We start from the raw sequence: 54,004 nt of genomic DNA, 5'->3' as shown, positions 1-54,004 counted from the left end.
TAATTAAAACCTGACGGTTACGTAATGAATTTACGTGTTCACTCTTCAAGACTTGATACATCAAATAGTTTTGCGATATCAATCCTGCGAGTGCCCACACAGATTGTCTGATAAATTGTTAAAGAGCAGTGCCACTTTATCTCGTGGCGCGGGCTGCGTATATTACGCTTTGCCGCTGAAGAGTCAAGGATTTTTTCCTTTCCTCCGCCAGGATTCTGAATCGCTTCATCGTCCTGCTGACCCCGTCCGCGTTGCCGCTGTGCCGTGCCAGTGGAGGCGCATTATAGGCGCTTCAGATGCGCTGACAAGTGCTAATTGCAAAATTATAATTAACTGCCGTTTTTTTACTCACTCAACGGCTGAAGTGAGAGCTTTTCCAGCGTTTCGAAGCCATAACGCTGTAAAACGGGCAAAAGTTGTACGGCCTGTTCATCCAGGCTCAGGCAAAATGCCCGCGATGCATCCGCAGAGCAGGCATCAGGAGCTTCGTTCGCCAGCAGCCATGCCGTACGCCGCGCTATTGCCGCCCCCGAATCAATCAATCGGGTGCCTTCGGGCAGAACTGCCTGCAACTCCTCGTTTAACAACGGGAAATGCGTACAGCCAAGCACCACCGTATCAGGTGGTTCAGCCATACGTAGCCAGGGTTGAAGTATGTGACGAATTTCATCAAGAGATATGGCTTTGCCGTGCAGCTTGGCTTCAGCCAGCTCCACCAACTCCGCAGAACCCAGCATCTCAGTTTTACATTCATTAGCAAAACGAGAAACCAGCTCATGCGTATAGGGGCGTTTAACCGTGCCGCGCGTTGCCAGCAACCCCACTACGCCATTACGCGTGAGCCTGGCTGCGGGTTTAATGGCCGGCACCACGCCAACGACAGGAAAAGCAAAGTGCTGACGCAACGCGGGTAAAGTGACGGTACTGGCAGAGTTACAGGCAATGACCACCAGCGCCAGCGGATAGAGCCGGGTGGCGGCGTCAACGATTTGCACTACCCGGTCAACGATAAACTCCTCGGACTTTTCCCCATAGGGAAACGCCTCGTTGTCGAAGACATACAGATAATGCAAACCGGGTAGTAGCTGTCTGATTTCGTCATACACAGAAAGCCCACCGACGCCGGAGTCAAATACCAGCACGGTGGGACGAAGATCAGAAGGTGTAAGTTCCGTTAACAAAGTACTCTCTTCCGGGAGTCTGGTAGCCATACGCTGTCTCGTAATCTTTATCGAACAGGTTAGCAATTCTACCACGAACCGTCAGGTGAGAGGTGATTGGATACGACACGGCAAGATCCACCGTACTGTAACTGGGCAAACGGCGCTGCCCGGAGGTATATTCGCTGGTGTTATTGTCGTAGCGTTTGCCAAAGTACTGGTAAATGGCATCAATATCGAAGTCATACAGCGTAACGCCAAGCTGATACTTCAGCTGCTGACGGGCACGGCGCGCCAGGACTTCATCATCTGAATCGCGGCGGGCATCCAGATAAGTAAGCGTGAGCTGATGATTCAGCGGACCGGTATCAATCTCACCGGTCCACTCAAGTCCTTTCATCGTTGCCGATTTTAAGTTGTAGTAGCCCCCCTGGAAGGTCACCGGATCGCTGGCATAATCAATCAGGTTTTCAACCTGATTATGCCAGGCCGCGAGCCGCCAGGTTAGCGGACCGCTAATACCATCCAGATCGGCTTCCCACTGTTTTGACTCCTCAGGTTTCAGGTTGGGATTGGAGGCGATATCAAACCTTTTTTGCCCATGAAGCTGTCCGAGTGTCGGCGCCTGGAAACCCGTACCGTAAGAGAGAGTCAACTTATAATCAGGAATAAACTCCCAGCCAGCAGCGGCTTGCCAGGTGCCATGGCGACCAAAGTCTTCATTATCATCACCGCGAACAGAGCCCTCCAGGGTTACCGTTCCCAGCTGCTGCTGTGCGGTCAGGTACGCACCACTGTTGTTCTGCTGATAGCGATCGCTTTCCCGGCCAAATGTCGAAAAGCTCTGGCCGACCGAGAGCAGGCGCTCCTGCTTCCAGTCTACGCCCGCGCTGACCATCCCCTGACCTAGCCGCAGCGTATTGCCCCACTGCAGCGTACGCTGCTCCATGTCGTCAAGGCTGTCGCTATCGGCATAGCGCCCTTCCGCAGTCACGTAATTAAGCGCTTTGTATTTCTGATAGCTGGCAATCAGCTGCGAAGCATAGTCGCCATCGTTAAAACGCAGGCCGGCATCATAAGTGTGATTATAGATTTGCTGCGCGTCCTGGCCACCAAATGAACCCGCGTCATAATCACTGCCCGCGCCATAGCCATAACCGCGGAAAAAGGCCGAGAAATTTTGATTAAAAGTATGCTCAACCCCAGCCCAAAAGGCTTTGTTATTCCAGCCGTCACGGTCGCCGTCAGCCGGCCAGGTTGAATTGGGCTGAATATTATAACCCTTAGTATCCTGAAATGAGCCTGCCAGCGTGATGCGTGTATCTTTGGTCACGTTCTTACTGAAGTTACCGCTATATTCCTGGTAATGATCGGAACCGGCACCGGCGGAGATACTGGCGTTATCATCGTGACTTTGGGTAATGATATTAACTACGCCGCCAATCGCATCGGCACCATAAACCGCTGAGCGCGGACCGCGGATAAATTCGACGCGCTGGACCAGAGAGATTGGAATTTGATTAAAATCAGCAACGCCGGTTATTCCAGGCTTAGCCAGCGGTATGCCATCCACCAGCACCAGCGTGTGGCGCGCTTCGGAGCCACGAACATAGAGCGAGGCGCTCTGTCCAATGCCGCCGTTTTGGGCAATATCCACCCCCGGCAGACGGCGCATAACTTCCACCAGGTTTTTCGACTGCCAGCGTTCTATTTCGTCTTTTGTTACCACAGTGGTTGAAGCCAGCACGGAAGAAACCGGCTGAGCGAATCGGTTCGCGGTGACGACCATCGTATCATCATTTTCCTGCGCAAAAGCATAAGGCGCGCAGAACACAACCGCCGTGGCGCTTAACGCGCACAGCGAGTTTTTTTTATTCATCATTTTATGAGCATCCAAATCAGAACTCAGGATGCCGCAGCATACGGCGTATAGCACGCGATGGCCGTACGAAAGCGACGTAACACCGGCAGGTCTTCGGGCTTAAAGTCATAAATGACAACGACTTCCCATCACAAGGACAGTGTCTGCACGAGGCTGTTGTCATGACACTTATTACCGCTGCGCGTCAGCTCCAGATTTACACTGGATTCCCATTTCACATAATACCGGTGCGCGCATGCTACAATTACCGCGATTGGAAATCCAGACTTCTATACATCTATTTAACACACGGCTGGACATCGTAAATTGAGCCCCTACAATCCCGCTCAGTTTAATGCACAACCTGGAAACTTCATGACCCCCGAAATCCTGCCAGTGGAACAATACGACGACCAGCTTGCTGAGAAAGTCAGTCATCTCAACACGCTGATGACCCCCTTCAACGCTCCGGAGATTGCGGTATTTCGTTCTCCCGTCAGCCACTACCGTATGCGGGCAGAATTTCGAATCTGGCATGACGGTGACGATCTCTACCATATTATTTTCGATCAGCAGACGCGTCAGCGGATCCGGGTCGATCAATTTCCGGCGGCAAGTGAGCTCATTAACCAGCTCATGCCGCTATTAATAGCGCGTATTCGCGAGCACGGCGTACTGCGACGTAAACTGTTCCAGATAGATTATCTTTCCACATTAAGTGGCCAGATAGTGGTATCGCTCCTCTACCATCGTAAGCTGGATGAGGAGTGGAAAGCCGCCGCCAGCGCACTGCGTGATGAGCTGCGCGCAGCCGGGTTCCAGCTGCAACTTATTGGTCGGGCAACCAAAACCAAGATTTGCCTCGATCGGGATTATGTTGACGAAGTGCTGCCGGTTGCGGGACGTGATTTAATATATCGCCAGGTGGAAAACAGTTTTACCCAGCCTAATGCAGCAATGAACGTTCAGATGCTTGAATGGGCGCTGGCGACAACGCAGGGGTCACGTGGCGATCTGCTGGAGCTGTACTGCGGTAACGGCAACTTCTCTCTGGCGCTGGCACCCAACTTCCGCCGCGTGCTGGCAACTGAAATCGCAAAGCCATCGGTCGCCGCCGCTCAATTCAACATCAGCGCAAATCAGATTGATAATGTACAAATTATTCGCATGGCGGCGGAAGAATTTACCGCGGCGCTGAACGGCGAGCGTGTTTTTAACCGCCTGCAGGGAATCGATCTGACCAGCTATGAATGTGAAACTATTTTTGTCGATCCGCCGCGCAGCGGGCTGGATGAGGCAACGGTAAAAATGGTGCAGGGCTATCCGCGCATTCTTTATATTTCCTGCAACCCGCAAACGCTGTGCGAGAATTTGCAGATTTTAAATCAGACCCATGAAGTTACGCGACTGGCGCTGTTTGACCAGTTCCCGTATACCCACCACATGGAGTGCGGCGTACTGCTGGAGCGTAAAGCCTGATAAATAGCGGTGCCGGACCGGCACCGTTGCCGCAATCAACGCCCGGATGCAGTACGGCGCTTTACGCGCCAGCCGATCCAGAAAACGACGATAACCATCAGGATGGTCGGCACAAAGTTTGAACCTATGTCCGGATATTCGGCACGCACGATAGCGCTATAAAGCAGTATCCCCAGCAGAAAGAAAGCCGCAGCGAGGGAAGGCAGGCCATCCGGCATTGAGCGGTTAAGATAGCGCTGATGCAGACACCAGGCAGACAGGCCTAGCGCAATAACAGGAAAAATTGAAAAAGGCACGTAACTGCTGAACAATACTGAAAAAGTACCGTTAATTGAAAGTCCGGTAAGAAACGCCAGCAGCAGCGTACCTTTATCCCGGGCAGTCGCCAAACTCATATTGCTTACCTTTTTTGATAGGGGTCCGAGGCCAACGTTACCGCCAGCTTTTCGTGCTCGCGACGATACCAGTAGTAGGCGCCTTTCGAGATCATTCTCAGCTGCAACACTAAGCGATCTTCTAACTGACTTCGCTGTGCGGCGTCGATGTCCAGCGCTTCGGCACCGGCATTAAATACGATAATGACCATCGCCTCGGCCTGGGCTTCAATAAAGCTGCGCGGCATGCGGTTTTCCAGCTCCAGGTAGTCAGCCAGTTCGGCAATAAAATGCTGGATTTCGCGCGCAACGGCGGCACGAAACGCAGCTGAAGTACCCGAACGTTCACGCAATAACAACCGAAAAGCGTTCGGATTATTGCCAATGAACTCCATAAAGGTTGAAACCGAGGTTTTAATGATGCTGCCGCCTTTAGCAATACGCTGACGCGCCTGGCGCATTAGCTGGCGCAGCATCAGGCCGCTCTCATCAACCATTGTCAGCCCTAATTCATCTACATCACGAAAGTGACGATAAAATGACGTCGGCGCTATTCCCGCTTCGCGGGCAACTTCTCGCAGGCTTAAGCTGGCGAAACTGCGCTCCGCACTCAGCTGGCTGAATGCGGCCTCAATCAGTGAACGCCTCGTTCGCTCCTTCTGTTGCGCCCGAATGCCCATATTTGTGCCTGTTTTTGTTGTCATTAACGCACTATAACAAAATTCTCAGCGTACAGTCCGCCAAACTTTGTGAACGGCTGTTAACATCACGCATTGTCAAACGATACAACCTGAAAGGGTTAGAATTGGGAACTTATTGGCCTGATGTTAGAATCCCGTTGTAGAATTGTTTAAAAAAGGACGTACTGGTATGCCACACGATTATGATTATGATGTCATTGTGATAGGTTCCGGCCCCGGCGGAGAAGGTGCGGCTATGGGCCTGGTTAAAGGCGGAGCCCGCGTCGCGGTCATTGAGCGCTATCACAACATCGGAGGAGGCTGCACCCATTGGGGAACCATTCCCTCCAAGGCGCTTCGCCACGCGGTCAGCCGTATTATTGAATTCAACCAGAATCCCCTTTACAGCGATCATTCCCGCTTATTACGCTCTTCTTTTGCCGACATTCTGAACCACACAGAAAACGTTATCAGCCAGCAGACGCGCATGCGTCAGGGTTTTTACGAGCGCAATCGCTGTGAGCTGTTTCAGGGGGATGCCAATTTTATCGACGCTAATACCATCGAGATTGAGTCCCATGACGGCACCCGGGAACGGCTGACGGCGGAAAAATTTGTCATCGCCTGCGGCTCGCGCCCCTATCACCCCAACGAGGTTGATTTTACCCATCCACGCATTTACGACAGCGATTCAATCCTTAATCTCCATCATGAACCTGGCCACGTCATTATTTATGGCGCCGGGGTTATTGGCTGCGAATATGCTTCTATCTTCCGTGGACTTAACGTTAAAGTCGATTTGGTTAACACCCGCGATCGCCTGCTTGCCTTCCTCGATCAGGAGATGTCCGACTCGCTCTCCTACCATTTCTGGAACAGCGGCGTGGTGATTCGTCATAACGAAGAGTTTGAAAAGATTGAAGGAATGGACGATGGCGTCATCCTGCATCTTAAATCGGGGAAAAAGGTTAAAGCTGATTGCCTGCTGTACGCCAACGGACGTACCGGTAACACGGATACGCTAACGCTGGATACCGTGGGGCTGGAAGTAGACAGCCGTGGCCTGTTGAAAGTTAACAGCATGTATCAAACTGCACAGCCGCACATCTATGCTGTAGGCGACGTTATTGGCTACCCGAGCCTGGCTTCGGCCGCATACGATCAGGGGCGTATTGCTGCCCAGGCGATCATGAAGGGTGAAGCAACGGCCCATCTGATTGAAGATATCCCAACGGGAATTTATACCATTCCCGAAATTAGCTCGGTGGGCAAAACTGAACAGCAGCTGACGGCGATGAAAGTGCCTTATGAAGTCGGCCGCGCGCAATTTAAGCACCTGGCGCGGGCGCAAATCGTCGGAATGAACATCGGTAGCCTGAAGATCCTTTTCCATCGTGAAACCAAAGAAATTCTGGGTATTCATTGCTTCGGTGAGCGCGCGGCTGAAATTATTCACATCGGCCAGGCTATCATGGAGCAAAAAAACGGCGGCAACACAATCGAGTACTTTGTGAATACCACCTTTAATTACCCAACGATGGCCGAAGCCTATCGCGTAGCAGCGCTTAACGGCTTAAACCGCCTGTTTTAACGCAGCATCCATATACTGGCGCATATGCGTTTTGATCGCCTCTGCCAGCTGCTCATAACGATTACGCAGCGGTGAGCCGGGGCGATACACCAGAGCAATCGTGCGCTGCGGAACAGGCTTATAGCAATCGATATAGCAGACGCCATCGCGCACCCTTTGATTTGGCACCGCCAGCGCAGGCAGCAGGGTAATGCCACTGCCTGCCGCCACCATGTTACGCAGCGTCTCAAGGCTGGTGGCGCGAAAATGCGTATCTTCATCGGCGCCGGCTTCAAAGCAGAATCCCATCGCCTGATCGCGCAGGCAGTGTCCATCTTCCAGCATTAACAGTTTCTCGCCCGCCAGCTCTGACATGGCGATACGTTCGCGGTCATGCCATGGATGATTTTCGTAAATAGCCAGCTTCATCGGCTCATCAAATAGCGGAATTTCAATAAACGCTTCAGACTCTTTTACTAACGCAAGAATTGCGCAGTCAAGCTTGCCGCTATCGAGCTGGGCCAGCAGCTGCTGGGTTTGAGCTTCATGCAGATACATTTCCAGCTTCGGGAAGGTGTGATGCAGCGTCGGGATTATCTGCGGCAGCAGATAAGGGCCAACTGTCGGGATCAGCCCGATATGCAGCGGCCCGGACATGCTCTCCCCCTGCTGACTGGCCATCTCCTTAAGCACCTTCACCTCACGTAACACGGTGCGCGCCTGCTCAACCAGCAGCAGCCCTGCCTGAGTGAACAGCACTTTGCGGCTTGTGCGTTCCAGCAGCATCACGCCCAGCTCATCTTCCAGCTTACGAATCTGGCCGCTTAGCGTCGGCTGGCTCACATGGCAAGCATCAGCCGCACGGCGAAAATGGCGGTGTTCCGCCAACGCAACCAGATACTCTAAATCACGTATGTTCATGCAATCCCTCCCAACTACGATAGTCCATAACGATAGATAGAATAGCAATCAACGATTAGCCCTATCAAGCTAAGAAACCAATAATAGCACCCAGTTGAGCAGCTTATTATCCAACAACATAGCGGTTTTCGCAGTTGGTTTGCCAGTCAGGAAGCAAAGCGCACATTCCCTGAGCGCCAGGGAACCTGACCACCCGTTTAAGGTTTACGATTTGGAGCGTTACCTGCAAAACGCCTGAAGAAGAATCAGTAACAGCTCGCCGTTACAGCGATCTGACTCACTGATGCGTTAGAAGTAATAATGAAACTGAAGCGAAAGTTTTGGCGGGCCTTGAGCCCGCCCTTTTTTTATTCCAGCCGCTGCCTGGCGTCAGTAATGGCCTGCGCAACCTGGTGCGGCGATACGCCGCCTTTAGCATTGCGTTTATCAAGACAGGATTGTAATGCGAGGAACGGATAAACATCTTCGCCGATAGCCGGACTGAAAGCCTGGAAGGCTGTCAGCTTCAGCGCCTCCAGCGCCACGCCTTGCTTCAGCGCTTCCACGACAACTTCCCCAACGATATGGTGCGCTTCACGAAAGGGAACGCCTTTCGCCACCAGATAATCCGCCAGCTCCGTTGCGTTTGCATATCCCTGCTCGGCCGCCTCCTGACAGCGAGGACGCTTGAGCTGAATGCCATCAAGCACCAGGGTTGCCATATGCAAGCAGTCAGCCCAGGTATCGAGTGCATCAAACAGCCCCTCTTTGTCTTCCTGCATATCTTTGTTGTAAGCCAACGGCAGCCCTTTTAGCGTCATCATCATGCCGGTGAGCGCTCCCTGCACCCGACCGCACTTGCCGCGAATCAGCTCCAGCGCATCCGGATTTTTCTTTTGCGGCATCAAAGACGACCCGGAGGTCACGCGATCGGACAACTCCACGAAACCGGCTTCGCCGCTATTAAAGAAAATCAGGTCTTCCGCAAAACGCGACAGGTGCACCATGCCAATAGAAGCGTCAGACAGCAGCTCCAGCACGTGGTCGCGATCGGAAACGCTGTCCAGACTGTTGCGGGTTGCGCCGGCGAAGCCCAGCCAGCCGGCCAGCTGTTCGCGATCTATTTCATACGCGGTGCCGGCCAGCGCGCCGCAGCCGAGCGGGCTGACATCAAGCCGCTTCAGCGTATCCTGCAAACGGCTTTCATCACGCGCCAGCATCTCAACGTACGCCAGGCACCAGTGAGCGAAGGTAACCGGCTGAGCGCGCTGCAAATGGGTATATCCCGGCATAACGACGTCTTTATTTACTTCCGCAGTGGCTACCAGCGCCTTTTGCAGCTCGCGCACGGCGCTAAGCAGGTCAGAAAGCTGGGCTTTGCACCACAGCTTCAAATCGGTGGCGACCTGATCGTTGCGGCTGCGCCCGGTATGCAGCTTTTTACCGAGCGCGCCGACTTTATCGATTAGCTTGCCTTCCACCCAGCTGTGAATATCTTCCGCGTCGCTGTCGAGGATCTGCTGCGGATTTGCCCGCACTTCTTCAAGCAGCGCCGTCAGCGCCGACGCCAGCTGCTGCTGTTCGTCGACGGTCAGTACCTTAACGCTGACCAGCGCTTTGGACCAGGCTACTGAGCCGATGATGTCCTGCTCAGCCAGCCGGTAATCAAAACGCAGTGAGTCATTAAACTGCTTGAACCGCTGGTCGGCTGCCTGTGTAAAACGTCCACCCCAAAGTGCCATAGTCATGCTTCCTCATACCGGGTCAGTTAACGAATATCCCTTACTTTTTCTCGTTCAGCGCACGGATGCGTGATGACAGCGAGAACAGGCGAATGAAGCCGCCCGCGTGGCTTTGATCGTAAACCTCGTCTTCGCCAAAAGTGGCGAACGCTTCGGAATAAAGACTGTTCGCCGAGGTTTTCTGCAGCGCGTTAACATGGCCTTTATACAATTCCAGCACCACTTCGCCATTCACCTCACCGGCCAGCGATTCGGCAGAAGCCTGTAGCGAGCGGCGCAGCGGCGCAAACCAGCGACCGTCATACACCACGTAGGACATCTCCAGGCCCAGCTGCTGGCGCCATTTGAAACTATCGCGATCTAAAACCAGCTGCTCGACGGCGCGCAGTGCAGCCATCATGATGGTGCCGCCAGGCGTTTCGTAGCAGCCGCGTGATTTCATCCCAACCAGGCGGTTTTCCACGATATCAATACGTCCTACACCGTGTTTTGCTCCAATCGCGTTCAGTTTTTCCAGACACTGATACGGGCTGAGCGCTTCGCCATTGACCGCAACAACTTCACCCTTCTCAACGTTTATCGTTACCTGTTCTGCCTGATCGGGCGCCTTTTTCGGATCAACGGTCCATACCCAGCAGTCATCGTTATTGGCATTTGCCGGACTTTCCAGCACCCCGCCTTCAGTAGAAATATGCCAGGCATTCTCATCGCGACTGTAGATTTTTTCCAGTGATGCGGTGGTAGGAATGTTACGTTCTTTCAGGTAGTCCAACAGCGCCTCGCGCGAGCGCAGGTTCCACTCGCGCCACGGGGCAACCACCTTCAGCTGCGGAGCAAGGGCGGTGTAGGTTGATTCAAAGCGCACCTGGTCATTGCCTTTACCGGTCGCGCCGTGGCACAGGGCATCAGCCCCTACTTTCAGCGCCAACTCCACCTGAGCTTTAGCAATAATAGGGCGCGCCATTGAGGTGCCCAGCAGGTAAGTGCCTTCATATAACGCCCCCGTTTTCAGCACCGGATAGACGTAATCGCGGATAAATGCTTCACGCAGATCAACCACATGGCATTCAGATGCGCCAGACTGCAGCGCTTTCTTTTCAACCCCGACCAGGTCTTCGCGATCCTGACCAATATCCGCTACGAATGCCACCACTTCGCAGCCGCCATAGTTCTCTTTCAGCCAGGGAATAATCGCCGAGGTATCCAGGCCGCCGGAATAAGCGAGGACAATTTTCTTAATACCTTGGTTTTGCATGTCTTATTTTCCTTGAATACGATTTCGAATTATTAAGCCAGAATACGGGTGCCGATTGGCACGCCGTTAAACAGGTCGGGTAGCAGCTCGGCATGACGCCAGCTGGCGATATCTACCGGACGCCCGAGTGTACGCGCCGCGTCAAGCGCGGCATTAACTTTGACGATCATGCCGTCGGTAATCACGCCGTCGGCGATAAGCTGCTCTGCCTTTTCTGCCGTCATTTCGGCAATGCGCGTTTTATTCGCATCAAGGATGCCGCTGACGTCGGAGAGCAGAACTAAATCGGCGCCCAGGGTCGCTGCCAGAGCCGTTGCCGCCTGATCGGCGTTAACGTTCATCAACTCACCCTCTGCGCTAATGCCAATCGAGCTGACGATCGGCAGAAAGCCGCCCGCCAGCATGGCATTAATCAGCGCCGGATTGCCCGGCGTCGCGTTGCCGACGTGTCCAAGTTCCGCATCAAACTGCGCAACCCGCACGCTATCGCCATCGCCAAGACAGAGGCCTACGCTGCTGATCCCCTGCTTTTTCGCCCAGGCCAGCAGCGTTTTATTCGCAGTACCGGCCAGCGCGCCGGTAATAATGTCAATCTGGTCGGCAGGCGTGACCCGCAGGCCATTTTTCTTTTTCACCGGCAGCCCGAGTTTCTGCATCAGCTCATCCACCAGGCAACCGCCACCGTGCACAATCAGCAACGGCCGGTTATGAGTTCCACGCCAGGCGACTATTGCGTCAAACAGCCGGGCCAGCGCTTCGTCGCTGTCCAGTAATACGCCACCCAGTTTAATAATCAGGGGAGTTGTCATCTTGTCGCTTACCTACGCATAGACCAGAGATTCGGTTTCCGGGAAACCAAAACGAATATTCAGGCACTGCACCGCCTGTGAAGCGGCGCCTTTGAGCAAATTATCAATCGCCGAAACCGCAATCAGGTGCTCATCCTGCACCGCAAAGCCGATATCGCAGTACGGCAAGCCGACAACCGATTTGATTGAAGGTACGCCTTTGTCATATACCCGCACCAGCGGCTTATCCTGATAAGCATTGTGCAACGCTTCGGCCACATCTTCGCGGCTGACGCCCGGTTTCAGGCGGCAGGTAATTGTTTCCAGAATGCCGCGCGGAAAATTACCCAGGTGCGGCGTAAAGATGACCGACGTACCGAGGTGGCTGACGATTTCCGAATGATGACGGTGATTGAAAATACCGTATGGCTGCAGGCTCACCTCACAAAAGCTGGTCGTCATGCTGGCTTTGCGGCCGGCGCCGCTAACGCCGCTGGTGGCGTTAATGACTGGCCATTGTGCGTCGTTAATAACCCCGGCCTCCAGCAGCGGTCGCAACGCCAGCTGGGCGGCGGTCGGATAGCAGCCCGGCACGGCAATCAGCTGCGCCTCTTTAATCTGCTGGTGGTTCCACTCCGCCAGGCCGTAAGCCGCCTTACTCAACCACTGCGGATGCTGATGGCTAAAACCGTAGAACTCGTCATAGAAGCCCGGCTTGCTGACGCGAAATGCCCCGGAAAGATCAAACACCACGCAGCCGGCCTCAAGGAACACCGGCGCCAGGTCATGACTGACCTCATGCGCGGTGGCAAGAAAAACGACATCGACTTTGTTCGCCCAGACTGCCGCATCGCTCAGCGGCTCAAGCGGCAGATCTATCACGCCTTTTAATTGAGGATGCAGATCAGAAAGTAATTTTCCGGCATCAGGGCTTTGCGCTGAAACAGCTAAAGCGGTTATGGTCATCTGTGGGTGTCGATTGATATAGGTCGCCAGCTCTACACCAGCGTAGCCACTGGCACCAACAATCAGCGTATTCAACATCAGATTCCGTACCTCTTTGGGTCATGAACTGTCGGGTTGCAGCGCAGTACACTGGTTTCCCACGGAGCTATGCAGAAAAGTAAGCGCTAAGCGTTTTCATCTGCATTCGGTTATTGTATTTTTATTCACTAATATTGCATGAATATTGATACTATCCTAACGCAAGGACTGTCAACAGTGAAGACAAAATTACCACCATTTATCGAGCTATACCGTGAGTTGATTGCCACTCCTTCGATCAGCGCGACCGAGAGCGCCCTCGATCAGAGCAATGAAACTTTAATCAACTTGCTGGCCGGCTGGTTCCGCGATCTCGGTTTCACCGTTGAAGTTCAGTCGGTCCCCGGCACCCGCCATAAATTCAATATGCTGGCGAAAACCGGCAGCGGCGCAGGCGGCTTGCTGCTGGCCGGACATACCGATACGGTGCCCTTTGACGATGGACGCTGGACGCGCGACCCTTTTACCCTCACCGAGCACGACAATAAGCTGTACGGCCTCGGCACCGCCGATATGAAAGGCTTCTTTGCCTTTATTTTAGACAGCCTGCGTGATGTTGATATTTCAACGCTGAAAAAACCACTCTATATCCTGGCGACGGCAGATGAAGAAACTACAATGGCCGGGGCAAGATATTTTTCCGAAAATAGCGCAATTCGCCCCGACTGCGCGATTATCGGCGAGCCTACCTCGCTAAAACCGGTACGCGCGCACAAAGGCCACCTCTCGCATGCCATTCGCATTCAGGGTCAATCCGGCCATTCAAGCGATCCGGCGCGCGGTGTTAACGCCATTGAGTTGATGCATGATGCTATCGGCCATCTGATGCAGCTGCGCAATACGCTGAAAGAACGTTATCACCACGACGGCTTTGCCATTCCCTATCCCACGATGAACTTCGGCCATATCCATGGCGGTGACGCCGCGAACCGCATCTGCGCGTGCTGCGAGCTACATATGGATATACGCCCGCTGCCGGGCCTGACGTTAAGTGACTTAGATGGCTTATTAAACGAGGCGCTGGCGCCGGTGAGCGAACGCTGGCCGGGCCGCCTGACGGTAGGCGAGCTTCATCCTCCGATACCCGGCTATGAGTGCCCGCGTGAGCATGATTTAATCACCGTGGTGGAAAAGCTGTTAGGCACCGACACAGAAATCGTCAATTACTGCACCGAGGCGCCGTTTATCAATGAAATTTGCCCGACGCTGGTATTAGGGCCAGGCTCTATCAATCAGGCGCACCAGCCGGATGAATATATCGATATGGCATTTATCAAGCCGACCCGCGAGATTATCAGTCAGGTCGTAAGCCATTTCTGCCAGCATTAAACCAGAAACCGGGGTATATGATTGCAAAAACGACGACTTACCCCGGTAATTTTCCGAATTTGTCGATAAGCATAACTTATCTAACGCCAGTCGAGTTAAATTTCTTAAATTACCTATAGTTAGAGAGTTAACTACACCCATTTAAGTCAATTGACGAATGCGATTAACCGTGGCTAGATAAAAGACAAGGTTATGCCCAGCCGGGCAAAACAGGCCACCAGAACAAAAGAAGGTGACAGGGACAATGAACGAACAATATTCCGCAATGCGAAGCAATGTCAGTATGCTCGGTAAACTTCTTGGAGATACCATCAAGGATGCGCTGGGAGAAAACATCCTCGACCGGGTGGAAACCATCCGTAAGCTCTCTAAGTCTTCCCGTGCGGGAAATGACGCTCATCGCCAGGAATTGCTGACAACCCTGCAAAACCTCTCTAATGATGAATTGCTTCCCGTCGCCCGCGCCTTCAGCCAGTTTCTTAACCTCACCAATGTGGCCGAGCAGTTCAATACCATTTCGCACAAGAGCGGCGTATACCAGCCGGAGATGCTGAAAAGCATCCTTGAGAATCTTAAAAAACAGCCGGAACTAAACGAAGAGACGATTCGTACCGCCATTGAGTCGCTGTCGCTGGAGCTGGTGCTGACCGCGCATCCTACCGAAATTACCCGTCGGACCCTGATCCACAAACAGGTAGAGGTCAATAACTGCCTGAAAGAACTCGATCACGACGTTTCCGATCACGACCGGCATCTGATTATGCGCCGTCTGCGCCAGCTCATCGCCCAAGCCTGGCATACTGACGAAATCCGCAAGTACCGCCCGACGCCGGTCGATGAAGCCAAGTGGGGCTTTGCCGTGGTGGAAAACAGCCTGTGGGAAGGCGTACCGGACTTTCTGCGCGAGCTGAACAGTCAGGTAGAGGAAACCCTGGGCTATACGCTGCCGGTTGATTTTGTGCCGGTGCAGTTTACTTCCTGGATGGGCGGCGACCGCGACGGTAACCCTAACGTCACCGCGGATATCACCCGTCACGTGCTTCGCCTGAGCCGCTGGAAGGCCACCGATCTGTTTCTGCGCGACATCGGCACGCTGATTTCTGAACTCTCAATGTCGGAATGTACCGATGACGTACGCGAGCTTTGCGGCAAGCCGGATGCGCTGGAACCCTACCGTGAAATCATGAAAAACCTGCGTCAGCAGCTGCTGGCAACCCAGGCATGGCTGGAAAGCCGCCTGAAGGGCGAGCGACTGCCGCGTCCGGACAACCTGCTGATCGCCAACGAGCAGCTGTGGGATCCGCTTTATACCTGCTACCAATCGCTGAAAGCCTGCGGTATGGGTATTATTGCCAACGGACTGCTGCTGGACACGCTGCGGCGCGTAAAATGCTTCGGCGTGCCGCTGGTGCGTATCGATATTCGCCAGGAGAGCACCCGCCATACCGAGGCCATCGCGGAGATTACCCGCTACCTTGGCCTCGGTGATTATGAAAGCTGGTCCGAGGCGGATAAGCAGGCGTTCCTGATCCGCGAGCTGAACTCCAAGCGGCCCCTGCTTCCGCGCCAGTGGGAGCCAACGCCCGAAACGCGTGAAGTGCTGGAAACCTGTCGCGTCACAGCCGAAGCGCCGCGCGGCTCGGTCGCCGCCTATGTCATCTCTATGGCGAAAACGCCCTCCGATGTGCTGGCCGTCCATCTGCTGCTAAAAGAGGCCGGCATCCAGTTCGCACTGCCGGTAGCGCCGCTGTTTGAAACCCTTGATGACCTGAATAACGCCAATGATGTGATGTCGCAGCTGCTGAACATTGACTGGTATCGCGGCTTTATCCAGGGCAAACAAATGGTGATGATCGGCTATTCCGACTCGGCCAAAGACGCCGGCGTCATGGCCGCTTCATGGGCGCAGTATCAGGCGCAGGATGCCTTAATCAAAACCTGTGAAAAAGCCGGCATCACGCTGACGCTATTTCACGGTCGCGGCGGCAGCATCGGCCGCGGCGGCGCCCCCGCCCAGGCAGCATTGATGTCGCAGCCGCCGGGCAGCCTGAAGGGCGGCCTGCGCGTTACCGAGCAGGGTGAAATGATTCGCTTTAAATACGGCCTGCCGGAGGTTGCCATTACCAGCCTGTCGCTGTATACCGGCGCGATTTTGCAGGCTAACCTGCTGCCGCCGCCGGAGCCTAAGCCTGAATGGCGCAGCGTTATGGACGACTTATCAGCGGTTTCCTGCGATATGTATCGCGGCTATGTACGTGAAAATAAAGATTTTGTACCTTATTTCCGCTCGGCAACGCCGGAGCAGGAACTGGGCAAGCTGCCGCTGGGCTCGCGGCCGGCTAAGCGTCGCCCGACCGGCGGCGTTGAGTCTCTGCGCGCTATTCCATGGATTTTCGCCTGGACGCAGAACCGCCTGATGCTGCCCGCCTGGCTGGGTGCCGGCGCCGCGCTACATAAAGCGATGAACGACGGGCATCGCGATCGGCTGGAAGCCATGTGCCGTGACTGGCCGTTCTTTTCGACCCGACTTGGCATGCTGGAGATGGTTTATTCCAAAGCTGACCTGTGGTTGGCGGAATATTACGATCAGCGGCTGGTGGAACCTGCGCTCTGGTCACTGGGTCAGGAGCTGCGTCAGCAGCTGGAAGCGGATATCACGGCGGTATTAACCATTGCCAACGATGCCCACTTGATGGCCGACCAGCCGTGGATCGCCGAATCTATCGCGCTGCGTAACGTCTACACCGACCCGCTGAACGTGCTTCAGGCCGAGCTTCTGCACCGTTCACGCCTGCAGGATGCCGCCGGTAAAGAGGTGGACCCGCACGTTGAACAGGCGCTGATGGTCACGATCGCCGGAGTGGCGGCAGGGATGCGCAATACCGGTTAGTAAAATAAGGGGCCATGTGGTCACATGGCCCCGCCGACGTCAGTAAACGTCGTTCGGATACGAAATGCCTGTGCGCGACCGCATGCCGATCGGCGACCAGTCGAGCTGGTAGCTCTCCAGCTGAACGCCATAGCGGTTCACTTTTTCCACCACGTTGATCCTATCCATGCCACGCTGAAAGTGGGCATCCAGCCATGCCCGGCTGCTGCAAACCACAATCCAGCGCTTCAGGGACTTATCTTTGATTTTCAACCCCATCTCGCAGCGCCCTGACTTCCCCCTGCTCGGGCCGGGGAAGGTGTAGTCGAATTCCGTCTGGTAGCTGACGCGCTCGCCAGGCAAATAGCGCACCAGCGCGTCGGGAAGCGGCAGGAAGAATATGCTCAGCATAATCGTTGACTTAGCAAACAGCGCAAGAAGCGCACGCGGCGTGCACAGCCGTTTGCGGTAGAAAATAATCGCCCCCAGGCTAATCAGCAGCGCCCCGGCCAGACCAATGGCGATGCCAGCTCAAAATGAGGAATATCGCCGGCCAGATAGACGTGATTGCTGAGCGATCCCCACCAGAATACAAAGGCGATACCGGGCAATAAAACGGCCAGAAAAGGCAACAGGACACTAACCTTGCCGCGTATTTTTTCCCGGCTGTAGGATTTGAACGTCACCACTCGTCTCTTTCAGCATCCTGGCAGGCAGGCTTAGCCTGCCTGAAGAAAATAGCGGGATAAATCAGGCGGCGCTTACTGCCGGACGCACACCGAGCGTATGGCAAATGGCGTAGCTCATCTCAGCGCGGTTGAGGGTGTAAAAATGAAAATCTTTCACCCCTTCGCGACTGAGGATTTTTACCATATCCATGGCGATGTTGGCGCCGACCATTTTGCGCGTTTCGGCATCGTCATCCAGCCCTTCAAACATGCTGGTCATCCAGCCCGGCACCCGTACGTTAGTCAGGGTGGCAAAACGCTGCAATTGCTTGAAGTTTGAGACCGGTAAAATACCCGGCACGATTTCAACGTCGATACCTGCCGTCACGCAGCGATCGCGAAAACGCAGATAGCTTTCCACGTCGAAGAAAAACTGGGTTATCGCCCGATTAGCGCCGGCATCGATTTTACGTTTGAGGTTGATTAAGTCAGCCTGCGCGCTGCGCGCTTCCGGATGGACTTCCGGATAAGCGGTGACGGAGATATCGAAATCCCCCACTTCTTTCAACAGTGAAACCAGATCGCAGGCATACATATCCGGCTTGCCGCTGCCGGGAGGCAGATCGCCACGCAGCGCGACAATGTGTCGAATCCCGCTGCTCCAGTAATCTTCAGCGATGGTTTTCAGCTCATCGCGGCTGGCATCAATGCAGGTAAGATGAGGCGCCGCTTCCAGCCCGGTGCGCTCTTTAATGCCTTTAATAATGCTGTGGGTACGATCGCGCTCGCCGGAGTTAGCGCCATAGGTTACGGAAACAAATTTCGGCTTCAGGCTACTGAGACGGTCGATTGAGTTCCACAGCGTGTCTTCCATTTCTTTGGTGCGCGGCGGAAAAAATTCAAAAGAGACGTTAAACCGCCCACCCAGCTCGGCCAGACTCTGATTCAGCGCTTCGCGCTGGTTGGCGTGGAAGAAACTCATACCCTTACCTCATCGATCGTAACGTAAAACGGCTTGTTATATTGAACATCCATACGTTTAGACGTCCATACCGATAAAATGACGGTTTTCCGCGACAGCGTCAATTAAATATTAATCATTCAGCGTGACAAATCTTCAGGGAAAGTGAAAAAACTTCATCATTCATCTGATACACAGGGCGGATTTTCACCACAGATGAAAGCTATCGGGGGCGCTAAATGCGCCGATGACAAAGGCGCAGACGGCAAAATGAGAGAGAAGATAACGTCACTTTCGCTGCATGTTGCCTTTGCCAGCGCTTTTCTTCAGCCGGCAACGACGTCTTAGACCGCCAGCCACGCTGTGCTTAGCAGACAGCGCGGCTGGCGTTGACTGGCCGCCGTTACAGCAGCTGGGCCAGCCGGTTGAGGTCGGACTGAATGGCGCCGGCGGTGACGTCGCGTCCCGCCCCCGGCCCGCGAATAACCAGCGGGTTATCGCGATACCAGCGGCTTTCGATGGCAAAGACGTTATCGCAGGGCAGCAGCGAAGCCAGCGGATGCTCAGGCCGCACCGCCTCTACGCCAACGCGCGCTTTGCCGTTGGCATCAAAGCGCGCCACGTAGCGCAGCACCAGCCCCATCTCCTGCGCGGCCTCAAAACGCTGCTGCATGGTCTGATTAAGGACGTCGCCGTTTTCAAAGAAGTGGTCGATCGACGCGTTGTCGCAGCCGGTTGGCACCAGCGATTCAACGCGAACCTGATCGGGTTCGACGTCATAGCCAGCCTCACGAGCCAGAATAACCAGCTTACGCATCACATCCTGACCTGACAGGTCGACGCGCGGGTCTGGTTCAGTAAGTCCCTGCTGCCAGGCCTGATCCACCAGCTCGGTGAACGGCACGCTGCCGTCATATTGTAAAAACAGCCATGACAGCGTGCCGGAAAAAATGCCGCTGAGCGCCAGAATGCTATCGCCGCTTTCCCGCAGGTCACGTACCGCATAGTTAATCGGCAGCCCGGCGCCAACGGTGGCGTTATACAGCCAGTGGCGCCCGGTTTTGGCAAACGCATCACGCACCTGACGATAGTGATCGCCCGCCGAGGCCCCGGCGACTTTGTTCGCGCTGATGACGTGAAAACCATAGCTGGCAAAATCCAGATACTGATCGGCCAGCTGTTCGCTGGCGGTAACGTCGAGTACCACCAGGTCGTCGTAAGGATGGTCGCGCATCCACAAAAACAGCGACTCTTCATCACGCTCTTCGGCCTCGTCGCCGAAGAATGCCAGCGCGCGACTGGCATCCAGGCCCTGGTAGTTCAGCAGGCTGCGGTTACTGTCTACCACGCCGGCAAGAATAAATTCAAAGCCGGTGCGTGCGGAAAGCGTTTCCTGCTCGCGGGCAAACAGCTCCAGCCAGCGCGAACCGATATTGCCTTTACCGAATAGCATCAGGCCGACCTGCTTCTCTGCCCGGAATAGCGACTGATGCAGGCCACGGACTAAATGCTCAGTAGGCCCCACCCGCAGTACCGCCACCAGGCTGATGCCCTCAGCGGACTGCCAGACAAACTCCACCGGCTGGTCCTTGATCTGCTGCCAGAAGCGGTGGCTGTGCAGCGGGTTACGGCTGACGCCCGCACCCACCAGCGCGACCAATGCCAGTCTTTCACGCAGTTGTAGCCGACCAGGCAGCCCCGCGTCCTGTAATAAGCTCAGCGCGCTATTGACCACTTCGGAGGTGTAGCAGAGCTGGATCAGACTGCGATCCTGGTGGACGCCAACCGCCAGCGGCCGCAGCTGAGCGCGTTTCAGTAAGGCGTCGATTTCTTGCTGCAAGCCGGAGAAGCTATCGGATGCCGCCGCCTGAAACTCAATCAAGCAGACATCATCATGGCTGGTGACAATGCGCGCACCGGTGCCGGATGCCAGCACGCGTTCAATGCGCGTGGAACCCTGTTCAGGCTGATAGCTGCAGCGTAGCTGTAAATTGATATCGCTGGAGGAAACGGGTTGCAGCGTGCGGGCATGCAGCACCGGCGCCGCAAGACGCGCCAGCTCGCTGGCTTCGTCCAGACGCAGCAACGGCAGCAGGCAGGCATCTTTTACCTTGCGCGGATCGGCGCTGTAGACCCCAGCGACGTCGCTCCAGATGGTGACGTTAGCCACCCCTGCCAGCACGCCAATCTGAGTCGCGGAGTAGTCGCTACCGTTGCGCCCCAGCAGCACGGTTTCGCCCTGCTGGTTACGGCTGATAAAACCGGTCACCACCAGCCGCTGCTCAGGATGTTGTGCAAGCAGCGCCTGGAGTAAAGGCCAGGAGCGGCCTTCATCCACCTGCGGCTGCGCGGCGCGCTCTGCGCATAAAAACGCGCGCGCGTCCAGCCAGTTGGCGGCCAGCTCACGTTGATTAAGCACCGCCGCCATCAGGCGCGCGGACCATATTTCACCATGCCCGACGACTTCCGCATAAACGGCATCGTTGATGACGCCATCCAGCAAGGCAGCCAGCTGCTCCAGATCGCCAACCAGTTCATTAAGCATAGGGCCTGCATAAGGTTCCGGCAGCAGGCTGGTAATAAGTTCGCTCTGATAACGACGCAGCGCCTGCTGTACCTGGTAGGCGGCCAGACGATCGCTCTGGCTTAGCTTCAGCCAGCTAATCAGCTGGTTAGTGGTGCTGCCTGCGGCGGAAACCACCATCATATCGCCGGGCTGGCTATACTCTGCCATAATACCGGCAACGCGTTGATAGCACTTCGCATCGGCCAGGCTGCTGCCGCCAAACTTATGTAACTGGCGAGAAACTATCGCCCCTGCTGTCAAACTCATGTTTACCTCTCAGCCGCTATCCGGAAGGCATTATCCAGATCGGCGATTAAATCTTCATGATCTTCAATACCGACTGATACCCGCAGCAGGGTTTCAGAAATCCCCGCTGCGGCACGGGCTTCCGCCGACATGCCAGCGTGGGTCATGGTTGCGGTATGCGAGATCAAGCTTTCCACTCCCCCCAGCGACTCCGCCAGGGTGAACAGCGTCAGCGCCTTCAGAAAACGACGCAGCGTCGTCTCATCGCCATCCAGTTCAAAGCTCAGCATCGCGCCGAACCCCTTTTGCTGACGAGTGGCAAACTGATGGCCGACATTTTCCGGCAGGGAGGGATGATACAGCTTTTTCACCAGCGGCTGTTGTTTCAAATAATCAACCAGCGCCAGCGCATTACGCTGTGCTGCCGCCATGCGCGGACCCAAAGTGCGCATGCCGCGCAGCAGCAGATAGCTATCGAAGGCCGCGCCGGTAACGCCGATGTTATTTGCCCACCAGGCCAGCTCGGTCGCCAGCGCCGGATCTTTTGCCACCACCGCGCCGGCAACGACGTCTGAATGACCGTTAAGGTATTTGGTACAGGAATGCACAACCAGGTCGGCGCCCAACGCCAGCGGGTTCTGTAGCGCCGGACTGAGGAAAGTATTATCCACGACCGTCAGCGCCCCGACGTCGCTTGCCGCTTTACAGATACTGGCGATATCAACCACCCGCAGCAGCGGATTGCTCGGCGTTTCAATCAGCACCAGCTTCGGTTTCTGCGCCAGCGCCGCCTGCAATGCGTTCTGGTCGCCCTGATCGACAAAAGCCACCCGATAAGCGCCGCGTTTACTTTGGCTATCGAAAAGGCGATAGCTACCGCCATAGCAGTCATGAGGCGCCAGCAGCAGATCGCCCGGTTTGAGAAACACCGTACACAGCAGATGGATTGCCGACATGCCGGTATTGGTCATTACCGCGCCGGCTCCGCCTTCCAACTCCGCCAATGCGCGCTGTACCACGTCGCGAGTCGGGTTGCCGCGCCGGGAATAATCATGGGCGCGCGGCTGATTAAAGTCGGTGAAGTTGTAGGTGGTAGACAGATGAATTGGCGGAACCACGCAGCCATATTGCTCATCGTCATTCAAACCACTACGTACTGCGATAGTTGCCTGTTTGCGCGTCGTCATGATGCTTACCATTCCTGCGGAGATAAAAGAGGCTTATAGCCTAAACAGAGGATTAACAGACGTCAATACATCTGGACATCTAAATGTCTTTGCGTATAGATTGAGCAACGAGGCAATACCCGCTAAGATTATGTCACTTTTGCGTGCTGGCAGTTATATACGAACATCTTATCGATAACCTTGTTATCGATCCGTGTAGCAGCACGCTATTTGCGGCATAATTATTCCTGGTCGACGCGCATAGCCTGCAAAGTCGTACAAGGCAACTTTCACTCTGACGAGGATTAAGGTAACTCATGGCTGAATGGAACGGCGAATATATCAGCCCCTACGCTGAGCACGGCAAAAAGAGCGAACAGGTAAAAAAGATTACGGTCTCTATCCCGCTCAGCGTGCTTAAAATTCTGACCGACGAGCGTACGCGTCGCCAGGTTAACAACCTGCGCCACGCCACCAACAGCGAACTGCTGTGTGAAGCCTTTTTGCACGCGTTTACCGGGCAGCCACTGCCCGACGATGTTGACTTACGCAAAGAGCGTAATGATGAAATCCCGGAAGGCGCTAAAGGTATCATGCGGGAAAAAGGCATCGATCCGGATACCTGGGAATACTAAGCGGTAAAGTTTCGCTCGGCGGCGTCGAGCACATAGCGCAACGTTGTGTGCCCGACCTTGCCCGGCTGCCACAAAGCAACGACCGGATGCAGCATCCCTTTACGCCCCATGACAGTTTCAATGCGCTCAACGCCCACGCGCTGCTGCGTAAAAAAATGCGTCGGCAGCATCGCCCATCCTTGCTTCGCTCGCAGCAGGGCAATCAGTAGTTCCCGCTCATTAACGCTTTGCGTGCGATCGGCAATTTGCAGGCGCTGCGCCAGATACTCCGGCATGAAATCCCAGGGCAGCAGCTGCGTATGGGAGGCCAGCGCCATCATGGTGACCGGCGTTTCAGCAAACAGCGCCGGGCTGGCATACACCGCAAACTCAATCGCGCCCAGCGTCTGCCAGCTAAACGACTGCCCTACCGGCCGGTTCAGCGCCTGATAAATACCGATATCCGCCCGCCCTTCGGCGAGCGCCAGCTCTCCTTGCAGCCGTGGTTCACAGCGTAAATTAACCGTCACGCCCTGTCCGGCAAGCTCAGCACTCAGGCTCACAAGCATTGAGTGCGGAATAAACACGTCGTAACTGAGCGTCAGCTGCTGGCCTTCGCCCGCAGCCAGCTGGCTGGCAATGCCGCCGAATGCCTGCGCTTCTTGCAAAAATAGCACCGCCTGACGATACAAACGATCGCCAGACGGCGTGCGGCTCAGAGGGCGCGTTTGTCGATCGAAAAGCGCGTAGCCAAGATCGATTTCCAGGCAATTAATTAACTCGCTGAGCGTCGTGCGATCTTTACGTAACGCCTGAGCCGCACGCGTCATGGTGCCGTGGCGGCATACTGCAACAAAAGCTTCCAGCTGAAGCAAAGTGAAAGGGATCATGCTTGCCTCCTTGCGAGGGGTTTTGCCCCGATAACTGACTCCTGCCAACGAACTTTCTCGTCATAACCTGTCTTCGTTGACGCTATTAAGGAGCTTTATCAATGAAAAAATTTACCGTGTTACCCGTTGCCGCCCTGTTGCTAACCACCACCCTTGCCCCCACTGCGGATGCCTGCACTCGCGCCTTTATGAATCAGTTTCCGGGCTATATGGTCAGCGGACGCAACCTGGACTTTTTCGGCCCGGTTGACCCGTCACTAGTGATCACGCCACGCGGCATTGCGCACAACGGTGGCGACGTGGCGAACGCGGCGCACTGGAAGACGCGTTACGGCAGTGTCGTCATTTATGCTGACAACGCCTTTCCGATGGATGGCATGAATGAAAAAGGGCTGGCAGGCCACACCCTGTTTTACACCAACGGTAAGCAGCAGCAGAGCAACAATCAGGATAAGCCGATATTACAGAGCCGCAGCTGGCTGAGCTACATTCTGGATAATTACGCCACGGTAGACGAGGCGGTTAACGGCTTGCAAAACGTGCGCCTGATGGCGGCTAAGCTGCCGATAGACTACGCCACCGACACCAAGCATATCGCCATTGAAGACCGCAGCGGCGACTCGGCGATTATTGAAATCGACAACGGAGTGGTTCACGTTTATCACGGCAGGCAATATACGGTAATGACCAACCCGCCGTCTTATGAAAAGCAGCTGGAAAACCTGAAGAAATACCAGCACGTCGATCGTAATGCCATTCCGGGAACTCAGGAGGCTGACGCCCGCTTTGTGCGCGCCAGCTTTAACCTGCACAATCTGCCGCAGCCGGATAATAAATACCAGGCGCAGGGATTTGTACTGTCAGCACTGAGCAACGTTACCTATCCGATTGGCTATCCGAGCGGAAAAGAGGAACAAGCGATCACCAATACCTATGCGAAATACTCTAAACGACCGGATCAGAACAAAGGCATCGGCACCTACTGGACCACGCTTTCTGACTTGAGCCACGGCGAGTATCACTTTAAATCTGCCTTCGCCCCTTCAGAGGTTTATATCAAACTCAGCGAGGTAAATTTCAGCGCCGGCCAGCCGGAAAAACGCATCCTGCATCTGAATGATTATGCCCTGCACGGCTGGGAAGGTAATATTCTTCATCAGGCTAAAGCGCAGTAATTAAGCATAAAAAAACCCAGCAGAGCTGGGTTTTTTTATATCCGCTGGGCTTATTTGCTGCCCGGGATGCTGAAGCGCTTGTTGAAACGCTCAACGCGACCGCCGGTATCAACTACGCGCTGCTTGCCGGTGAAGAACGGGTGGCAGTTGCCGCACACGTCCAGGTTCAGGTCACGACCCACGGTAGAGCGGGTTTTAATAACGTTACCGCAAGAACAGGTAGCAGTAACTTCAACGTATTTTGGATGGATATCTTTTTTCATGGCAGACCTCGGTAAGGCCGTGTCGCTCTCCCGTGCCAGACCACTGGCCTGCACCGGCACCACACGATGTTAAAAAGTTAGTGTCTTCCGACGTCGATTACCCGCCGAAGGCCGCGAACTATACAGAAAATAACCGCCTGACGCAATCGAATCCTCACATTTTCACCGTCACGGTGTACACTGTCCGACCCAATGTTGCCGCCGGAATAGCCGATGACCGTTGTTGAAATTGCCTTACCAGTACCGCTGGCGCGTCGGTTTGACTACCTGCTGCCAGACGGCCTGCCGCCGGTCAGCATCGGCGGGCGGGTTAGCGTACCGTTTGGAAAACGCAGCGCTATCGGCATCGTCACCGCAATAAAAGACCACAGCGAGCTGGCGCAGGCCCAGCTGAAAAGCGTACAGGAGGTGCTGGACGGTGACTCCCTGTATCCTCCTTCTCTCTGGCGGCTGCTGAACTGGGCAACGGGCTATTACCACTATCCGCCGGGCGAAGTACTGTTTCACGCCCTTCCCATACTGTTGCGTCAGGGTAAGCCGGCGCGCGAAGCGCCGATCTGGCAATGGTATATCACCTTGCAGGGCAAAGAGACGGCGCCGGAGAGCCTGAAAAGCGCCCATAAACAGCGCCAGGCGCTGGCAATCTTGCGCCAGGGGGCCCTTTACCGCCACGAAATCAGCCAACACGATATTAGCGACGCCGTCCTGCAGGGTTTACGTAAAAAAGGGCTCTGCGATCTGCGGCCATATCACCCAATGGTTGCCGATTGGCGCCAGCAAACCATTGTGCACGGCGAGCGTCTGCGCCTTAATACTGAACAGGCCACCGCCGTCGGCGCAATCCGCAGCGCGGATGATTGCTTTGGCGCCTGGCTGCTGGCGGGTATTACCGGCTCAGGCAAAACCGAGGTGTATCTCAGCGTACTGGAAAACGTGATTAACAGCGGCCGCCAGGCGCTGGTGCTGGTCCCGGAAATCGGCCTCACGCCGCAAACCATCGCCCGCTTTCGCGAACGTTTTAACGCCCCGGTGGACGTGCTGCATTCGGCGCTGAATGACAGCGAAAGGCTGGCGGTTTGGCTACGGGCGCGCCGGGGAGAAAACGCCATTATTATCGGCACCCGCTCGGCACTTTTTACGCCGCTGGCCCGCCCTGGCGTGATTATCATCGATGAAGAGCATGACAGCTCCTACAAACAGCAGGAAGGCTGGCGCTACCACGCGCGCGATCTGGCCGTAGTACGCGCCCGCGAGGAAAATATTCCGGTAATAATGGGCTCGGCGACGCCGGCGCTTGAGACGCTGCAAAACGTGCATAGCGGTAAATACCGCCAGCTCACGCTGAGTAAACGCGCTGGCAACGCCAGCCTGGCAACGCAGCAGCTGATCGATCTTAAAGGCGTTAAGCTAAAGGGCGGGCTTTCCCCCCAGCTTGCGGGCAAAATGGCGCAGCATCTGCAAGCGGATAATCAGGTGCTGCTGTTTCTCAATCGTCGCGGCTTTTCCCCGGCGCTGATGTGCCATGAATGTGGCTGGATTGCTGAATGTCAGCGCTGCGACCATTATTACACCCTGCATCAGCACCAGCGCCAGCTACGTTGCCACCACTGCGACAGCCAGCGTCAGGTGCCCCATCAATGTCCGCAATGCGGCTCGACCCAGTTGATGCCGGTCGGGCTCGGCACTGAACAGCTAGAGCAAAACTTAACCAGCCTGTTTCCGGGCGTCGCCATTTCCCGTATCGATCGGGATACCACCAGCCGCAAAGGCGCCCTTGAACAGCAGCTGGCCGAAGTGCATCGCGGCGGCGCTCGCATTCTGGTTGGCACCCAAATGCTGGCCAAAGGCCACCATTTCCCCGATGTCACGCTGGTATCGCTGCTGGATGTCGATGGCGCGCTATTTTCCGCCGACTTCCGCTCGGCGGAGCGCTTCGCCCAGCTTTATACCCAAGTCGCTGGCCGGGCGGGACGGGCGGGTAAACAAGGCGAAGTCCTGCTACAAACGCACCATCCCGAACATCCCCTGCTGCAAACCCTGCTGCACAAGGGCTATGACGCCTTCGCGCGGCAGGCGCTTGAGGAGCGTAAAAGCGTTTTTTTGCCCCCCTTCACCAGCCATATTCTGTTTCGTGCCGAGGACCAGGACAATCAGCAGGCGGCGCTTTTCCTGCAGCAGCTGCGTAACCTGCTGGAAGCCAGCCCCCTGAAAGATGAGGCCTGCTGGATCATGGGGCCGGTACCCTCACTACAGGCGAAACGCAGCGGCCGCTACCGCTGGCAGCTATTGTTGCAACATCCTTCTCGCCCCCGTTTGCAGCGTCTGCTGCAGTCGAGCCTGCCGTTAGTCGCCACCCTTCCTCAAACGCGCAAGGTTAAGTGGACGCTGGACGTTGACCCCACCGAAAGCTGAACTGTGCGAGCCGGATCGAAAAAAGTGGTGAAAGTCACACTTTTTTTGCAATTTAAGTAACCGATTACATTGTTTCTCTGATAACAATGAAGGACGGTTTTACACAAAATAATTATATGCAAAGCATCAGGCCGGAAAGCCGTTGCCTGAAATGAGGTAAAGACGTTGGAGCACAAGCAAGCGTCCCCGGGCGCGACGATGAAAGAGGTGGCGGAAAAAGCAGGGGTATCCACCGCAACGGTTTCCCGCGCGCTGATGAATCCGGAAAAAGTGTCGGCGGCGACCCGGGAAAAGGTTGAAGCTGCCGCTAAATCAGTAGGCTATTCGCCTCACCCTCTGACCCGCAGCATTAAGCGCAACGAGACCCATACCATTCTGGTTATCGTACCTGACATTTGCGATCCCTTTTTCAGCGAGATGATTCGCGGTATTGAAATCACCGCCGCCCGGCATGGCTATCTGGTATTGATTGGCGACTGCGCCCATCAGAATCAGCAGGAATCATCGCTGATGGATTTAATGGTTACGCGTCAGATTGATGGCATGGTTCTGCTGGGATCGCGCCTGCCTTTCGATACCCGTTCGGACGACGTTCGCCACCTTCCTCCCATGGTGATGGCGAATGAATTTGCTCCTGAACTGGAGCTGCCTACGGTTCATATTGATAATCTTACCGCCGCCTTCGAGGCGGTGAATCATTTGCTAAAATACGGCCACAGGCGCATTGCCTGCCTGGCCGGCCCGGACGAAATGCCCCTGAGTCAGTATCGCCTGCAGGGTTATATTCAGGCGCTGCAACGTAGCGGCATCGCCATTGATAACGCCTGTATCGTTCGTGGAGACTTTACCTTCGAAGCCGGCAAAGAGGCGCTGAAGACGCTGATGGCGCTGGCAAATCCGCCTGAGGCCGTCTTTTGCCACAGCGATATTATGGCGCTGGGCGTCATCGCTCAGGCGAAGAATATGGGACTGCGCGTGCCCGAGGATCTTTCGGTAATTGGATTCGACGACATTGAACTGGCCCAGTACAGCGACCCGCCGCTAACGACGGTTGCTCAGCCACGTTTTGCAATCGGCGCTGAAGCAATGATGCTGCTGCTGGAACAGTTAGAGGGAAAAACCGTCAGCAACGGTTCACGACTGCTCGAATTTAAACTGGAAATTCGCGCCAGCACCGCGCAGCCACGCGCCTGAACGACGTTAACCCCTAAGTTTCAGCAGAATCCTGGGTATATCTTTGCTGGTCAAACTTCCGGCCCTTGAGTAACATGGCGAGCGGGTAATTTTGTCTCCAGCGCCGGATTTCGGCCAGACACTTTCTCTTGATTAGTTACGGAACGATTAGTGGCACAAAAAGATTATGTAAGCCGCGGGCGTTCGACAGGCACGCGCCGCAAAAAAAGCGCAAACGGCCGCAGCGGAAAAAAGCGCAGCAGTAACTCCGGGGTTTCTAAATTTATGATGGCGCTGGCAGTAGCGGTATTGGTTACCTTTGCCGGCGGCCTGTGGTTTATCGCACATCATAAAAAAGAAGAAGCCTCGGTCATTCCCGATCACAAATCTTCCGGTAACGGCCTGCCCCCCAAACCGGAAGAGCGCTGGCGCTATATCAAGGAGCTGGAAAACCGACAGATGTCAGTGCCCAGCCCGACGGAACCGTCGGCCGGCGGCGAAGTTCATTCGCAAACGCAGCTGACTAACGAACAGCGTCAGCTGCTCGATCAAATGCAGGCTGATATGAAGCAGCAGCCTACCCAGCTCAATGAAGTGCCCTGGAACGAGCAGACGCCCGCACAGCGTCAGCAAACGCTACAGCGCCAGCGCCTGCAAAATCAGCTGGAAATGCAGTCGCGTCTGCCGGCGCAAGCGCCTCAGCCTCGTCCGACGCCGCAGACGCAGCCGACGCCTCATGATGCGCAGCAGCAAACCGCAGCGCAGCAGCCGAAGGCTGAAGATAAGCCGAAAGCGCCGGAGAAAGCTAAAACGCAGCGCTGGATGGTGCAGTGTGGCTCGTTCAAAGGCACCGAACAGGCCGAATCAATACGCGCTCAGCTGGCCTTCGAGGGCTTTGAGAGCCGTATCACCACCGGCGGCGGCTGGAATCGCGTAGTCATTGGCCCTTACAGCAACCGCGCCGGGGTCGACAGCGCGCTGAAAAGTCTGCGTGGTTCCGGCCATACAAACTGCATCCCTATGGCTATCGGGGGTTGAAACCCGCTAAAGCCGCCCCATATCTGATTGCAATCACCCCGCAGTAGTAAGCTGCGGGGATTCTTATTCGATTGCAACAAGGGGTCTGCCCGTGACAACAATTGTAAGTGTACGACGCAATGGCCAGGTAGTGATTGGCGGCGATGGCCAGGCTACCCTCGGCAATACCGTAATGAAAGGCAACGTTAAAAAAGTGCGTCGCCTTTACAATGACAAGGTTATTGCCGGGTTCGCAGGCGGTACGGCAGATGCTTTTACCCTGTTTGAACGCTTTGAGCGTAAGCTGGAAATGCATCAGGGGCACCTGGTTAAAGCCGCCGTTGAGCTGGCTAAAGACTGGCGTACCGACCGAATGCTACGCAAGCTGGAAGCGTTACTGGCGGTCGCCGATGAAACGGCGTCGCTAATCATCACCGGTAACGGCGATGTCATCCAACCCGAAAATGATCTGATTGCCATTGGTTCAGGTGGTCCTTATGCGCAGGCCGCAGCGCGCGCGTTGCTGGAAAACTCCGAGCTAAGCGCCCGTGAAATTACCGAAAAAGCGCTGAACATCGCGGGCGATATCTGCATCTACACCAACCATAATCTGACCATCGAAGAATTACCGTCTAAAGCGTAAGGAACCCTGACTATGTCTGAAATGACGCCTCGCGAGATCGTTAGCGAACTTAATCGCTTTATCATCGGCCAGGACGGCGCCAAACGTGCCGTTGCCATCGCCCTACGCAACCGCTGGCGCCGTATGCAACTGGATGAAGATCTTCGCCACGAAGTGACGCCAAAAAACATTCTGATGATCGGCCCGACCGGGGTCGGTAAAACGGAAATCGCCCGCCGCCTTGCGAAGCTGGCCAACGCGCCCTTTATTAAGGTTGAAGCGACCAAATTCACCGAAGTGGGATACGTCGGCAAAGAAGTCGACTCTATTATTCGCGATCTGACCGATTCAGCGCTGAAAATGGTGCGCCAGCAGGCGATCGAGAAAAATCGCTATCGTGCCGAAGAGATGGCAGAAGAACGCATTCTTGATGTGCTGATCCCCCCGGCAAAAAATAACTGGGGCCAGTCGGAATCCGCGCCGGAGCCGTCATCGGCCCGCCAGTCTTTCCGTAAGAAACTGCGTGAAGGCGAGCTGGATGATAAAGAGATCGAGATAAATCTTGCCGCCTCGCCGACGGGCGTTGAGATTATGGCGCCCCCTGGCATGGAAGAAATGACTAACCAGCTGCAATCCATGTTTCAGAATCTGGGCGGTCAAAAGCAAAAGCCGCGCAAGCTGAAAATCAAAGAGGCAATGAAGCTGCTGATTGAAGAAGAAGCGGCGAAGCTGGTCAATCACGAAGAGTTGAAAGAGCAGGCTATTGAAGCCGTTGAGCAGCATGGCATCGTCTTTATTGATGAGATTGATAAAGTCTGTAAGCGCGGTGAAACCTCCGGTCCGGACGTTTCACGTGAAGGGGTCCAGCGCGACTTGCTGCCGCTGGTTGAGGGCTGTACGGTCTCGACCAAGCACGGCATGGTGAAAACCGACCATATCTTATTTATCGCCTCCGGCGCGTTCCAGGTTGCCAGCCCGTCGGACCTGATCCCTGAGTTGCAGGGCCGTCTGCCAATTCGCGTTGAATTGCAGGCGCTGACCACCAGCGACTTTGAGCGCATTCTTACCGAGCCAAACGCGTCGGTAACCGTGCAGTACAAAGCGCTGATGAAGACCGAAGGCGTGGAGGTTCATTTTACCGAGGATGGCATCCGCCGTATTGCCGAAGCCGCCTGGCAGGTTAACGAAACGGCGGAAAATATCGGTGCGCGCCGTCTGCATACCGTACTTGAGCGTTTGATGGAGGAGATCTCCTATGACGCCAGCGAGCGCAATGGCGAATCAATTACCATTGATGCAGCCTATGTCTCCAGCCATCTGGATGAGCTGGTGGCTGATGAAGATTTGAGCCGCTTCATTTTGTAATACCTCTCGCAGCCGGTCGCCAGACCGGCTTATTTTCCGCCTGATGTCGGCAACATCCGCGCTGTACTTGACGTAGCGCAATTTTAATCAAAGCAGGTTTTTGCCATCATCTGCCGTTAAGCGATATACTTAGCCATCCTGCGGCAACCAGACGAAAAACCTTATGAAATACGATACTTCTGAACTCTGCGATATCTACCATGAAGAGGTAAACGTAGTTGAACCGCTGTTTTCTAACTTCGGCGGACGTACCTCATTTGGTGGACAAATCACGACGGTAAAATGTTTCGAGGATAACGGTCTGCTGTACGATTTACTGGAAGAAAACGGTCGCGGTCGCGTTCTGCTGGTAGATGGTGGCGGTTCCGCACGGCGAGCGCTGGTAGACGCCGCGCTGGCGCGTGTTGCCCTGCAAAATGAGTGGGAAGGCATCGTGATTTATGGCTCAGTGCGCCAGGTCGACGATCTGGAAGAGCTGGATATCGGTATCCAGGCCATTGCGGCTATTCCCGTCGGCGCTGCCGGTGAGGGTATCGGCGAAAGCGACGTGCGGGTTAACTTTGGCGGCGTCACCTTCTTTTCAGGCGATCACCTGTACGCTGACAACACCGGCATCATTCTCTCAGAAGATGCGCTGGATATTGAATGACGCGCGGCGAACAAAAGTAAACGGGTGCCAGAGGCACCCGTTAATGTTTTTGCCGTTAAAACAGCGGTTACACTTCATCCATCTTGCCAAGCAGCGCACGTAAACGTTCCTGCCAGACGTGCTGCTCTTCTTTCAACTGCTGATTTTCCCGCGCCAGCGACTCGCTGCTGCCGGCAGAATGCTGGATCTGCTGATTCAGATTCGCATTCTGCTCTTTCAGCTCTTCGATTTCCATTTGCAACAGCGTGATGGTATCAATCGCCTGCTGTACTTTTGCTTCCAGTTTTTCAAAAACTTCAAATGACATCTTCTATGCTCTCCTAATCGCAAGGCGATGATGGTGCTAGCCGCCGCTGAACATGGCTAAGCCAAATTGCGCGGTTAACAACAGATACCCGATTGTAAGTAGAGGGATAACTCAAGTCCAGCAGCGAAGCCGCGAGGAGTCGGGTTTTTAACGTTTTTCAGCTTATGCCTGGCGTTTTTTACAATTCCCGCGTTAAGAGCAGGGTGATTGTTAACAAAATGCTCAAACGTTGTGCTAAAAGGAAACTGAAATGGCGTTTTAGGAAAGCAAAAACACGCGAAAACGCTCATTTTTATGACGCAATACACATTTTTTGATTTCGCTATTTCTCGTTTATGTTCGTTAACGATAAATTTACAACAGCCCAACGTTCATACGGGCAATTCAATGGAATGATAAAAACAGCAGTAAATAATTAACCTCGCTTTCAGGACATTCATTATGAGTAATTCAACCAGCACGCTCAAAGGGCAGTGCATCGCCGAATTCCTCGGAATCGGTACCATTATATTCTTCGGCGCAGGCTGCGTTGCAGCGCTGAAACTGGCCGGCGCCAGCTTCGGACAGTGGGAAATCAGCATCATCTGGGGCGTCGCAGTATCAATGGCCATTTACCTCAGTGCCGGCGTATCGGGTGCGCATCTCAACCCGGCGGTCACCCTGGCGCTATGGCTGTTCGCTAATTTTGAAAGACATAAAGTGATCCCTTACATCCTTGCTCAGATAGCCGGCGCCTTCTGCGCGGCGGCACTGGTATATGGTCTCTACTACAGCCTGTTTTATGACTATGAGCAAACGCATCAGATGGTTCGCGGCAGCGTACAGAGCCTGGAGCTGGCCGGTATCTTCTCAACCTACCCTAACCCGCATATCAGCGTCGGTCAGGCGTTTCTGGTTGAAGCCGTAATTACCGCCTTTATGATGGGCCTGATCATGGCGTTAACCGATGACGGCAACGGTCTGCCAAAAGGCCCACTTGCGCCGCTGCTGATTGGTCTGCTGATCGCCGTTATTGGTGCTTCTATGGGGCCGCTGACCGGCTTTGCCCTTAACCCTGCCCGTGATTTTGGTCCCAAACTGTTCGCATTCTTTGCCGGATGGGGAAAAGTCGCCTTTACCGGCGCCAAAGATATTCCATACTTTCTGGTACCCATTTTTGGTCCCATTGTTGGCGCTATCGTCGGCGCGTTCGCCTATCGCAGCCTGATCGCCAGTAACCTGCCGGGAAAGACAGCTGAAACAGAAACCATACCAGAACCCGTTGCCCGCGCAGCGCAAGCGCAACGGAAAGCGTGATTCACCGCCGCCCGCGATCGCTGCGCTTATCCGCCTGCGGGTAGCGCGCAAGCAATCGCGGGCCGCAGTCCCGAACTCTTGACTACATCAGGACAGTATTATGCCAACAGACAAAAAATATATCGTCGCGCTCGACCAGGGCACCACCAGTTCTCGCGCGGTAGTTCTCGACCATGATTCCAACATCGTGGCGGTCTCTCAGCGTGAGTTTCAGCAAATCTATCCTAAAGCCGGTTGGGTAGAACACGATCCGATGGACATCTGGGCATCGCAGAGTTCAACGCTGGTCGAAGTGCTGGCCCATGCTGATATCAGCTCCGATCAAATCGCCGCCATCGGTATCACTAATCAGCGTGAAACCGCCATCGTCTGGGATAAAGAGAGCGGCAAACCCATATACAACGCCATCGTCTGGCAGGATCCACGTACTGCAGATTATTGCGCCAAACTGAAAAAAGAGGGGCTGGAAGAGTATATTCAGCACACCACCGGGCTGGTAATTAACCCTTACTTCTCCGGCACTAAAGTGAAATGGATCCTTGATCACGTTGAAGGCTCGCGCGAGCGGGCTAAGCGTGGTGAACTGCTGTTTGGTACCGTCGATTCCTGGCTGGTCTGGAAAATGACCCAGGGACGCGTACATATTACCGATTACACCAACGCCTCGCGTACCATGATGTTCAACATCCATACCCTTGAATGGGATCAGCGGATGCTGGAAATTCTTGATATTCCGCGTGAAATGCTGCCGGAAGTGAAAAGCTCCTGTGAGGTCTACGGCCAGACTAACATCGGCGGTAAAGGCGGCACGCGTATTCCTATCGCCGGTATCGCCGGCGACCAGCAGGCAGCGCTTTACGGCCAGCTCTGCGTACAGCCTGGCATGGCGAAAAACACCTACGGCACCGGCTGCTTTATGTTGATGAATACCGGTACCGAAGCGGTGTCCTCTTCACACGGCCTGCTGACCACCATCGCCTGCGGCCCGCGCGGCGAGGTGAACTATGCGCTGGAAGGCGCGGTATTTATCGGCGGCGCCTCAATTCAGTGGCTGCGCGATGAAATGAAGCTGATTGGCGACTCCACGGATTCTGAATACTTTGCGATGAAGGTGAAGGATACCAACGGCGTGTATATGGTGCCTGCGTTTACCGGTCTGGGCGCCCCCTACTGGGACCCCTATGCGCGCGGCGCGATTTTTGGCCTGACGCGTGGCGCTAACGCCAATCACATTATCCGCGCGACGCTGGAATCGATCGCCTACCAGACCCGCGACGTACTGGAAGCGATGCAAAACGATGCCAACACCCGCTTGCAGTCGCTACGCGTGGACGGTGGCGCCGTGGCTAACAACTTCCTGATGCAGTTCCAGTCCGATATCCTGGGTGTCCGGGTTGAACGTCCGGAAGTACGCGAAGTGACCGCGCTGGGTGCGGCCTATCTTGCTGGCCTGGCGGTTGGTTTCTGGAACGATCTGGAAGAGGTCCGCGCGAAGTCAGTGATCGAACGTGAATTCCGCCCCGGCATTGAAACCACCGAGCGCAATTACAAATATGCGGGCTGGCAGAAGGCGGTAAAACGCGCCCGCGCCTGGGAAGAAGAAGCAGAATAATCCCGGCAGTAAATCTGGCTACACTCGCCTGTGGGCTTACGCCCGCAGGCTTTTTTTTACCTGTTCCGTCTATGCTACACTGCCAGCCCTCCTTAAGATGCCGGAAAAGGCGATGAAACGAGAACTTGCAATTGAATTTTCACGGGTAACGGAAGCCGCTGCGCTGGCCGGTTATCACTGGCTGGGACGCGGTGATAAAAATGCCGCCGACGGCGCCGCCGTCCACGCCATGCGCCACGTGTTAAACCAGATTGATATCGACGGGCAGATCGTTATCGGCGAAGGTGAGATCGATGAAGCGCCGATGCTGTGGATCGGTGAAAAAGTCGGTAGCGGCCAGGGCGACGCCGTGGATATTGCCGTCGACCCGATTGAAGGCACCCGCATGACGGCGATGGGCCAGGCCAACGCGCTGGCGGTGATGGCGGTCGGCGAAAAAGGCTGTTTTTTGCATGCGCCGGACATGTACATGGAAAAGCTTATCGTCGGACCGCAAGCCAAAGGCGCCATTGACCTGACGCTGCCCTTGCAGGCTAACCTCAACAATATTGCCCAGGCGATGGATAAGCCGCTGAGCCAGCTGACCGTCAGCATCCTGGCAAAACCTCGCCATGACGACATCATTCAGCAAATGCAGCAGTGGGGCGTGCGGGTTTTTGCCATTCCTGATGGCGACGTTGCCGCCTCCATTCTGACCTGCATGCCGGACAGCGAAGTGGATGTATTGTATGGCATCGGCGGCGCGCCCGAAGGCGTCATTTCTGCCGCGGTGATCCGCGCGCTGGATGGTGATATGCAAGGGCGGCTACTGGCCCGCCACCAGGTTAAAGGCAGTACGCCGGAAAATATTCGCATTGGCGAAGAAGAGCTTGGCCGCTGTCAGCAAATGGGCATTGAGGCCGACAAGGTGCTGACGCTAGCGGAAATGGCCCGCACCGATAACGTGGTATTTGCCGCCACCGGCATCACCAGCGGCGACCTGCTACAAGGCATTAGCCGTCGCGGCAACATGGCCAGCAGTGAAACCCTGCTGATCCGCGGTAAATCGCGCACCATTCGCCGCATTCAGTCGGTACATTATCTCGATCGCAAAGACAGCGAGCTGCACCGCTGGATACTCTGACGCGGCGGCGATCAGTGCGAACCGACTGAGCTATCCGCTGGCTGGCGTGAGAGCGGCAGCCAGCAGAATAAGATCAGCAGCGCCAGCGCGAACATCAGCATGCCAAGGCTGAACTGACCGTGCTGCGGCAGCATCGCCGATAGCCAGGCGCTAACCCCCGCACCGAGATTCTGCAAACCACCGACCAGCGCGCCGGCGGTACCGGCCAGCCAAGGCCATGGCTCCATCGCCCCGGTGGTCGCCAGCGGAAACAGCATGCCGGCGCCAAAAAAGAACAGCGCCGCAGGAATCAGCAGCGTCCAGACGTTCATTATGCCAAACCACGCCGGCAGCCACATCAGCAGACCTGCGGCCAGGCAGCTGTTCACTGCATACCACATTATCGTCTGGCTGCTGCGGCTGTCGCTCCCGGCGAACCAGGCGCCAAAAAATGCCGCCGGGATCGGCAGGATAAACAAAATGCTGACCGTCAGGCTGGACAGGCCCAGCACGCCGCCAAGCAGCACGCCGCAGCAGGCTTCAAATACCGCAATCCCGGCCAGCGCGCCGATCAGCATAATCATGTAGCGAACGAAATTACCGTCCGCCAGCAGCGGACGATAGCGGGAAAAGAATGGCAGCCTGACGCCATCATAATGGGGGCGGGTTTCCGGCAGCCAGCGCAGCATCGTAAAGCTAACGGCCAGGCATAGCACCAGTAAAAAAGCAAAGCAGGCGCGCCAGCCATACAGTGAGGTTAACACCGCGCCAATCAGCGGGGCGATCAGCGGGCTGACCAGAATGCCCATATTCAGCAGGCTATTGGCATAGCGCAGCGCCGCGCCCTGATAAACATCCCGCGGTAGCGTGCGCGCCATGACGCCGGCAACGCCGGTGCCCAATCCCTGAATAGCGCTTCCCAGCACCAGCCAGCTAAAACTGCCAGCCAGCAGAGCGGTCAGCGTGCCAATGATAAAAATCATCATGCCTGTCAGGATCACCGGCCGCCGGCCGTACGAATCGGACAGAGGACCATAGATGAGCTGTGAACCGCCATAGGTCATCAGATACGCGGCCATCACCCGCTGTACTGAGCCATCTGAAACATGCAGCGCGTCAGCAATAGCCGACATGGCGGGGACATAAACGGTTTGTGCCATCTGCCCCACGGCGACCAGAACGGTCAGCATCAGTAAAATAGCGTTGTTTTTTTGACCTTTCATCAGGCTCACCACAGAATGATACCCCGCCATTTTCTAATTTTTCAGTAAGAACGACGGATATAAAAATGATACGGCGGGAAAAATATCAAAAATCTCTGATAATTCGAGAGGCCACGAGAAAATTTCTGGCAAACTTGCTGTCACGATTTACATACAGCGACAGGGGCGCAGATCGTCATTTACGTCTGCGGCCAATTGCGCCACATTTGTCGACAAGAGCTTTACCACGCATCAGGACTGGAAAATCAACCCTACAGTAGCGAAGATAACGCGAGCTATTGCGCAAAATCACTAAATGAGGAGTCGTTATGGCCGAGTGGGTCAATGCTACGGTGAAACAGGTAAATAACTGGACAGAGGCACTGTTCAGCATCACGGTAAATGCACCCATTGCGCCTTTTACCGCCGGGCAGTTTGCCAAGCTGGCGCTGGAAATCGATGGCGAGCGCGTACAGCGCGCCTATTCATACGTCAACGCGCCGGGCGATGGAAATCTTGAATTTTACCTGGTTCTGGTTCCCGAGGGGAAGCTCAGCCCGCATCTTTACGCGCTGAAACCCGGCGATCGGGTAATGGTCACTAAAGACGCCGCTGGCTTTTTTGTCCTGGAGGAAATTCCTGAGTGTGAAACCCTGTGGATGCTGGCAACCGGCACCGCTATCGGACCCTACCTGTCGATTTTGCAGGAGGGGAAAGATCTTGAGCGCTTTCGCAATATCGTTTTGGTACACGCTGCGCGTTACGCGGCGGATCTGAGCTATCTGCCGCTAATGCAGCAGCTACAGCAACGCTACAGCGGCAAGTTACGCATACAAACGGTAGTCAGCCGCGAAGAAATAGCCGGCTCCCTGAGCGGACGCGTACCGGCGCTGATTGAAAGCGGCGCGCTGGAGGCGTCCGTCGGACTGCCCATGAGCGCCGAACACAGCCACATTATGCTGTGTGGAAATCCCCAAATGGTGCGCGACACCCAGCAGCTGTTAAAAGAAAGCCGGGGCATGCGTAAGCATCTGCGACGCAAACCCGGTCATATGACCAGCGAGCATTACTGGTAATTGGGCTCGCGGCGGCGCCCGAAAAATACAACTAACTGCGTCGCTTTACCAAAGTGATTCGCGCCAGCTGTACCGGGTAGCGCGCCCAGTTCAACCATCATCGCCATGATAATCAACGCTGGAATAAAATAGCCGAGGAAAAGCCGCCACTGCATGGCAAAGCTGGAAAGGTCGGCGTTCAGCAGCAGCCAGGCAACGATGAAAAGCAGTGCCCACTGGCCGCCTTTGTTGCGATCGTGCAAGCGTTTTACCATTACGGCGGCCATCGGCCATAGCAATAACAGAACCAGCACAGCGGCAGTTCGGCGCTCTATACGCCCGCTGCCGGCAAGGCTGAACAGCAGCAGCATCAGCAGCGTCCAGACGGCCAGCCAGAGCCAGAAATCACGTCGTCCCAGCCTCCCCCGCCAGGACAAGCACCACTGTCGTAAGGTCATAATCGCGTTCCCGTGAAGCTCATCGCCTTTGACATTGACCGCCTGACTCCGTTTTAATCGGGGCTAAGTTAATTTCAGGGCAGATGAACGATGAACAACCTGTTGCGTACTGGCTTAATTGCGGCCTCCATTTTGCTTAGCGGCCTGTGTCACGCCGATCCCCAGGAGCGCAGCGAACATATGCCAACGGCGGCATATTTGCTGTCAGGAGCCCCCACCTTTGATATGACTATCGGCCAGTTTCGCGAGAAGTACAATGCCAGTAATCCTGCGCTTCCCTTAAGCGAATACCGGGCAATTGATAATCGGGATGACAAGAGCAATCTGACGCGTGCCGCCAGTAAAATCAATGAAAATCTTTACTCATCAACCGCGCTGGAGCGCGGCACCGGAAAGATCAAAACCTTACAGATAACCTGGCTACCCGTTCAGGGGCCGGAGCAAAAAGCAGCCTATGATAAGGCGCTGGCCTATATGGCCGCCTTCGTGCGCTATTTCGAACCGATGCTCAATGAAGAACAAAGCCTTAAACGGGTAACAACGCTGCTGGCGAAAGGCAAAGGCCAGCGCTACTTTGCTAAAAATGAAGGCGCGCTGCGCTATATTGTCGCCGATAACGGCGAAAAAGGACTGACCTTCGCCGTTGAGCCGCTTAAGCTGGCTCTGGCCCCCGATAGCCAGTCAAAATGACAAAAAGCAAAGCCTTACGGCTTTTTGATCTCTATACTGTCAGGCAGACCATACCGCCCGCCGGGCGGTCAGATTAAAACTATCGCGTTTCGCGTGGAGGATATGATGCGACATCCATTAGTAATGGGTAACTGGAAGCTCAACGGTAGCAAACATATGACGGCTGAACTGATCGCCGGTCTGCGTAATGCCCTGAGCGGCGTTGACGGCTGCGATGTCGCTATCGCGCCTCCGGTAATGTATCTGGAGCAGGCTCATCAGGCCATCGCTGGCAGCCACATTGCGCTGGGCGCTCAGAACGTTGACGTTAACCTCAGCGGGGCATTTACCGGTGAAGTTTCAGCTGAGATGCTGAGAGACATTGGCGCCCGTTACATCATTATCGGCCACTCTGAGCGTCGTACCTACCATAAAGAGAGCGACGAATTGGTTGCCAAAAAATTTGCCATACTGAAAGATGCCGGTCTGATTCCGGTGCTGTGCATTGGCGAAACCGAAGCGGAAAACGAAGCGGGTAAAACGGAAGAGGTTTGTTCCCGTCAAATTGATGCGGTGCTGAATACCCTGGGCGCCGGGGCGTTCAACGGCGCCGTTATTGCTTATGAGCCAGTCTGGGCAATTGGTACCGGTAAATCCGCAACGCCAGCGCAGGCGCAGGCGGTGCATAAGTTTATTCGCGACCATGTTGCGAAAAAAGATGCGGCCGTTGCCCAACAGCTGATCCTGCAATACGGCGGCTCGGTCAATGATAAAAACGCTGCGGAGCTGTTTGCTCAGCCGGATATCGATGGCGCGCTGGTTGGCGGCGCATCGCTGAAGGCCGACGCCTTTACCGCCATCGTCAAAGCGGCCGCCCAGGCCAAAAACGCGGGATAAGCGAACACGTAAAAGGTGCGCCTCGCCGCGAGGCGCACCTTCGTCATTCAGCCCGCCGGTTTCATTTCCCTCCGGCGTTAGCGCCACTCAGAAATCAGAAAGCCGCCGCGCCGTTTCCATCAGCTCAGCCAGCAGCATCTGGCGCCGCTCCTCGGCGGTATCCCTGCTGACCATAAAGCAAAATGCCGCCACCATCTGGCCGCTACGCGAACGAATGGGCGCAGCCATGCAGCAGGTAAAGCTTTCAGAGAGCCCCTCGGTAACGAAATACCCCTGACGTCCGGCGCGGTGAACATCGTCAAGAAACGCCTGGCGATCAATTTCCCGCCCGTTGCTTAGCCGAAAATCCTGCGGCGGAATTAATGCCAGGATGGCGTCATCACGCCAGTCGCTAAGTAGCAAGCGTCCCGATGCGGTCCAGGGGATCGGCACGCGCACGCCAATATCCGAGCTGATTTTAAACGGATGGACGCTGCTGCTTTCAGAAAGCACCACGCTGTACTTATTACCTTCCAGCATGCAAAGCTGCACCGTCTCGCCATGGCGCGCCACGATAGCAACCATCATCTGGTGCGCACGCCGAATCAGATCGTTATGGGCCATGTAATCCGCACCGTAATAGTGCATTTCACGGCCGAAAAATACCTGTCCGTCGGCGGTCAGTTCCAGCCAGCCAGCCTCGCTAAGGATATTCACCAGTTCATAAATACTTGAGCGTGGTGAACCGGTGGCGGTAATTAAATCACGTATGGCCATTGGCTGCCGGGCGACGTGAAGCTGGTGAAAAATCTCAATGACGCGATCCACGCCGCGCGCTCTGGGCTGCTTCTCATCTGGCATAGCGATCTCAGCATCTCCTGCGGTACGCCTCGTTTTGCCAATCTTACTTACGAAGCCTTATACGCGCCAGTTAATCTCAGAAAGATATCATAGCGTTAAATAGTTAATGTTTTCGAATTAATTAATGACCCGCTTATATTGGCGAGATACCAGCAAGCCGTTATGCGGCACTAAAATAGCGCAAAGCTAAAAGTAAAATGCACCAGGAAGAAGCGGTTCAGCTCACATTACAATAATTAAAAACGCGTACAAATATTAAATAACTCTTCCTGCTTCGCAAATTAAAAATTAAATCCTTTGCCTGTCTTGCAAAAGAAAAACAACTGTGCAAATCTCAAACTATCCACTATAACAGACCATTGTCCGATATATCAGACGAAGATGCACCGTTAAACATTCCTTTTCGCTCAGGAGAAGCGTAATGACGATAACCCGTTATGGCAGTGAAGGCGGTACCGGCACCGGTGGGCAACGCTTGCCTTTTTCCCGCGCCGTTCAGGCAGACGGCTGGCTTTATGTCTCAGGACAAACGCCAATGACCGCCGGCGAAGTCGTTGAAGGCGGCATTATTGAACAAACCCGTCTGGCCTTCAGCAACTGTATTGCCATTATGCAAGAGGCTGGTTATGAAATTAAAGATGTCGTACATGTAACTGCCGTGCTGACTGACGCACGCTATTTTGGTTCGTTTAACAAAGTATTTGCGGAAATATTTGGCGATCATCCTCCCGCCCGCATTTGTAGCGTGCAGGATTTAGTCGTGGATTGTAAAGTGGAAGTCGACGTGAAATGCTTCCGCGCAGATAAAAAATAGACCCGCCATATTTCTTATTTATCGGTTTTTATTACGGCTCCATCTCAACAGAGAGTGTAAATAAATGAATATGATAATGAAGACCAAATTGGCGGGTCAGTTTCTGACTGCGCTCGGCATTATTTCCCTGATGGGCTGCACACCAACAGATAAAAACACGCAGACGGCAGGAGGGGCGCCCACCTCAACCCTGCAGACGGTACTGCAACGCGGGACGCTGAAGGTAGGTGACTGTTTGAGCTTTGCCCCCTTCGGCTTTTACGATAAAGCCGGTAATCCCGATGGCTATGATGTGGATCTGGCAAAAGAGCTGGCAAAACGAATGGGCGTTAAGCTGGAAATGGTGAATACCACCAGCGCAAATCGCATCCCCAATCTGCAAACCAATAAAGTCGACGTGGTGTTTTGCAACTTCACCCGCAACATGGAGCGTGCCAAAGAAATTGGCTTTACTCAGCCCTATGTCGTCGCCAGCGAGGCGATGCTGGTACGTAAAGATAGCGGTATTAAATCGGCCCATGACATGACGGATAAAACCATTGCGACCGTAAAAGGTTCAACCAATGGCGATGAAGTTCGCTCCATGGGCATTAAGGTCAAAATTCAGGAATATGACTCCTCTCAGGCCGCCATTCTGGCCGTTAAACAGGGCCAGGCAGATGCCATGATTGAGGATAATAACTTCCTCGCCTACCAGGCCAAGCTGGATCCGAGCCTTGCCGTCACCAACGAAGCGCTGGTGCCGCTGGAGTACAACGCATTCGGTACGCGTCAGGGTGACCAGGTCTGGATCAATTACCTGAATGAGTTCCTGTTTGAAATTAACGCCTCAGGTAAAAACGCCGAGTTCTACCAGAAGTGGTTTGGCAGCAAGCCGCGCTACCCGCTTAACCCACAGTATTAATCTACCCACGCCGCCCTGCCAGGGCGGCTGATACCCGTGGAGCCGCTCATGAGCTATCAATGGTTAACCCTGTGGCAGTATTTCGGTACCTTTGCCGAGGCTGCCTGGCTGACGCTGCAGGTTACCCTGCTTGCCTTCCTGTTAGCGCTGACGCTCGGCCTGCTGGCCGCGCTGGCGCGCAACGCGCAGCTGGCCCTGCTGAGATTTATCAGCGCCTGCTATATCGAATTCATTCGCAACACCCCGGTGCTGCTGCAAATTTTCATTATCTTCTTTGGCCTGCCGTCGCTCGGCATACGCATGAGCGCTTTTGAAGCCGGCGTACTGGCGCTGGGCATCAACGTCGGCGCCTATCTGGCGGAGACCTTTCGCGCCGGCATCGCATCGGTGCCGCAAGGACAGCTGGAAGCGGCCTGGATACTGGGTATTTCACGCCGCCAGATATTTATTTCCATCATCCTGCCGCAGGCGGCCAGAGCGGTTTACCCGGCGATTATTAATAACCTGATACAGCTGCTGTTAGGTACTTCGCTGCTTTCCGCCGTTGCATTGCCAGAGCTGACCGGTACGGCAACGGTGATCAATGCCCGCACGCTGCTGTATATCCAAACCTTCACCTTTACCCTGATTGCCTATCTGCTGCTGAGTAATTTGCTGTCATGGCTGGGAAGTTTACTGGGACGTCGGATGTTCACGCCGCCGCTGGTGACCCGGATAAAAAAGCCCGGATTGCTGTCGACGATGGGTCTACGGACAAGCCTGTTTAAATCCCGGAGCATCATATGAACGAACTTGTGGTTACCAGCCTGCCGCTACTGCTGAAGGGACTGGGTGTCACCTTAATATTGTCGATCGCCGCCATCGCGGGCAGTACGCTGCTTGGCTTGCTGGCGGCGATACTTCGCACCAGCCAACTTCCGGTTGGCCGCCAGCTGGCGCTGCTGTATACCGAGTTATTTCGCGGCTCGCCGGTGCTTATCACCCTGATGTTCATCTACTTTGGCGTGGCCTATTTCGGCTATGAAATCAACCTGTTGGCCGCCGGCATTCTCGGCCTGAGCATTTATCAGGGCGCCTATATTTCCGAGGTTTTCCGCGCCGGTATCGAGGCGGTACCAAAAGGCCAGTGGGAAGTCGCATGGATACTGGGACTGAGTAAACAACAAACTTTCCGCTGCGTCATTCTGCCGCAAACAAGGCGCATCGTTATGCCGCCGCTGATAGGCCAGTACCTATCCCTGATTAAAGATACCTCGATCGTCAGCATGATAGGCATGTCCGAGCTGATGCATCAGGGTCAGGCAATCGTGGACCGAATTGGCCAGCCGGTGGTGGTTTACGGTCTGGTAGCGCTGCTCTATTTCATCATCTGCTATCCGATTTCCCGCTGGGTTCAGCACCATCAACAAACCAGGAGCGTACTGTCATGAGCCAGAAACCGGCTATAACGCTGAGCGGCGTCAGCAAATCTTTCGGCGCAACCCAGGTGATAAAAACCCTGTCTCTGGAGGTGCAACCCGGCGAGGTATTGGTATTGATCGGCGCCTCAGGCTCAGGCAAAAGCACCGTGCTGCGCATGATGAGCGGACTGGAAACCGTGGATGATGGCGAAATCTGGGTCAACAACGTGCCGCTGCACGATCGCAAGCGCAGCAGTGAAATCTGCGGTCATGTCGGAATGGTTTTTCAGCAGTTTAATCTGTTTCCCCATAAAACCACGCTGGGCAATGTGACCCTGGCGCTAATCAAAGCGCGCAAAATGTCGCCCTCGGCGGCAAATCAACGCGCTATGGCCGCGCTGGAGCGCGTCGGCCTGGCCGATCGCGCAAACCATTATCCGTCGCAGCTCTCCGGCGGCCAGCAGCAGCGAGTAGCCATTGCCCGCGCGCTGGCGGTAGAGCCGAAAATTATGTTTTTTGATGAGGCGACCTCCGCGCTTGACCCGGAGCTGGTCGGCGAAGTAACAGAAGTGATGCGCGGGCTGGCCCGCGATGGCATGACGATGGTGGTGGTCACTCACGAGATGGGCTTCGCGCGCAAAACCGCCGATCGGGTGGTGTTTATGGATCAAGGGGTGGTGGCTGAACAGGGAACCCCTGAACAGCTGTTCGTTAACCCGCAAAATCCACGCACTCAGCAATTCCTTTCCAGGGTACTGACTCACTAAGGCTCGGAGGATTTATGTCTACTCTATTCCCGCTGCGGGTTGACGGCAAACTCGACCCGCTGCAGTCACTGCCGCACTATAAATCCGTTGCCGGCGATGGCGACAGCCCGTTGCCGCCGGGAACGCCGGTATTGCAGTCCGACAAGGTTTTTTCACCCGTGATGGTGATGAAACAGCAGGCGCTGAATCACAATCTGCGCAGCCTGGCAGACTGGTGTCGTGAGCAAGGCGTTTTACTGGCGGCCCACGGGAAAACCTCAATGGCGCCGGCTATTTTGCGCCAGGCGGTACAAAGCGGCGCCTGGGGACTCAGTGCCGCAACGCCTGCACAGGTTCGTGCATTGCGCCGCTTTGGCATTCGTAACCTGTTTCTTGCCAACGAGCTGGTTGACCCCGCGGGTATCCGCTGGATTGGCGACTGGCAACGTCAGCATCCCGATCAGGCCTTCCTCTGCTATGTTGATTCGCTACAGGGCGTACACATCCTGCAGGAAAATTTGCAGCAGAGCGGCGCGGTACTGGATGTGCTGCTGGAAACCTCAATAGTCGGCGGCCGTACCGGCTGCCGCACGCTGGAGGAAGCACTGGCAATTGCCCGCGCGGTGAAAAGCAGCGCCAACCTGAGGCTGGTAGGCGTTGCCGGCTATGAAGGCGCCGTTGCGGCGGGCCGGAGTGAACGGTCGCTACGCATTGTCAGCGATTACTGCCGCTGGATAGCCAGCCTTGCCGATAGCCTGGCAGCACAAAACTTATTTGCCACGCCGGAGATCATCCTCAGTGCCGGCGGCGGCGCCTGGTTTGACGTGGTAGTGGAAACCTTTAAATCCGCCCGGCCTGCGATCCCTGCGACCATTCTTATCCGCTCCGGCGCCTATATGGCACATGATGATGGCCTGTATGCGCGCATTGCTCCCTTCAGCCAGCCCGGCAGCGCAAAGCATTTTATCAGCGCGCTGGAAATCTGGGGACGGGTGTTATCCCGCCCGGAGCCGGGACTGGCGCTGCTTGATTTTGGCCGTCGAGACGCACCCTTCGATCAGGATATGCCCATCCCTCATCAGGTACGCCAGCGCGATGGCAGCACACCGCGTGAAGCAAGCGGCTATCGCATTAAGGATCTGAACGACCAGCATGCTTATCTGCAGCTGCCTGCCGACGACCCGCTTCAGCCGGGGGACTGGGTTGGGTGCGGTATTTCACATCCCTGCACCGCCTTTGATAAGTGGCGCTATATACCCCTTGTCGATGAGGACTACCGGACGGTCGACAGTATATTTACCGCGTTTTAACGCGATAAATGGCCCGATTCGCTATCCGATCGGGCCATTTATTTTTTGTCGTTGCCCTCGCGCGGAGCAGATTGCTTTTGCCATTCTTTCCGGCGGCTGTTATGAGTAACCACTGGCGCAGCCTGCCACATTCATCTTTTGACAGTTATCGACACCTCTCCGGGAAAAAAGTATGAAATTATTGCCGTTAGCCGCACTTTCTTTATTTGCCGTTGCTACCCTGGCGCAGGCGCAGGGCGAACTGCGTTTTGGCATCGATCCAACCTTCCCACCGTTTGAATCCAAAGCGCCTGACGGCAGCCCACAAGGCTTTGATGTTGATATCGGAAATGCTATCTGCGCCGTCGCGAAAGTTAAGTGCGTTTGGGTACAAACCAGCTATGACAGCATTATTCCGGCACTGCAGGCGAGAAAGTTTGACGCCATTCTCTCGGCGATGGCGATGACGGAAAAGCGGCGTAAGCAGGTCGCTTTCTCCGATATGGTATATAACACGCCCAGCGCACTGGTGGTGAAAAAGGGCAGTAATATTGAGCCGGATATTGAAGGGCTGAAAGGGAAAACCGTGGCGGTGGCCCAGGGCACGACCCAGGAAACCTACGCCCAGCAGGTTTGGCAGCCAAAAGGCATACAGGTAATTTCTTATCCCAATCAGGAAGAGATTTATCCGGACCTGATCGGCGGTCGGATTGATACCACGCTGACCAGCGCCGCTTCCGCCGAAACCGGTTTTTTAAAATCCCCACCGGGCGCAGACTATGCGCTAAGCAAAACCCGGCTTTACAGTAAAAAGTATTTTGGCGAGGGAGTGGGTATCGGCCTGCGTAAGGATGATAACGCCAATCTGAAGCTGATTAACGATGCGCTGGCGCAGCTGCACAAAGATGGCACCTACGACAAGATTGCTAAAAAATACTTTTCCTTCAACGTCTATCAGCGTCTGGATAAATAATCAGCGCCGTCTGCCAACCCAACGCCGTTGGCAGACGGTTATTTATCTTACTGACCACGCCTCCAGCAGCATCCATAGCGTGGTCGCCAGCAGTGACAGTGCCATCAGGATATTGAAAGCCTGGCGCTTTCTGCGATCCTGCAAATGCGCCCCCAGCCGATCGCCCATCCACGCCCAGAGGAGAATGCAGGGTAAATTAAGCATCATAAACCCCACGATGACCACGCCCAGGCTGCTCTGCGTACTGTATAGCAGGGCCACGTTGCTTAACATTACCCAGGCCTTAGGATTCACCAGTTGAAACAGCGTTGAGGCAACGACCCCCATCGGTCGCAGCTGGTGCTTCATCTGCGGCGCCCCGGAGCGTAAAATTTTGACGCTCAGCCATAGCAGATAGCAGCAGCCCAGCACGGTCAGCGGCAAGCGTAGTATCGCCATCCAGCGCAGCAGTTCATTAAGCACCAGCGAGAGCATCACCGTTTGCAGCACGCAGCCTAGCGTGATGCCGCTCAGCAGCGGCACCGTTCGCCTGAAGCCAAAATTGACCCCAGAGGTTGCCAGCAGCATGTTATTGGGGCCGGGCGTAATTGACATAACGGTAACGTAGCTGAAAAAGGAGGGATCGAGCATTGCCAGTATCCTGATGAATTAACGTATCTTCAGTCTACGATGTTGTTAACTTATGGTAACAGATTCAGAAAATAGTTATTGCATGGGGTACAAAAGTTGCCAGAAGATAACTGTAACCCACTGAGGAGCACACCACTGTGACCCTGTCTGATGAGCCCACTGAGCGTACCCGCTATCAACTACTGGCCGATACTTTCGCCCAGGCCATTCATCAGGGTACCTATCCTCCCGGTAGCCGTCTGCCAGCCATCCGACGCTGCGCGGCGCTGCACGCCGTCAGCATTAATACCGTACTTGCCGCCTGGCAGGTCCTGGAAGACCGGGGATTAATTGAATCGCGACCGCAGTCCGGTTATTTCGTACGCAGTATGCTTCCCGCGCCCCAGCCCATGCCTCGTCACCAGCCCAAAGTGCAATCCCCGGGCGGCGATAAGCTGGCGCTGATTGAAACGGTGTTCGCGGCGCAGAATCATCAGGATTACACCAATATTGCGCTTGCCTGCCCGCAGCACAGCGAGTTCTTTCCGGTGGCAAAACTGGCGCGCATCACTGCGTCGCTGCTGCGCAGGGACCCGCACCTGATTGGCCGCTATGCGCTACCTCCGGGAGACAACCGCCTGCGCCAGCAAATTTGTCGCCGGGCGATGGATCTCGGCATGCAGCTAACGCCGCAGGATGTGACCCTCACTCACGGATGCATGGAGGCGCTCCAGCTGGCGCTGCGCAGCGTGACCAGGCCGGGTGACTGCGTTGGGCTCGAAACGCCGGCATTTTTTTACTTTTTCCAGCTTATCGCCAGCCTCGGGCTGAAAGCGGTGGAGATCCCGACCGATCCGCAAACCGGGCTGTCGCTTGATGCCGTAGAAATGCTGATGCAAGAGGGGCGAATTCAGGCGCTGCTGGCGATGCCAACGGTGCAAAATCCGCTGGGTTGCAGCATGCCGGTCAGCAATAAGCGGCGGCTGGCAAAGCTGCTCAGCCAGTACCAGATACCGCTAATTGAAGATGGCTTGTATGCGGAGTTGCACCACGCCGGGCCGACGCCGGCGGTTAAGGCTTTCGATACCCACGGCTGGGTGCTGTACTGTACCAGCTTTACCAAAACCCTGGCCCCTGACTTTCGCGTCGGCTGGATTGCCGCCGGACGCTTTCATCAGCAGGTAGCACGGCTGAAAGCGGTATCTTCGCTGGCAGAGCCGGCATTGCTCACCGCGACGCTGGGCCATTTTCTGGAAAGCGGCGGCTACGACCATCATTTGCGCAGCCTGCGTCGCCGCTATCAGCACCAGATTGAAGAAGCGCGTGGGCTGATTGCTCTCCACTTCCCGCGCGGCACCCGCGCAACCAGGCCGGATGGCGGCTTTTTACTCTGGGTGGAGCTACCGCAACAGGTTGACAGCGTAGCGCTGTTTCACCGGCTGCTGCAGGAAAACATCTGCCTGACGCCGGGTCCGCTTTACAGCCTGAGTTCACGCTATGATAACGCGCTGCGGATCTCGACCTGCTTTCCCTTTGATGGGCGTTACGGCCAGGCAATCCAGCGTACCGGCCAGCTGGCCTGTGAAATGGCCGGGCTGCCAGCGGGCATTGATTAAGGCGTGCCGTTACGCCCCCACAGAGCAAAGTCCGCACGCTTAGTCAGGCGCTCATAGTAGGCACGTACGGCAGGAAGCGCATCATGTTCCAGCGGCGTTTCGTAAAAGCGGTTTACTGACAGGCCGACCGGAATATCGGCCAGGCTGAAGTCTTGTCCGGCTACGTAGGCCTGAGTGCGTTCCAGCTGCTGGTTGAGAATACCCATTACGTGGTTCCAGCCTTTGCAGGCAGCAGCCAGCAGCTTGGCATCCTGATGAGCGGGAGAGTGGCGGACTAATGACATAAAGGCGTAGCGCCAGGCGCTGTTCAGTTCGCAGGCCTGCCAGTCAATCCACTGATCAACGTGCGCGCGCTGGCGCGGATCGGCCGGATAAAGCCATTCAGCCTGACTGACATTAGCAAGATAGCGGATGATGGTATTGGATTCCCAGAGGACAAAATCATCCTGCTGAATAACGGGAATTTGTGCATTCGGGTTCAGCGCCATAAAAGCATCCTGTTGCAGGGACTTAAAACCCCGGCCCCAGTCCTCTCGCTGATAGGTTATATCCAGTTCATCGCAGGTCCAGAGAACCTTACGAACGTTGATTGAAGAAGCACGACCAAGAATTCGCAGCATAGTGATTCATCCTTAAAGATGAGGCCGGGTTATACCTATCGCGTTCTCACCCCGCCGACAATCTGACTATAGACAGTTTACTCGCTCAGGATTTATTTCACAGGAGGCAAAATGGCAACAACAGTGGCATTTAAGCAGGTGGACGTTTTCACATCCTCATCCTATAACGGCAATCCTCTGGCGGTGATCCTTGATGCGCGGAATCTGAGCGATGCCGAAATGCAAAGTATCGCCCGCTGGACCCATCTTTCAGAAACCACCTTTATACTGCCGCCCAGCCATCCTGAAGCGGATTACCAGGTGCGAATTTTCACCCCGGACACTGAGCTACCTTTTGCCGGCCATCCCACTCTTGGCAGCGCGCACGCCTTGCGCGAATCAGGTCTGACGCCCAAACGGCAGGGCATCATTATTCAGCAATGCGGGCTGGGATTAGTGACTTTGCATGAAGAGCCGGACGGTGCGCTGGCTTTCGCCGCGCCGCAGGCAATACTCACCCCCTTCGCCGATCATGCTCTGGTCAGGCAAGCGCTGGGCAGCAATGCGCTTCACGGTGAGCTGCCGGTTATGGCCGCCGATATGGGGATTCGCTGGCTGCTGGTGCCGCTTATTAGCGCCGACGCCGTACTGGCGCTGACCCCCGACACCGCCGCGTTTGCTCAGCTGGTAACCGCAGCCGGCGTGGACGGCGTGATGCCCTTTGGCCCGCTGAGCCAGGGCAGTGAAAAGTATGAAGTTCGGGGGCTGTTAATTGAAGGGGGATCGCTGACGGAAGACCCGGTCACCGGCAGCGCTAACGCCTGCCTCGCGCGCTATCTGGCAGAGCGGGGAGAACAGGTCGATTACCGCGTCCGACAGGGAACGGCGCTGCATCGCGCCGGTCGACTCAGCGTCAGCTGGCGCGAGGGGACGCCCTGGATCGGCGGACAGAGTGTGACGGTGATTGACGGTACCATCCGCCTGCCCGCCAGCGCGCGCTGAAGCCGGGAAAAGTACGTCGCCCGGCCAGCGGCTTATAGCACCATGCCGCCTGAAGCTTCGATACGCTGGCCGTTAATCCAGCCCGCTTCGTCGCTTAACAGCTGCGCAATGGCATTGCCAATATCATCGGCCTCGCCAGCGCGGCCCAGCGCGGTCATCGACGCAACCATCTTATTCACTTCGGGATTATCACGCACCATGCCGCCACTGAAGTCGGTGGCGATAGCGCCCGGCGCCAGCACGTTTACGCGGATCTGCCGTTCGCCCAGCTCGCGTGCCTGGTAGCGCGTCAGCACCTCAATCGCCCCCTTAACCGCGGCATAGGCACCTGAACCAGGCAGAGAAAAACGCGCCAGCCCGGAGGAGATATTCAGAATGCTACCGCCATCGTTGATTAACGGCAGCAGCTTCTGGGTCAGGAAAAAAGGCCCTTTAAAGTGCACGTTCACCATCTCATCAAACTGGGCTTCACTGGTTTCAATCAAAGGCACATGCAGCGAGGTTCCGGCATTGTTCAATAAATAGTCAAATCGCGCTCTCTGCCAGGTCGCTTCCAGCGCCGCTTTAACCCGTTCGGCAAAGGCGCTGAAGCTTTGACTGTCAGCCACATCCAGCTGCAGCGCGACGGCGCGGCGTCCCAGCGCGTTGATTTCCGTCACCAGAGAATCAGCCTGCTGCTGGCTGGCGTTAAAGGTAAAAATCACGTCAGTGCCTTTAGCCGCCAGCTTCAGCGCTGCATTACGCCCTAAACCGCGGCTGCCACCGGTAATCAGTGCTATTTTCTGCGTCATTATCTACTCCAGTCTCATTCGGTGAATATAAAACAAGCATATTACGTACAAATAAAATGATAAATTCTGCAAAATACGCTTCACTGTTTCATATATAAGAACAATGGGGATAACTTATGGATAAATTTCACGCAATGCAGGCGTTCGTGCGTATCGCTGAAATGGAAAGCTTCACCAAGGCCGCCGCCAGCATGGGCCTCCCCAAAGGGAGCGTGTCACGCCAAATGCAGGCGCTGGAAAATCAAATGGGAACCCGACTACTACAGCGTACTACCCGCCGGGTTCAGCTAACCCATGACGGCCGGATTTACTACGAGCGCTGTCGCGATCTGCTCGCCACCCTTGAGGAAATGGATGAACTGTTCAGACACGATCCGGCAACCCTAAGCGGTCGTTTACGGGTGGATATGCCAATCGGCCTGGCCAGCGAATTTGTTATTCCCGAGCTGCCGAAATTCTTGCAGCACTATCCCGGCATAGAGCTGGAGCTGAGCAGCAGCGATCATCGGGTGGATGTGATACGCGAGGGGTTTGACTGCGTAGTACGCGCAGGCGAGCTGGACGATTCTGGCCTGGTCGCGCGCCGGCTCGGCCATTTCCGCATGATAAATCTGGCCAGCCCTGACTATCTGGCCCGCTTCGGCATGCCGCTATCCCCCGACGATCTGTCGCAGCATGCAATGGTGCATTATAGCCAGACGCTGGGCGCCCCCCATGAAGGTTTTGAATTCTATGATGGTCGACAGTGTCATTATATTCAGACCGGCGGCGTTATTACGGTAAATAACAGCGTAACTTACCGCGCCGCCTGCATCGCGGGGTTGGGGATTATTCAGGTTCCCGCGGTAGGATTCCACCAGGCTCTGGAGGCTACCCAGGTCGTTGAGGTAATGCCGCGTTTTAGGGCGAAGCCCATGCCTCTGTCGCTGATTTATCCACATCGGCGCAATCTGGCCCGGCGCGTTCACGTTTTTATGGATTGGCT

At 55.3% G+C, this 54,004-nt stretch carries 52 protein-coding genes and 1 riboswitch (1 of these 53 running past the window's edge); of the genes, 29 read left to right on the top strand and 23 right to left on the bottom strand.

Features of this window, described 5'->3' with window-relative positions; all coding sequences use genetic code 11:
- Window positions 1-344: 344 nt before the first annotated feature.
- Both murI and btuB read right to left on the bottom strand, forming a co-directional pair.
- Window positions 345-1,211, bottom strand: coding sequence for a glutamate racemase (gene murI, locus BTJ39_RS18825; RefSeq protein WP_078004249.1), 867 nt, complete (start codon window positions 1,209-1,211; stop codon window positions 345-347).
- Window positions 1,156-3,042: a TonB-dependent vitamin B12 receptor BtuB gene (gene btuB / locus BTJ39_RS18820; protein ID WP_078004261.1), complete on the bottom strand. Its 1,887-nt coding sequence runs from the start codon at window positions 3,040-3,042 to the stop codon at window positions 1,156-1,158. The genes murI and btuB overlap by 56 nt, the downstream gene beginning before the upstream one ends.
- Before the next feature lie 67 nt (window positions 3,043-3,109).
- Window positions 3,110-3,286, bottom strand: a riboswitch (cobalamin riboswitch).
- A gap of 110 nt (window positions 3,287-3,396) precedes the next feature.
- Between btuB and trmA the strand changes: the two genes are divergently transcribed.
- The gene (trmA, locus tag BTJ39_RS18815) at window positions 3,397-4,500 is read left to right on the top strand and encodes a tRNA (uridine(54)-C5)-methyltransferase TrmA (protein ID WP_078004248.1); all 1,104 of its coding nucleotides are present in this window, start codon (window positions 3,397-3,399) and stop codon (window positions 4,498-4,500) included.
- A gap of 35 nt (window positions 4,501-4,535) precedes the next feature.
- Here trmA and BTJ39_RS18810 read toward each other — a convergent pair whose 3' ends face one another.
- Complete coding sequence (locus BTJ39_RS18810; protein WP_078004247.1) at window positions 4,536-4,895, bottom strand: YijD family membrane protein; 360 nt, start codon at window positions 4,893-4,895, stop codon at window positions 4,536-4,538.
- Window positions 4,896-4,900: 5 nt separating this feature from the next.
- A complete protein-coding gene (fabR, locus tag BTJ39_RS18805; protein ID WP_078004246.1) occupies window positions 4,901-5,554 on the bottom strand; it encodes an HTH-type transcriptional repressor FabR in 654 nt (217 codons plus the stop codon).
- A 190-nt stretch (window positions 5,555-5,744) separates the two neighbouring features.
- On the opposite strand from fabR, the gene sthA reads away from it, so the two are divergent.
- Window positions 5,745-7,145, top strand: a complete 1,401-nt coding sequence (gene sthA / locus BTJ39_RS18800; protein WP_078004244.1) for a Si-specific NAD(P)(+) transhydrogenase — start codon at window positions 5,745-5,747, stop codon at window positions 7,143-7,145.
- On the opposite strand, the gene oxyR is transcribed toward sthA, so the two are convergent.
- The 5 genes from oxyR to argC form a co-directional block, all read right to left on the bottom strand.
- On the bottom strand, window positions 7,128-8,045 hold the full coding sequence (oxyR, locus tag BTJ39_RS18795; RefSeq protein WP_078004243.1) for a DNA-binding transcriptional regulator OxyR: 918 nt from the start codon (window positions 8,043-8,045) through the stop codon (window positions 7,128-7,130). The genes sthA and oxyR overlap by 18 nt on opposite strands.
- Before the next feature lie 347 nt (window positions 8,046-8,392).
- Entirely contained in the window at window positions 8,393-9,766 is a 1,374-nt protein-coding gene (gene argH, locus BTJ39_RS18790; RefSeq protein ID WP_078004241.1) for an argininosuccinate lyase, read from the bottom strand.
- Between the two features lie 40 nt (window positions 9,767-9,806).
- A complete protein-coding gene (locus BTJ39_RS18785; RefSeq protein WP_078004239.1) occupies window positions 9,807-11,021 on the bottom strand; it encodes an argininosuccinate synthase in 1,215 nt (404 codons plus the stop codon).
- Window positions 11,022-11,053: 32 nt separating this feature from the next.
- A complete protein-coding gene (argB, locus tag BTJ39_RS18780; RefSeq protein ID WP_078004238.1) occupies window positions 11,054-11,830 on the bottom strand; it encodes an acetylglutamate kinase in 777 nt (258 codons plus the stop codon).
- A gap of 12 nt (window positions 11,831-11,842) precedes the next feature.
- On the bottom strand, window positions 11,843-12,853 hold the full coding sequence (argC, locus tag BTJ39_RS18775; protein ID WP_078004237.1) for an N-acetyl-gamma-glutamyl-phosphate reductase: 1,011 nt from the start codon (window positions 12,851-12,853) through the stop codon (window positions 11,843-11,845).
- Between the two features lie 177 nt (window positions 12,854-13,030).
- Here argC and argE point away from each other — a divergent pair, with 177 nt between their 5' ends.
- Together argE and ppc are read left to right on the top strand one after the other, a co-directional pair.
- Window positions 13,031-14,182 carry an acetylornithine deacetylase gene (gene argE / locus BTJ39_RS18770; RefSeq protein WP_078004235.1) on the top strand — a complete coding sequence of 384 codons (1,152 nt, stop codon included), beginning with the start codon at window positions 13,031-13,033 and terminating at the stop codon, window positions 14,180-14,182.
- Window positions 14,183-14,426: 244 nt separating this feature from the next.
- The gene (gene ppc / locus BTJ39_RS18765) at window positions 14,427-17,072 is read left to right on the top strand and encodes a phosphoenolpyruvate carboxylase (RefSeq protein ID WP_078004234.1); all 2,646 of its coding nucleotides are present in this window, start codon (window positions 14,427-14,429) and stop codon (window positions 17,070-17,072) included.
- A gap of 39 nt (window positions 17,073-17,111) precedes the next feature.
- Here the strand turns inward: ppc and BTJ39_RS18760 are convergent, their stop codons facing one another.
- The 3 genes from BTJ39_RS18760 to metF form a co-directional block, all read right to left on the bottom strand.
- A complete protein-coding gene (locus tag BTJ39_RS18760; RefSeq protein ID WP_078004233.1) occupies window positions 17,112-17,462 on the bottom strand; it encodes a hypothetical protein in 351 nt (116 codons plus the stop codon).
- Between the two features lie 83 nt (window positions 17,463-17,545).
- Window positions 17,546-17,737 carry a hypothetical protein gene (locus tag BTJ39_RS18755; RefSeq protein ID WP_139356380.1) on the bottom strand — a complete coding sequence of 64 codons (192 nt, stop codon included), beginning with the start codon at window positions 17,735-17,737 and terminating at the stop codon, window positions 17,546-17,548.
- Window positions 17,738-17,801: 64 nt separating this feature from the next.
- Window positions 17,802-18,701, bottom strand: a complete 900-nt coding sequence (gene metF, locus BTJ39_RS18750; RefSeq protein WP_078004230.1) for a methylenetetrahydrofolate reductase — start codon at window positions 18,699-18,701, stop codon at window positions 17,802-17,804.
- Window positions 18,702-18,896: 195 nt separating this feature from the next.
- Between metF and BTJ39_RS25305 the strand changes: the two genes are divergently transcribed.
- Window positions 18,897-19,028 (top strand): hypothetical protein, encoded by a 132-nt coding sequence (locus tag BTJ39_RS25305; RefSeq protein WP_277869783.1) that lies wholly within the window; start codon window positions 18,897-18,899, stop codon window positions 19,026-19,028.
- 55 nt (window positions 19,029-19,083) lie between these two features.
- Here BTJ39_RS25305 and BTJ39_RS18745 read toward each other — a convergent pair whose 3' ends face one another.
- Both BTJ39_RS18745 and metB read right to left on the bottom strand, forming a co-directional pair.
- Window positions 19,084-21,513: a bifunctional aspartate kinase/homoserine dehydrogenase II gene (locus tag BTJ39_RS18745; RefSeq protein WP_078004229.1), complete on the bottom strand. Its 2,430-nt coding sequence runs from the start codon at window positions 21,511-21,513 to the stop codon at window positions 19,084-19,086.
- Between the two features lie 2 nt (window positions 21,514-21,515).
- Window positions 21,516-22,679: a cystathionine gamma-synthase gene (gene metB / locus BTJ39_RS18740; RefSeq protein WP_078004227.1), complete on the bottom strand. Its 1,164-nt coding sequence runs from the start codon at window positions 22,677-22,679 to the stop codon at window positions 21,516-21,518.
- Between the two features lie 296 nt (window positions 22,680-22,975).
- Here metB and metJ point away from each other — a divergent pair, with 296 nt between their 5' ends.
- Window positions 22,976-23,293, top strand: coding sequence for a met regulon transcriptional regulator MetJ (gene metJ / locus BTJ39_RS18735; RefSeq protein WP_078004225.1), 318 nt, complete (start codon window positions 22,976-22,978; stop codon window positions 23,291-23,293).
- Here the strand turns inward: metJ and BTJ39_RS18730 are convergent.
- The gene (locus tag BTJ39_RS18730; protein ID WP_078004223.1) at window positions 23,290-24,162 is read right to left on the bottom strand and encodes a LysR family transcriptional regulator; all 873 of its coding nucleotides are present in this window, start codon (window positions 24,160-24,162) and stop codon (window positions 23,290-23,292) included. The genes metJ and BTJ39_RS18730 overlap by 4 nt on opposite strands.
- A 101-nt stretch (window positions 24,163-24,263) precedes the next feature.
- On the opposite strand from BTJ39_RS18730, the gene BTJ39_RS18725 reads away from it, so the two are divergent.
- Entirely contained in the window at window positions 24,264-25,337 is a 1,074-nt protein-coding gene (locus BTJ39_RS18725; protein ID WP_078004220.1) for a linear amide C-N hydrolase, read from the top strand.
- 50 nt (window positions 25,338-25,387) lie between these two features.
- Here BTJ39_RS18725 and rpmE read toward each other — a convergent pair whose 3' ends face one another.
- Window positions 25,388-25,600 (bottom strand): 50S ribosomal protein L31, encoded by a 213-nt coding sequence (rpmE, locus tag BTJ39_RS18720; RefSeq protein ID WP_078004218.1) that lies wholly within the window; start codon window positions 25,598-25,600, stop codon window positions 25,388-25,390.
- Window positions 25,601-25,813: 213 nt separating this feature from the next.
- On the opposite strand from rpmE, the gene priA reads away from it, so the two are divergent.
- From priA to rraA, 6 genes are all read left to right on the top strand, one after another.
- On the top strand, window positions 25,814-28,012 hold the full coding sequence (gene priA, locus BTJ39_RS18715; RefSeq protein WP_078004216.1) for a primosomal protein N': 2,199 nt from the start codon (window positions 25,814-25,816) through the stop codon (window positions 28,010-28,012).
- A 165-nt stretch (window positions 28,013-28,177) separates the two neighbouring features.
- Window positions 28,178-29,206 (top strand): DNA-binding transcriptional regulator CytR, encoded by a 1,029-nt coding sequence (cytR, locus tag BTJ39_RS18710; RefSeq protein ID WP_078004214.1) that lies wholly within the window; start codon window positions 28,178-28,180, stop codon window positions 29,204-29,206.
- Window positions 29,207-29,356: 150 nt separating this feature from the next.
- Window positions 29,357-30,223, top strand: coding sequence for a cell division protein FtsN (gene ftsN / locus BTJ39_RS18705; RefSeq protein WP_078004213.1), 867 nt, complete (start codon window positions 29,357-29,359; stop codon window positions 30,221-30,223).
- Between the two features lie 91 nt (window positions 30,224-30,314).
- On the top strand, window positions 30,315-30,845 hold the full coding sequence (gene hslV, locus BTJ39_RS18700; RefSeq protein ID WP_078004212.1) for an ATP-dependent protease subunit HslV: 531 nt from the start codon (window positions 30,315-30,317) through the stop codon (window positions 30,843-30,845).
- Window positions 30,846-30,857: 12 nt separating this feature from the next.
- Window positions 30,858-32,189, top strand: coding sequence for an HslU--HslV peptidase ATPase subunit (gene hslU / locus BTJ39_RS18695; RefSeq protein ID WP_078004210.1), 1,332 nt, complete (start codon window positions 30,858-30,860; stop codon window positions 32,187-32,189).
- Window positions 32,190-32,352: 163 nt separating this feature from the next.
- Window positions 32,353-32,838, top strand: coding sequence for a ribonuclease E activity regulator RraA (rraA, locus tag BTJ39_RS18690; RefSeq protein WP_078004207.1), 486 nt, complete (start codon window positions 32,353-32,355; stop codon window positions 32,836-32,838).
- 67 nt (window positions 32,839-32,905) lie between these two features.
- On the opposite strand, the gene zapB is transcribed toward rraA, so the two are convergent.
- Window positions 32,906-33,145 (bottom strand): cell division protein ZapB, encoded by a 240-nt coding sequence (gene zapB / locus BTJ39_RS18685; RefSeq protein ID WP_078004206.1) that lies wholly within the window; start codon window positions 33,143-33,145, stop codon window positions 32,906-32,908.
- Window positions 33,146-33,586: 441 nt separating this feature from the next.
- On the opposite strand from zapB, the gene BTJ39_RS18680 reads away from it, so the two are divergent.
- From BTJ39_RS18680 to glpX, 3 genes are all read left to right on the top strand, one after another.
- Window positions 33,587-34,441, top strand: a complete 855-nt coding sequence (locus BTJ39_RS18680; protein WP_078004205.1) for an MIP/aquaporin family protein — start codon at window positions 33,587-33,589, stop codon at window positions 34,439-34,441.
- Window positions 34,442-34,541: 100 nt separating this feature from the next.
- Entirely contained in the window at window positions 34,542-36,053 is a 1,512-nt protein-coding gene (gene glpK, locus BTJ39_RS18675; RefSeq protein WP_078004204.1) for a glycerol kinase GlpK, read from the top strand.
- A 112-nt stretch (window positions 36,054-36,165) separates the two neighbouring features.
- Window positions 36,166-37,176, top strand: coding sequence for a class II fructose-bisphosphatase (gene glpX / locus BTJ39_RS18670; protein ID WP_078004203.1), 1,011 nt, complete (start codon window positions 36,166-36,168; stop codon window positions 37,174-37,176).
- Window positions 37,177-37,187: 11 nt separating this feature from the next.
- Here glpX and emrD read toward each other — a convergent pair whose 3' ends face one another.
- Entirely contained in the window at window positions 37,188-38,378 is a 1,191-nt protein-coding gene (gene emrD / locus BTJ39_RS18665; protein WP_078004260.1) for a multidrug efflux MFS transporter EmrD, read from the bottom strand.
- Between the two features lie 308 nt (window positions 38,379-38,686).
- Here emrD and fpr point away from each other — a divergent pair, with 308 nt between their 5' ends.
- Window positions 38,687-39,433 carry a ferredoxin--NADP(+) reductase gene (gene fpr, locus BTJ39_RS18660; protein WP_078004202.1) on the top strand — a complete coding sequence of 249 codons (747 nt, stop codon included), beginning with the start codon at window positions 38,687-38,689 and terminating at the stop codon, window positions 39,431-39,433.
- On the opposite strand, the gene BTJ39_RS18655 is transcribed toward fpr, so the two are convergent.
- Window positions 39,424-39,870, bottom strand: a complete 447-nt coding sequence (locus BTJ39_RS18655; RefSeq protein WP_078004200.1) for a DUF805 domain-containing protein — start codon at window positions 39,868-39,870, stop codon at window positions 39,424-39,426. The genes fpr and BTJ39_RS18655 overlap by 10 nt on opposite strands.
- Window positions 39,871-39,960: 90 nt before the next feature.
- Between BTJ39_RS18655 and BTJ39_RS18650 the strand changes: the two genes are divergently transcribed.
- Window positions 39,961-40,560, top strand: a complete 600-nt coding sequence (locus tag BTJ39_RS18650) for a YiiQ family protein (protein WP_078004199.1) — start codon at window positions 39,961-39,963, stop codon at window positions 40,558-40,560.
- 105 nt (window positions 40,561-40,665) lie between these two features.
- Window positions 40,666-41,436: a triose-phosphate isomerase gene (tpiA, locus tag BTJ39_RS18645; RefSeq protein ID WP_078004258.1), complete on the top strand. Its 771-nt coding sequence runs from the start codon at window positions 40,666-40,668 to the stop codon at window positions 41,434-41,436.
- Between the two features lie 87 nt (window positions 41,437-41,523).
- On the opposite strand, the gene BTJ39_RS18640 is transcribed toward tpiA, so the two are convergent.
- A complete protein-coding gene (locus BTJ39_RS18640; protein ID WP_078004198.1) occupies window positions 41,524-42,276 on the bottom strand; it encodes an IclR family transcriptional regulator in 753 nt (250 codons plus the stop codon).
- A 421-nt stretch (window positions 42,277-42,697) separates the two neighbouring features.
- Between BTJ39_RS18640 and BTJ39_RS18635 the strand changes: the two genes are divergently transcribed.
- The 7 genes from BTJ39_RS18635 to BTJ39_RS18605 all read left to right on the top strand — a co-directional run bounded on the left by BTJ39_RS18635 (window position 42,698) and on the right by BTJ39_RS18605 (window position 48,402).
- Window positions 42,698-43,090 (top strand): RidA family protein, encoded by a 393-nt coding sequence (locus BTJ39_RS18635; RefSeq protein WP_078004197.1) that lies wholly within the window; start codon window positions 42,698-42,700, stop codon window positions 43,088-43,090.
- Between the two features lie 70 nt (window positions 43,091-43,160).
- Window positions 43,161-43,994 (top strand): ABC transporter substrate-binding protein, encoded by an 834-nt coding sequence (locus tag BTJ39_RS18630; protein WP_422386051.1) that lies wholly within the window; start codon window positions 43,161-43,163, stop codon window positions 43,992-43,994.
- A gap of 48 nt (window positions 43,995-44,042) precedes the next feature.
- Window positions 44,043-44,780 carry an amino acid ABC transporter permease gene (locus BTJ39_RS18625; protein WP_078004193.1) on the top strand — a complete coding sequence of 246 codons (738 nt, stop codon included), beginning with the start codon at window positions 44,043-44,045 and terminating at the stop codon, window positions 44,778-44,780.
- Complete coding sequence (locus BTJ39_RS18620) at window positions 44,777-45,424, top strand: amino acid ABC transporter permease (protein ID WP_078004191.1); 648 nt, start codon at window positions 44,777-44,779, stop codon at window positions 45,422-45,424. Before BTJ39_RS18625 ends, BTJ39_RS18620 begins: the two co-directional genes overlap by 4 nt.
- Window positions 45,421-46,161: an amino acid ABC transporter ATP-binding protein gene (locus tag BTJ39_RS18615; protein WP_078004190.1), complete on the top strand. Its 741-nt coding sequence runs from the start codon at window positions 45,421-45,423 to the stop codon at window positions 46,159-46,161. Before BTJ39_RS18620 ends, BTJ39_RS18615 begins: the two co-directional genes overlap by 4 nt.
- Window positions 46,162-46,175: 14 nt before the next feature.
- The gene (locus tag BTJ39_RS18610; protein WP_078004189.1) at window positions 46,176-47,450 is read left to right on the top strand and encodes an alanine racemase; all 1,275 of its coding nucleotides are present in this window, start codon (window positions 46,176-46,178) and stop codon (window positions 47,448-47,450) included.
- Window positions 47,451-47,622: 172 nt separating this feature from the next.
- Window positions 47,623-48,402 (top strand): ABC transporter substrate-binding protein, encoded by a 780-nt coding sequence (locus BTJ39_RS18605; RefSeq protein WP_078004186.1) that lies wholly within the window; start codon window positions 47,623-47,625, stop codon window positions 48,400-48,402.
- A 42-nt stretch (window positions 48,403-48,444) separates the two neighbouring features.
- Here BTJ39_RS18605 and BTJ39_RS18600 read toward each other — a convergent pair whose 3' ends face one another.
- Entirely contained in the window at window positions 48,445-49,032 is a 588-nt protein-coding gene (locus BTJ39_RS18600; RefSeq protein WP_078004184.1) for a LysE family translocator, read from the bottom strand.
- A 143-nt stretch (window positions 49,033-49,175) separates the two neighbouring features.
- Between BTJ39_RS18600 and BTJ39_RS18595 the strand changes: the two genes are divergently transcribed.
- Window positions 49,176-50,627, top strand: coding sequence for an aminotransferase-like domain-containing protein (locus BTJ39_RS18595; protein ID WP_078004256.1), 1,452 nt, complete (start codon window positions 49,176-49,178; stop codon window positions 50,625-50,627).
- On the opposite strand, the gene BTJ39_RS18590 is transcribed toward BTJ39_RS18595, so the two are convergent.
- The gene (locus BTJ39_RS18590) at window positions 50,624-51,247 is read right to left on the bottom strand and encodes a glutathione S-transferase family protein (protein ID WP_078004183.1); all 624 of its coding nucleotides are present in this window, start codon (window positions 51,245-51,247) and stop codon (window positions 50,624-50,626) included. The two genes, BTJ39_RS18595 and BTJ39_RS18590, sit on opposite strands and share 4 nt — an antisense overlap.
- Before the next feature lie 111 nt (window positions 51,248-51,358).
- Between BTJ39_RS18590 and BTJ39_RS18585 the strand changes: the two genes are divergently transcribed.
- The gene (locus BTJ39_RS18585; RefSeq protein WP_078004181.1) at window positions 51,359-52,228 is read left to right on the top strand and encodes a PhzF family phenazine biosynthesis protein; all 870 of its coding nucleotides are present in this window, start codon (window positions 51,359-51,361) and stop codon (window positions 52,226-52,228) included.
- Window positions 52,229-52,260: 32 nt separating this feature from the next.
- Here BTJ39_RS18585 and BTJ39_RS18580 read toward each other — a convergent pair whose 3' ends face one another.
- Entirely contained in the window at window positions 52,261-53,019 is a 759-nt protein-coding gene (locus tag BTJ39_RS18580) for an SDR family NAD(P)-dependent oxidoreductase (protein WP_078004180.1), read from the bottom strand.
- A gap of 116 nt (window positions 53,020-53,135) precedes the next feature.
- Here BTJ39_RS18580 and BTJ39_RS18575 point away from each other — a divergent pair, with 116 nt between their 5' ends.
- Window positions 53,136-54,004, top strand: partial view of a LysR family transcriptional regulator gene (locus BTJ39_RS18575; protein ID WP_078004179.1) — the 5' portion only. 34 nt of this gene lie beyond the right edge of the window; only the first 869 of its 903 coding nucleotides appear in the window; its start codon is at window positions 53,136-53,138; the stop codon falls past the right edge of the window.

Origin of the sequence: Izhakiella australiensis (assembly GCF_002006995.1) — a bacterium.
Taxonomy (GTDB): domain Bacteria; phylum Pseudomonadota; class Gammaproteobacteria; order Enterobacterales; family Enterobacteriaceae; genus Izhakiella; species Izhakiella australiensis.
This window is presented reverse-complemented; position numbering and strand designations above follow the sequence as displayed.

Coding starts and splice junctions, on each gene's coding strand:
- murI (WP_078004249.1), bottom strand. CDS start 1,211: ATGGCTACCAGACTCCCGGAAGAGAGTACTTTGTTAACGGAACTTACA.
- btuB (WP_078004261.1), bottom strand. CDS start 3,042: ATGATGAATAAAAAAAACTCGCTGTGCGCGTTAAGCGCCACGGCGGTT.
- trmA (WP_078004248.1), top strand. CDS start 3,397: ATGACCCCCGAAATCCTGCCAGTGGAACAATACGACGACCAGCTTGCT.
- BTJ39_RS18810 (WP_078004247.1), bottom strand. CDS start 4,895: ATGAGTTTGGCGACTGCCCGGGATAAAGGTACGCTGCTGCTGGCGTTT.
- fabR (WP_078004246.1), bottom strand. CDS start 5,554: ATGGGCATTCGGGCGCAACAGAAGGAGCGAACGAGGCGTTCACTGATT.
- sthA (WP_078004244.1), top strand. CDS start 5,745: ATGCCACACGATTATGATTATGATGTCATTGTGATAGGTTCCGGCCCC.
- oxyR (WP_078004243.1), bottom strand. CDS start 8,045: ATGAACATACGTGATTTAGAGTATCTGGTTGCGTTGGCGGAACACCGC.
- argH (WP_078004241.1), bottom strand. CDS start 9,766: ATGGCACTTTGGGGTGGACGTTTTACACAGGCAGCCGACCAGCGGTTC.
- BTJ39_RS18785 (WP_078004239.1), bottom strand. CDS start 11,021: ATGCAAAACCAAGGTATTAAGAAAATTGTCCTCGCTTATTCCGGCGGC.
- argB (WP_078004238.1), bottom strand. CDS start 11,830: ATGACAACTCCCCTGATTATTAAACTGGGTGGCGTATTACTGGACAGC.
- argC (WP_078004237.1), bottom strand. CDS start 12,853: ATGTTGAATACGCTGATTGTTGGTGCCAGTGGCTACGCTGGTGTAGAG.
- ppc (WP_078004234.1), top strand. CDS start 14,427: ATGAACGAACAATATTCCGCAATGCGAAGCAATGTCAGTATGCTCGGT.
- BTJ39_RS18760 (WP_078004233.1), bottom strand. CDS start 17,462: ATGCTGAGCATATTCTTCCTGCCGCTTCCCGACGCGCTGGTGCGCTAT.
- metF (WP_078004230.1), bottom strand. CDS start 18,701: ATGAGTTTCTTCCACGCCAACCAGCGCGAAGCGCTGAATCAGAGTCTG.
- BTJ39_RS25305 (WP_277869783.1), top strand. CDS start 18,897: ATGAAAGCTATCGGGGGCGCTAAATGCGCCGATGACAAAGGCGCAGAC.
- BTJ39_RS18745 (WP_078004229.1), bottom strand. CDS start 21,513: ATGAGTTTGACAGCAGGGGCGATAGTTTCTCGCCAGTTACATAAGTTT.
- metB (WP_078004227.1), bottom strand. CDS start 22,679: ATGACGACGCGCAAACAGGCAACTATCGCAGTACGTAGTGGTTTGAAT.
- metJ (WP_078004225.1), top strand. CDS start 22,976: ATGGCTGAATGGAACGGCGAATATATCAGCCCCTACGCTGAGCACGGC.
- BTJ39_RS18730 (WP_078004223.1), bottom strand. CDS start 24,162: ATGATCCCTTTCACTTTGCTTCAGCTGGAAGCTTTTGTTGCAGTATGC.
- BTJ39_RS18725 (WP_078004220.1), top strand. CDS start 24,264: ATGAAAAAATTTACCGTGTTACCCGTTGCCGCCCTGTTGCTAACCACC.
- rpmE (WP_078004218.1), bottom strand. CDS start 25,600: ATGAAAAAAGATATCCATCCAAAATACGTTGAAGTTACTGCTACCTGT.
- priA (WP_078004216.1), top strand. CDS start 25,814: ATGACCGTTGTTGAAATTGCCTTACCAGTACCGCTGGCGCGTCGGTTT.
- hslU (WP_078004210.1), top strand. CDS start 30,858: ATGTCTGAAATGACGCCTCGCGAGATCGTTAGCGAACTTAATCGCTTT.
- rraA (WP_078004207.1), top strand. CDS start 32,353: ATGAAATACGATACTTCTGAACTCTGCGATATCTACCATGAAGAGGTA.
- zapB (WP_078004206.1), bottom strand. CDS start 33,145: ATGTCATTTGAAGTTTTTGAAAAACTGGAAGCAAAAGTACAGCAGGCG.
- BTJ39_RS18680 (WP_078004205.1), top strand. CDS start 33,587: ATGAGTAATTCAACCAGCACGCTCAAAGGGCAGTGCATCGCCGAATTC.
- glpK (WP_078004204.1), top strand. CDS start 34,542: ATGCCAACAGACAAAAAATATATCGTCGCGCTCGACCAGGGCACCACC.
- glpX (WP_078004203.1), top strand. CDS start 36,166: ATGAAACGAGAACTTGCAATTGAATTTTCACGGGTAACGGAAGCCGCT.
- emrD (WP_078004260.1), bottom strand. CDS start 38,378: ATGAAAGGTCAAAAAAACAACGCTATTTTACTGATGCTGACCGTTCTG.
- fpr (WP_078004202.1), top strand. CDS start 38,687: ATGGCCGAGTGGGTCAATGCTACGGTGAAACAGGTAAATAACTGGACA.
- BTJ39_RS18655 (WP_078004200.1), bottom strand. CDS start 39,870: ATGACCTTACGACAGTGGTGCTTGTCCTGGCGGGGGAGGCTGGGACGA.
- BTJ39_RS18650 (WP_078004199.1), top strand. CDS start 39,961: ATGAACAACCTGTTGCGTACTGGCTTAATTGCGGCCTCCATTTTGCTT.
- tpiA (WP_078004258.1), top strand. CDS start 40,666: ATGCGACATCCATTAGTAATGGGTAACTGGAAGCTCAACGGTAGCAAA.
- BTJ39_RS18640 (WP_078004198.1), bottom strand. CDS start 42,276: ATGCCAGATGAGAAGCAGCCCAGAGCGCGCGGCGTGGATCGCGTCATT.
- BTJ39_RS18635 (WP_078004197.1), top strand. CDS start 42,698: ATGACGATAACCCGTTATGGCAGTGAAGGCGGTACCGGCACCGGTGGG.
- BTJ39_RS18630 (WP_422386051.1), top strand. CDS start 43,161: ATGATAATGAAGACCAAATTGGCGGGTCAGTTTCTGACTGCGCTCGGC.
- BTJ39_RS18625 (WP_078004193.1), top strand. CDS start 44,043: ATGAGCTATCAATGGTTAACCCTGTGGCAGTATTTCGGTACCTTTGCC.
- BTJ39_RS18620 (WP_078004191.1), top strand. CDS start 44,777: ATGAACGAACTTGTGGTTACCAGCCTGCCGCTACTGCTGAAGGGACTG.
- BTJ39_RS18615 (WP_078004190.1), top strand. CDS start 45,421: ATGAGCCAGAAACCGGCTATAACGCTGAGCGGCGTCAGCAAATCTTTC.
- BTJ39_RS18610 (WP_078004189.1), top strand. CDS start 46,176: ATGTCTACTCTATTCCCGCTGCGGGTTGACGGCAAACTCGACCCGCTG.
- BTJ39_RS18605 (WP_078004186.1), top strand. CDS start 47,623: ATGAAATTATTGCCGTTAGCCGCACTTTCTTTATTTGCCGTTGCTACC.
- BTJ39_RS18600 (WP_078004184.1), bottom strand. CDS start 49,032: ATGCTCGATCCCTCCTTTTTCAGCTACGTTACCGTTATGTCAATTACG.
- BTJ39_RS18590 (WP_078004183.1), bottom strand. CDS start 51,247: ATGCTGCGAATTCTTGGTCGTGCTTCTTCAATCAACGTTCGTAAGGTT.
- BTJ39_RS18585 (WP_078004181.1), top strand. CDS start 51,359: ATGGCAACAACAGTGGCATTTAAGCAGGTGGACGTTTTCACATCCTCA.
- BTJ39_RS18580 (WP_078004180.1), bottom strand. CDS start 53,019: ATGACGCAGAAAATAGCACTGATTACCGGTGGCAGCCGCGGTTTAGGG.